Raw genomic sequence first — 57,197 nt, forward strand, 5'->3', positions numbered from 1 at the left:
GTCCCGTTTCACCGGGGCCCTCCGGGCGCTTCCCTTCGTTCTTGCGTTTCCGACTCTATCAGACTCTTTCGTGTCCGATTCCCGGTCGAAGCGGGTTTCGCTTTCCAGTTCTTCGCTTTCGCGTTTTCCCTTTCCAGCGATTCCAACTTTACCAGACTCTTCTCCGTTCCGTTTCCGGTCCGAATTTGATTCCGGTGGCCTGTGGACTGGCCTTTGCCTTTCGGCTGACTCGACTTTATCAGAAGCAATTGAGCCGAAGCTAATCGGGTCAATGCTCGAAAGAGAAGAAGAATCGATCGACTCTCCAGGGATCTCGTCCCCGGTAAGAGCGAGTATGAACTTTAACCGTCGCACCCGAACCTGTCCAGTCCGTTGCAACCGTTAAAATCTACCTCCCCACGCCGACTGTGTCAACAGTTTTTGTGGGCGAGGAGGACACTAGCAGGTCAGCAGGGGTGTACGCACATCGGCCGTCAGGCCGCAGAGGGCAACTCGGCACTTCGTTCGACGGCTTCAAGATCACCCGTGTCGCCGGCCCTCGCCGCTCGGCCCCCGAGGATGTAGACGTAGGCAAGAAAGACCAGCTCGGCGACGATCCCGATGGTGATCCGAGCCCAGGTGGGAAGCCCGGAGGGGGTCACGAAGCCCTCGATGACCCCGGACACGAACAGGACCAGGGCGAGACCGATGGCCATGCCGATGGCTGCCCGGCCCTGCTGGGCCAGGGCGGAGCGCCTGCTGAGAGGCCCCGGGTCGATCACGGTCCAGCCGAGGCGGAGGCCCGTACCGGCTGCCACGAAGACAGCGGTGAGTTCCAGCAGGCCGTGCGGCAGGACAAGCCCCAGGAACGTGTCGAGGCGGCCGGCCGAGGACATCAGGCCGATGCCGACGGCAAGGTTGAGCACGTTGACGAAGAGGATCCAGATCACCGGTATGCAGAGGAACGCTCCCAGTACCAGGCACATCGCTGCGGCCTGGGCGTTGTTCGTCCAGACCTGGGCCGCGAACGAGGCCGCCGGGTGGCTGGAGTAGTACGTCTCGTACTCCCCGCCGGGGCGGGTCAGGCTGCGCAGGTCCTCGGGGGCGGCGATCGCCGACTGGACCTCGGGGTGGGTGCCTATCCACCAGCCCATGACAGCGGCCAGAAGTACGGAGAGCACCGCCGTGGGGATCCACCAGTGCCGCGAGCGGTAGACCGCTGCGGGAAAACCGGCGGTCAGGAATCGTGCGGCGTCGCGCCACGAGGCACGGCGGGTCCCCGTCACCGTGGACCGGGCGCGGGCCACGAGCTGGGTGAGTCGCGCGGTGAGAAGTGGGTCCGGGGCGCTGGACTGGATCAGGGAAAGGTGGGTCGCCGTTCGCTGGTAGAGGGCGACGAGTTCGTCCGCCTCGGCACCGGTCAGACTGCGCCCTCGGTGCAGGAGGTGGTCCAGGCGGTCCCACTCGGTGCGGTGGGTGGTCACGAAGACGTCGAGATCCATGGTCGGCTGCTGCTCCAGGCATGGTTGCGTACGGGTCCGTACTACTGCGGCGCGCTGCGGGTCAGCTTGGCAGACTGAGGTTCCGAGGGGCAGGGAAGGGCGGCGAAGGGTGGGCGGCGATGAGTGAGCTCGTGACCGGGGATGCGGTCGTTCTGGGGTTGCAGCCGGCGAGGCTACCGAGCCGGGCGTTGGCGATCGCCATCGATCTCGCGGTGGTTCTGACGGTCTTTGTTCTGATATCCATCGGTCTCGCTGTTGCGACCGTGGCGCTCGACGAGGCCGCCACCGCGGCCATCGCCGTCGCCACCTTCCTCCTGGTGCTGGTGGGAGGGCCGATCGCCGTGGAGACGCTCAGCCACGGCCGTTCGCTCGGGAAGCTGGCCTGCGGCCTGCGCGTGGTGCGTGATGACGGCGGACCGATCCGGTTCCGGCACGCGCTCGTGCGGGGTTCGATGGGCGTGGTCGAGATCCTGGGCACGTTCGGTGTCGTGGGATGCATCGCGTCGTTGGTATCGGCGCGGGGACGGCGGCTGGGGGACGTGTTCGCGGGGACCCTCGTCATACGTGAGCGGGTGCCCACCGGGCGGGCGGTTGCCGTGCCGCCGCCACCGCCCTGGCTGGTGGGGCGCTTCGCGCAGCTGGATCTGTCTGCCGTGCCGGACGACCTCTGGCTGGCGATCCGGCAGTACCTCACGCGGATGCACCAGCTCGACCCGGGTGTGGGCGGGTCGATCGCGCAGCGGCTGTCGGACGATCTGGCCGGCCGTACAGGGGTCCCGGTTCCGCCGGGAGTTCCCGCGGCGGCGTATTTGGCGGCGGTCGTGAACGAGCGGCAGGCGCGGGATGTCCGGCGGGTCATGGCTGCTGCCCGAAGAGGGGCTCAGGGAGCCGGACCGGCGCCGGTGCCGACGGGCGCGGTGAGTTCCGGTGGAATCCAGCCCGGATGGCCCCGGCCCGGAGAAGCGGTCCGTCCCGTCGACGGCGCGTGGTCCGCCGCGGCGCCGGCCCCGCCCGGTGCGTCTCCGGCAGAGGCGCCCGGCAGGCCCCTGCCGAACGGTCCCACCCCTGTCGGGACGACCGCTCCCACCCCGCCTGCCGCGACGACCGGGTTCGCCCCGCCTGCCTAGTGGCTCCGCGGGGAGGGCGGGCTTTCCAGGTGCTCGAGCTCGATTCCGGGAGCCGCGAGGACCACGTCCCCGGCGATGTGGACGGTGTGCCGGTCACCGGTGTCGAGGGTGCTGACCTGGTACTCGTCCACGATCAGTGACCCGTTGTCAGTGGCGTGCGCTTCACTCTTCACCAGGGCCCAGGACTGGTCGACAGTACGGGGAGCGAGGACCGGGTCCGTGAAGGTGACCAGGCGGACACGGGTCTCGGGGGAATCGGGGGTGAGGCGCAGGAGTCGTGCCGTGGCGACGAGGAACGCGGGGGACGTGCCGGAGAAGGCGTGGGCGCGGACATTGCCTTCGGTGGCGTGGGTGCCGCTCGGGTCGGTCCGTACCCAGGTGACGCCTTCGAGGGCTGCGCCGCGGATCTGCCAGCTCGCGGCGTGCAGTTGGAGGCGGATGGGGCGGCCGAGCTCGTCCAGGGCCAGGTCGACGGAGCCCAGGTGGTCGCCCGACGGGGCCGTTGTCTGGGAGACATAGCGCCAGCCGGAGGGGCCGGGGGCGCAGTGGAAGTGCTCTTCTCCGAGGGGGGTGTGGTCGTGGAGGTCGTGGAGCGAATACCGGCCGCGGGGCATGGGGTCCTTCTGGTTCCTCGGGCTGTGCGGGGGCGGTACGGGGCAGGCCCCCGGCACGGGGGTGCGGGGGCCTGCGCTCGTACCTGCTGCCGATAGTCCGCCGGCCGGTGGCCGGCGGGCCGCTCAGTAGCGGTAGAGGTCGGACTTGTACGGTCCTTCGACCGGGACGCCGATGTAGTCGGCCTGCTCCTGGCGCAGGGTCGTGAGCCTCACGCCCAGTGCGTCGAGGTGCAGTCGGGCGACCTTCTCGTCCAGGTGCTTGGGCAGCACGTAGACATCGGTCGGGTACGCCTCGGGCTTGGTGAACAGCTCGATCTGGGCCAGGGTCTGGTCCGCGAACGAGTTGGACATGACGAACGAGGGGTGACCGGTGGCGTTGCCGAGGTTCAGCAGGCGGCCCTCGGACAGCACGATCAGGACCTTGCCGTCGGAGAACGTCCAGGTGTGGACCTGCGGCTTGACCTCGTCCTTGACGATGCCGTCGATCTTCGCCAGGCCGGCCATGTCGATCTCGTTGTCGAAGTGGCCGATGTTCCCGACGATGGCCTGGTGCTTCATCCTGGCCATGTCGCCGGCCATGATGATGTCCTTGTTGCCCGTCGTGGTGATGAAGATGTCCGCGGTCTCCACGACGTCGTCGAGGGTGGCGACCTGGTATCCGTCCATCGCCGCCTGCAGGGCGCAGATCGGGTCGATCTCGGTGATGATCACTCGGGCGCCCTGGCCGCGCAGGGACTCCGCGCAGCCCTTGCCCACGTCGCCGTAGCCGCAGACGACGGCGGTCTTGCCGCCGATCAGGACGTCCGTGGCCCGGTTGATGCCGTCGATCAGCGAGTGGCGGCAGCCGTACTTGTTGTCGAACTTCGACTTGGTCACGGCGTCGTTGACGTTGATCGCCGGGAAGAGGAGGGTGCCGTCGCGGTGCATCTCGTACAGCCGGTGCACACCCGTCGTGGTCTCCTCGGTGACACCGCGGATCTCGGACGCCAGCTGGGTCCACTTCTGCGGGGACTCGCCGAGGGTGCGGTTCAGCAGGGTGAGGATGTACGCGTACTCCTCGCTGTCCGCGGTCGACGGGTCCGGGGCAGCGCCCGCCTTCTCGAACTCGACGCCCTTGTGGACGAGAAGGGTGGCGTCACCACCGTCGTCGAGGATCATGTTCGGGCCACCGGTGGGGGTGTTGGGCCAGGTCAGAGCCTGCTCCGTGCACCACCAGTACTCCTCCAGCGTCTCGCCCTTCCAGGCGAAGACGGGCACGCCCGCGGGGGCGTCCGGGGTTCCGTTCGGGCCGACCGCGATGGCGGCGGCCGCGTGGTCCTGGGTGGAGAAGATGTTGCAGGAGGCCCAGCGGACGTCGGCGCCCAGGGCGACGAGCGTCTCGATGAGCACCGCGGTCTGCACCGTCATGTGCAGCGAACCGGTGATGCGGGCACCGGCCAGCGGCTGCGTGGCGGCGTATTCCTTGCGGATCGACATCAGGCCGGGCATCTCGTGCTCGGCGAGGGTGATCTCCTTGCGCCCGAAGGCGGCAAGAGAAAGGTCGGCGACCTTGAAGTCCTGGCGATTGGCGGCCGTCGTCATAACGGGCTGCTCCTCGTGATGGGTCGAGGGTGGGCTGGCTGGCTCTGCGGCGGTACGGGCACACGAATGCCCGGGTGATCCGCAGTGCAGTCCGTCGGAGGCCCTCTCTCCCTCGGCCGGCCCGCGTATGCGAACCGATCGACCGCCATCAGCAGCGACGTCTGGTACTCCGACGAATCTACACCGAACGGCCCAGTGGGCCCCAGCCCGCCCGGGCATCGGGGGTCCCCCACGGGGCCGTTCGGAGCGATCCGGGCCGGTCCTTTACGGGTCAGTGGCCGGAATCGGCCGGGGAGTCCGGGGAGTCCGGGGCAGTCGGGCCATCGGGGCCGGCCGGGTCGACCTGCACCGGGCCTCCGGGGGTCTTGCCCGGGTTGGTGCCGGCCTCTGCGGCTTCCTCGTTGTAGATGTCCGGCTCGAGGTAGATGACCCGGGCGATCGGGACGGCCGCACGGATCCGTGACTCGGCCGAGTTGATGGCGTCCGCGACCTCTGTGGCGGACTCGTCGTGCCGGACCGCGATCTTGGCGGCGACCAGCAGTTCCTCCGGTCCGAGGTGGAGCGTGCGCATGTGGATGATGCGGGTGACGGTGTCCCCGTCGACCACCGCGCTCTTGATCTTCTCGACGTCCTCGACTCCGGCCGCCTCACCGAGCAGCAGCGACTTCGTCTCTGCGGCGAGGACGATCGCGATGACGATCAGCAGGATGCCGATGCAGAGAGTGCCGATGCCGTCCCACACACCGTTGCCGGTGCCCAGGGCCAGGCTGACGCCGACGAGGGCCAGGATCAGGCCGATGAGCGCGCCGAGGTCCTCGAGGAGGACGACGGGCAGCTCGGGGGCCTTGGCACGGCGGACGAACTGGGTCCAGGAGAGCTTGCCGCGGGTCAGGTTGGACTCGACGATCGCCGTGCGGAAGGAGAAGCTCTCGGCGATGATCGCGAAGACCAGCACGCCGACCGGCCAGTACCAGGCCTCGATCGCGTGCGGGTGCTTGATCTTCTCGTAGCCCTCGTAGATCGCGAACATGCCACCGACCGAGAACAGCACGATGGAGACGAGGAACGCGTAGATGTAGCGCTCGCGCCCGTATCCGAAGGGGTGCTGCGGAGTCGCCTCGCGCTGGGCCTTCTTGCCGCCGAGCAGCAGGAGGCCCTGGTTGCCCGAGTCCGCGAGGGAGTGGACGCTCTCCGCGAGCATCGACGACGAGCCACTGAAGAGGAACGCCACGAATTTGGCCACTGCGATCGCGAGGTTGGCGGCGAGTGCCGCCACGATCGCCTTGGTTCCGCCTGACGCGCTCATGGGTGCGTGGTGTCCCTTCCTCGGTGCTGCGGCACGGGCGCCGCGGTACGGCCGGACATTGTTGCAGCCGCTGATGAGGACGGTACGTCAGACCACCACGGTGGCGCGGAAGAGTGTTCCCGTACCGGATACTTCGACCGGTTCGTCCGCCGGGACGAAGACGGATTCGCCCGGTGCGAGGTCCAGTTCACCGATCCGGGGAGCGCCTGCCGTGCAGAGCAGGATCTGCGGGGTGGCCGCTGTCAGGGCGATCGGTGCTCCACCGGACGACAGGGCGTAGCGCGACAGCCGGAACTCGTCGACCGGCGTCTCGTAGAGCTCCTCGCCGGTGGGTGAGGCCTCGGGGCGCAGGATGCCCGGGTCGGTGGCCTCGAAGCGGACGATGCGCAGCAGTTCGGGGACATCGACGTGCTTGGGGGTCAGTCCGCAGCGCAGCACGTTGTCCGAGTTGGCCATGATCTCGACGCCGAGTCCGCCGAGGTAGGCGTGCGGCACGCCCGCGCCGAGGAACAGGGCCTCGCCGGGCTGCAGTTGAACGTAGTTCAGCAGCATGGCGGCGATGACGCCCGGGTCGCCGGGGTAGTGACGGGCAATCTGGGCGTACGGGGCGTGGGCGCCGCCGAGCCGGTCGGCGGCCTCGGCCGCCTCGTTGACCGTGTGCGCCATCTCGTCCGGGTCGGCTGTCAGGATCGCCGTGAGTACCTCGCGCAGGGCCGCTTCCTCGGGGCGGGCGTGGAGCAGGTCCACGTACGGCTTGAGGGAGTCGACGCCGAGGGCCGCTATCGCCTCGGCCGCGTCGGCGGGCCTGCGGAAGCCGCACAGTCCGTCGAACGGCGTGAGCGCGCAGATCAGCTCGGGCTTGTGGTTGGCGTCCTTGTACGTGCGGTGGGGGGCGTCGATCGGGACGCCCCGGCTCTCCTCGTCCGCGTACCCCTGCTGTGCCTGTGCGAGGTCGGGGTGGACCTGGAGGGAGAGCGGCGCTCCTGCCGCGAGCAGCTTCAGCAGGAAGGGGAGGCGGGGGCCGAACGCCGCGACGGCCGCCGGGCCCAGCTCCCGCTCGGGGTCGGCTGCGATGACGTCCGTGAGGGACTGCTCCGTGCCCGAGGGCCGGGTGAGGCGGGAGGGCGCTCCGGGGTGCGCTCCCATCCACATCTCGGCCTGCGGTTCGCCGGTGGGGGCGGTGCCGAGCAGCTCGGGAATGGCCGTGGTGGAGCCCCACGCGTAGGGGCGCACGGTGTTGGAGAGCCGGTCCATGGAAGTTTCGTCCTCGTGTGGTGCGCGGGGCGGAGGTGCGGGAAGAGAAGGGGCGAACAAGCGGTGTTTCAGGCCCGGTTGTCCGCCGCCAGGGAGAGGTAGACGGCCGCGAAGTCGGTGACGGCGAGGAGCTCCGCGAGGGCTTCGAGCTCGCTGCCCTCCTCGGGTTCGAGCTCGCTGATGGCCGTCTCGTGGCTGAGGGCCAGTTCGCGGGCGGCCGGTCCTGCGGTGAGGCCGCCGGTGGGCCGGTCGCGGAGCAGGACGACCCGGGCTCTCATGGCTTCCGGCTCGTCCACCCGGTCCCTGAAGAAGTCGTCGGGGTCGGCTCCCGCGGCGAACGCCCCGGCGAGCAGCCCACCGTGGGAGGGCAGCGCTTCGGGCAGTTCGGCCACGAGGGCCGGGCGGCCGGCGAGTTCGGCCAGTACGGCGGCGAACCGCCGCCCGACGGGGCCCGCGGCGTCGCCCTCCGTCCACAGGAGCGGCAGGCTGTCGGCGAGTTCCGCCGCGAGGGTCTTGGCCGGGTTGCTGTACGTGGCGATGGCCGGGCCGCAACGCTGGGCGGTGCGGTCGAGGCGGTCGGCGACCTTCTGCAACGCGTCGGCGGGCGCGTCGAGCAGGCCCACCCGGTCGAGCAGGGCGAGCAGCGGGGTGAGCAGGGCCCAGAGGGTGCCGGGGCCCGCTGCCGAGGTCTCGGCGTCGTACTCGCCGTGCGGGGCGGTGGCCATCGGTACGACGAGTCCGTGGACGCCGTTGACGGCCTCGCGCAGCGGTGAGCGGACGGGGGCGACGGCGACGACCGTGCAGCCGCGGCGGTAGGCCTGCTCGGCGAGCAGGGCGAGGCCCGGTTCCGAGCCGTCGGCCGTCGCGATCAGCAGCAGGTCCAGGGAGCCGGCCCAGCCGGGCAGCGCCCAGCGCAGGGCTCCTGGGGCGGGTGCGACGCCGGTGGGACGGATCTGGGTGACGGGTGCGGCGGCGCCCGCGAGGCCGCCGATCAGGTCGGCGACCCCCGATGCGGCGGTGCCGGGGCCCGCGACGAGGACGGCGCGCGGCCGGCCTTCGGGGGCCAGTGCGCCGATGCCCGCCTCGGCGGCGTGCCGGGCGGCGGTACGGACGCGGGCACCGGCCTCGGCGGCTCCACGGAGCAGACCGCGCCGGTCGGCTCGGGCCAGGGCTTCCGGGGCGTCGAGCAACGACTCGTCGAGCATGGCGGTGGGCCTCCGATCACCGTGCTGATCAGCGTGCGGACTACGCGGGGCGGCGGGCTTCGTCGACCAGGAGGACCGGGATGCCGTCCCGTACCGGGTAGGCGAGGGCGCAGTCCACGCCGGTGCACACCAGCTCGGGGCTGTCGGCTGCAGACCTGTCGTCGAGCGGGGAGTGACAGGCCGGGCAGGCGAGGATCTCCAGAAGGCCGGCTTCGAGCGGCATGGGGTGGGTCCCTTCGAGCATGCGGTACGGATCAGGCGCGGACCTGGTTCGGTCCACGGAGCTGGAGCGTCGTCAGCCTACCGCCGGGCCGACAGGGGCGCGGCCCGGCGGGGTCTGCCCGGCGGTGCATCCGGCGGCGGGTGCGGGGGAAGCCCTCGGGGCCGCCCGTCCGGCCCGGTCCGGCCGGACCGGGCCTGATCGCCCGTGACCGGCCGGGTCGGGAGCGGGCGCGTCGCGGGTCCTGCCGGGCTCGCGAGCCCCGGAGGAGGCGCCTCTCGTCCTGTTCACGCCTGCCTCGCGAAGCGCCTGGCCCGGGCGGAAGACCCTAGGCGCGGACGAGCGCCAGGACCTCGTCGCGTACCGCCGCCATCGTCTTCTCGTCGCGTGCCTCGACGTTCAGCCTCAGCAGCGGTTCGGTGTTGGAGGCGCGGAGGTTGAACCACCAGTCGGCGTTCGTCGCCGTGAGCCCGTCGAGCTCGTCGAGGGTCACGTCGTCGCGGTCCCCGTAGGCCGCCTTGATCGCGGCCAGCCGGTCCGCCTGGTCGGTGACGGTGGAGTTGATCTCGCCCGAGCCGGCGTAGCGGTCGTACTGGTCGACGAGGCCGGAGAGCGGGCCGTCCTGGCCGCCGAGCGCCGCCAGGACGTGGAGGGCGGCGAGCATGCCCGTATCGGCGTTCCAGAAGTCCCGGAAGTAGTAGTGCGCGGAGTGCTCGCCACCGAAGATCGCGCCGTGCTCGGCCATCTCCGCCTTGATGAAGGAGTGGCCCACCCGGGTGCGGACGGGGGTTCCGCCGTTCTCACGGACGACCTCCGGGACGGACCAGGAGGTGATCAGGTTGTGGATGACGGTGCCCTTGCCGCCGTTGCGGGCGAGCTCGCGGGCCGCGACCAGAGCCGTGATCGCGGACGGGGAGACGCCCTCGCCGCGCTCGTCGACGACGAAGCAGCGGTCCGCGTCGCCGTCGAAGGCGAGGCCGAGGTCGGCGCCCTCGGCGAGGACGCGGGCCTGGAGGTCGACGATGTTCTTCGGGTCCAGCGGGTTGGCTTCGTGGTGGGGGAAGGTGCCGTCCAGCTCGAAGTACATCGGTACGAGGTCGAGCGGGAGGCCCGCGAAGACGGTGGGGACCGTGTGGCCGCCCATGCCGTTGCCCGCGTCCACGACGACCTTGAGCGGGCGGATCCCCGCGAGGTCCACCAGGCCCAGCAGATGCGCGGCGTAGTCGGTGAGGCTGTCGCGCTCGGTGACCGTGCCGGCGGCTGTGGCGGTCGTTGCCGGGGCACCGTGTTCCGACCACTGCTCGACCAGGGTGCGGATCTCGGTCAGGCCGGTGTCCTGGCCCACGGGCGCGGCCCCGGCGCGGCACATCTTGATGCCGTTGTACCGAGCCGGGTTGTGCGAGGCCGTGAACATCGCTCCGGGCAGGTCGAGCGCCCCGGAGGCGTAGTACAGCTGGTCCGTCGAGCAGAGGCCGATCAGGGTCACGTCGGCGCCGCGCCCCGTCGCCCCGCGGGCGAAGGCCGCGGCCAGTCCGGGCGACGAGGGCCGCATGTCGTGACCGATGACGATCGCGTCCGCCTCGGTGACCTGGACGAACGCGGCGCCGAACAGTTCGGCCAGCGCTTCGTCCCACTGGTCGGGCACCACTCCGCGCACGTCGTACGCCTTCACGAGCTGCGACAGATCAGCAACCACGGCCGGTCCTCCTGGGGTCTTTACGGACCGCCCAAACTACCTGGCCGTCCCCCGCCGGCCGTCAGGGGAGCATCCAGCCCAGCACCACCGTGCTCTGGGCCATCACGACGAGGCACATCACCAGCAGCAGGCCGAGGCTCCAGGGCAGGACCTTGCGCAGCAGATCGCCCTCCCGGCCGGCGAGGCCGACGGCCGCGCAGGCGATCGTCAGGTTCTGCGGGGAGATCATCTTGCCGAGCACCCCGCCGGAGCTGTTGGCGGCGGCGAGCAGTTCGGGCGAGAGCCCTGATTCGCGTGCGGCGGACACCTGGAGGGCGCCGAAGAGGGCGTTCGCGGAGGTGTCGGAGCCGGAGACCGCAACGCCGAACCAGCCGAGCACCGGGGAGAGGAAGGCGAGTCCGGCGCCCGCCGCGGCGACGAACTGGCCGATGGTGGCGGCCTGTCCGGAGAGGTTCATGACGTAGGCGAGGGCGAGCACGGAGGTCACGGTGAGGATCGCGTAGCGCAGTTCGTGCACGGTGGCGGCCCACTCCCGTACCGCGTCGCGCGACCGTACGCCGAGCACGACGGCGGTGATCAGGCCGGCGAGCAGGACGAGCGTGCCGCCTGTCGCGACGAGGGGGAGGGTGAAGGCGTTGGCACCCACGGCCTCGCCGTCGGGGTTCGCGACATCGAGGAACGGCCAGTCGAAGACGCGGGTCGCCTCGGCCAGCAGCCGCTTGACGGGCGGGATCTGGGCGACGGAGAACACGGCGACGATCAGGGCGTACGGGGCGTAGGCGCGCAGCACCTCGCGGCGCGGGTCCTCCTGGTCGAGGTCCTCGCTGCGTACGCCGGTCAGCACGGACGCGCGTACGGGTTCGGCGGCGGGCCTGCGGGCGCCGGGAACGGCGATCAGGGCTCCCGCGCCCACCAGCGCGGCCGCGATGTCGGCGAGCTGCGCCGAGACGTAGTTGGACGCGGCGAACTGGGCGACCGCGAACGCCACCCCGCAGACGAGCGCGGGCAGCCACGTCTCCCTCAGGCCGCGCTTCCCGTCCACCAGGAAGACGAGGATGAGCGGTACGACCAGGGCGAGCAGCGGTGTCTGGCGGCCGACGACCGATGCGACGTCGTCCAGCGGCAGTCCGGTGACCTGGGCGAGCGTCACGACGGGCGTACCCATGGCGCCGAAGGCGACGGGCGCGGTGTTGGCGACCAGCGAGACGACGGCCGCCTTCACCGGGTCGAAGCCGAGCGCGACGAGCATCACCGAGCAGATGGCGACGGGGGCGCCGAAGCCGGCCAGCGCCTCCAGGAGCGCGCCGAAGCAGAAGGCGACGACGAGGGCCTGGATGCGGGGGTCGTCGGAGAGCCGGCCGAAGGAGCGCCGCAGGATGTCGAAGTGCAGGGTGCGCACGGTCATCCGGTAGACCCAGAGGGCGTTGACCACGATCCACATGATGGGGAAGAGCCCGAAGAGGACCCCCTGGGCTCCGGCGGAGAGGGTCTGTCCGAGGGGCATGCCGTAGGCGAGCCAGCCGACGAGCACGGCGACCGCGAGGCCGACGAGGCCGGCCCGGTGGGCCTTCACCCGGATGGCGCCGAGCAGGACCAGGACCGTGACCAGCGGCAATGAGGCGACAAGTGCGGACAGGGCTAGCGAATGGGCTACGGGTTCGAGTTGCTGGACAAACACACAGACCTCCCCGGATTCCGTGATGCGGAAGCGATCTCTCGCAGGTGGGGGAATGGTCGTGTCCGCGACAAGTCTCAGTCAATGCCCTGTGCACGAAAAATTGCCCGGGCGGCAAGAAAACTTGAAAGAGGAACCAACTGGAGGAGGGCCGGAACGGTGAGGGCGTCAGCTGTCCGGGGACCGCAGGACCCGCAGATGACCCCGTCGCGCGACCTCCACCGGGTCCGCCGCACGCGGCCCGCGGCCACCGCCGTCGCTACCCCGCTCGTGCGGCCTCGCCGCTTCCCGTACCGCGTTGGCGAGCGCTTCGAGATCGTCACCGCTGGGGCGCGTGGGGGCCGAGGGGTCGGAGAGCCTCACGACCTCCCAGCCGCGGGGCGCGGTCAGCCGCTCACCGTGCTCGGCGCAGAGGTCGTAGCAGTGGGGCTCGGCATAGGTGGCGAGCGGGCCGAGGACCGCGGTCGAGTCGGCATAGACGTACGTCAGTGTCGCGACGGCGGGACGGCCGCACGCGGTTCGCGAACAGCGACGTACAGGGCTCACGATGTTGGACGGTACCGCACTCTTGAGCGGGCTGCGACGACTCTCCCCGAGGTCCCACCACCGTGTCGCCCCGCGAGGTCTCCCCCGACGGCCTCCGCACCGCCGCCCTGACCTGCGCGGCGGCCGGGACGTACCGGCACCTCCGGTTCCCTTCCGGTCGTCGCAGGAGACACAAGCGGTCACCCGACGGAGGGTCAACGGTCGCAGCAGGGGCCTGATCCGGACTCAACCTTGGCCGGAATGCTCACGTGTGGACATTGGGCCCACCTGCGGAGCAGTCGTGATCCATGGATCCTGCGGAGAGTTACGCTGCGTCGGTGATGGACAGTCCCGTACCGCCCCACCCGTCCGAGCCGCGGCCCCGCCGCCGCGACCGTCATGGCCGCGGCATGCGCGGGCCGGTCGCCCCGCCGCAGGTGCCGCTGTCGGTCAGCAGGGGGGAGAGCTTCCGCGATCTCGTCCAGGACTCCGTGGAACGGCTGGAGCGGCGCTGGCCGCAGCTGGCCGATGTCGACTTCCTCGTTCTCGATGTGCCCGGGGACCTGGAGGACACCGTGCCGCTGGGGCGTTCGGTGCCCGCCGTGAAGGGGCAGCCCGCGCAGATCGTCGTGTACCGGCGCCCGGTCGAGATCCGCGCCAAGAACCGTGACGAGCGGGCCATGCTCGTGCACGAGGTCGTGGTGGAACAGGTCGCGGAGCTGCTCGGGCTCTCACCCGAATCGGTGGACCCGCGCTACGGGCAGGAGTGACGCCTGCCCGCGGCGCGGGCCACCTCAGTCGTCCAGGACCGAGAGGTCCTGCTCCGCCGCGGGCACCTCGACCGTGCCGCCGTCGTCCGGCAGCGTCTGGACGGTGAACATCTGGACGCCGTCCTGCGGGATCGTGAGGGTACGGGCGGCATGGACCGGGCCGCCCGATTCCGTCTCGACCGTCAGCGCGTAGCCGCCCTTGAGCCCGGACGGGACCTCCGGGGTCACCTCGAGGGTCGTACCGCCCTTGACCGTGTACGTCTTGACGGTCGATTCGCCGCCTTCGCTGCCCGCGGACGCCGTCACCTTGACCTTGGCGGTCTCGCCGGGTGCGGTCAGGGAGAGCACCGAGCCCTTCGCCCGGTTGTCGGCCACGCTCGCCCGCTCGCCCACCGGGCCCGTCGCCGGAATGTAGGCGATCTCCTGCTCGTCACCGGTGCCCCGCACCACGCGCAGCGCGGCCACGATCGGGGTCGTGGAGCCCTGCGCGGGCGACAGCAGGAGCGATCCGGGCTCCCCCCGCGTGACGTTCTTGAGGTCGACGCCCGCGGTCATCTGCGACTTGATGTGCAGGGTGTCCTTCCCGGCCGGCGCGAACGTCGCGCTCTTCCCCATCAGCTGCACCTTCACATCGGCATCGTCCTCGCCGGGCGCGAAGGCCACCAGCCGTACCGAGGTGGCGTCGGCCGGGATGCCGGGCATCACGAGCGTGCCCGCCGGGTCCTCGGACGCCGCCAGCCAGTCACTGCCCGCCGCGTCGTCCGCGGCCTTGACGACGGCGCCGACACGGCCCTCCCGGGTGGTGACGTGGACCGTCACGTCCTCGACGGCCTCGGTGGTCAGGGTCGAGATCAGCATCGGGACACTCGACCTCGCCGGAACCGTGATGCCCTCGCCCACATCGGTCTTGAGCGCGCCCTCGGGGCCGTACAGCTCGATGTCGGCGACGGCGGCGGTGTCGTCGGGGTTGGTCAGATGGACGTAGTCCTGCCGCGTCGCCGCGGTGCTCGCGCCCGGGAACCAGAAGTCCGTGTCCGGCCCGGAGCAACTGACGCCGAGAAGACCGCGGGACCCGCCGGCGAGGTTCGTGGTGGTCTGCTGGGCGGCCCAGCCGGGTGCCAGCTTGCCGGTGGCGGTGCCGATCAGTGCGGGAGCGTCGGAATCGGACGTCTCGGCGGTGGCCGGCTTGCCGGACGCCTTGAGCGTGATGACGGGCTTGTCGGCCGCGGCCTTCTCCTTGGCCTCGTCCTTCTCGCTGTCCTCGTCCTTGTCCTTCTCGCCCTCCTCGTCCTTCTCCGCGTCGGACTTCTCCGCGTCGGACGGCACGTCCTCGTCCACCGGGAGCGCAACGGACGGCTTCAGCTCGGCGGTGCCGGCCTCGCCGTCGCTCTCCCCCGCCGGGGTGAAGGACGTGTACGTCGTGTCCGACAGGTCGGAGCCGCCGGGCGCGGGGCAGAGCAGGCTGGAGCGTTCGACGGGGAGCCTCGCGGCCGCCCCGGCCTCCGGCGTGCCCGCGTCGCCCGGCGCGGTGAGCGCGGCGAAACCGGTGACGGCGGCGAGGGCGACGGTGCCCGCGATGAGGGACAGGGGGGTGGACTTCACTCGGACTCGCCTCGCGATGCGTTGCCGGACGGCCAGGGGCCCTCGCCCGGAGCGGTGTTCTCGTCATGTGCGTCGTACGGGGCGGCTTCGCCCGTGCCCGGTGCCTGGGGCTGCTGCTGTGCATAGCCGTACGGGTCGTAGGCGCCCTGCTGGTACGGGTCCGGCTGGTACTGGCCGGTCCCGTAGGGGTCGGCCGCCGGGTACTGCTCGCCGTACTGGCCGGTGCCGTACCCGCCGTTGTCCTGCCCGCCCTGGTACTGCTCGCCCTGGTACTGCTGGGGCTGGTACTGCTCGCCCTGGTACTGGCTGTAGTCCGCGCCCTGGTACTGCTGCGCGTCCCACCCCCCGTAGTTCTGCTGCGGGACCGCCGCGTACGTGCCGGTCGCGTCCTGCTCCTCCGGGACCGCCGCGTACGGATCGGCGCTCTGCTGCGCCGGGATGTACTCCCCGGGCGCTCCGGCAGGCTCCTGGACGACAGGAGCGGCTGCGGCGTCCTGGCCGTACGGAACCTCGTACGGGGTCTCCGCGCCGTCCTCCCCCGCCGCCGCGGCCTCGGCCTCGGCCGCCGCCCGGAGCCGGCGCGCCCTGCGTCCGTCTCCGGTGAGTGCCTCGGCCCCGGCGGTCACGGCCTCCTCGGGCAGGTCGTCGTCGATCTCCCGGCGGCGTCCGGGCAGTGCCAGGACCAGCAGGACGACGGCGAGCGCCACCTGCGCCCAGATCCAGGCGGTGTGTGTGACGGGGCTGTCGTACGTGAGGTCCAGCCTGCCGCCCTCGGACGGGAGCTCGAAGCCCTGCGCCCAGCCGTCCACGGTTTTGGGGGTCAGCGCACGGCCGTCCAGCGTGGCCTGCCAGCCCGGGTCCGCCGCGTCGGCGATCCGCAGCACCCGTCCGGAGCCGCCCTCAGGAATCCTGGAGTGGGCTTCGACGGCGAGCGAGCCGACCTGCAGCTGCGCGGCTTCCTCCCCGCTCGCCCCGGACGGCGGGACGATCATGACGCGGGCGACCGGGCGGTCGACGCGCCACAGGGCACTGCCGTCCAGCTGGCTGAGCCTCTTCAAGCCCGGAGTGGAGTCGAGCACGCGGCTCATCTGCCGCGGCGCCCCGTCCCGCACGAGGACGTAACGGATCGCGAAGCCGCTCAGCTGACCGCCCTGGTCGGCACCGGAGCCCGCGACCAGGTTGGCGACGACCTTGTCGAGGTGGGCGTTGCTGCCGCCCGCCTCGGTGAGCTCGGCGTCGCCGAGGCGGGCGCCCGAGCCCCGGACCAGGCTGTAGGACACGGCGGCCGGTGACGTACCGCCGAGGACCAGGGTGCGCGGCTGGTCGCTGTTGTTCGTGCTCTCCTCCGCGACGAACTCGGGCACCTGCACCGGATCCCGGCGCTCCAGCGGTCCGGCCGCGCCGCCGATCATCCACCCGGCCGCGGCCAGCACGGGCGCGATCCCGGCGGCCAGGGCGATCAGGGCGGCGACCGGCTGACGCCAGCCGAAGCTGAGCGCGGTCACGCGCACGCGGGCGCCGTCGGCGCCGAGCAGCGCGGCGGCGATCAGCGCGGTCCCGTAGACGAGGGTGGCCGGGCCCGCCCAGGTGGACCCGTTGGAGAGTCCGGCGAAGAGCAGCCCGACGAGCGCGGCAGCCCACGCGGCGCGGATCGCGAACTGCCTCTCCCCGCGCAGCAGGGCCGCCAGCGCCGCCAGCACGATGCCGAGCAGCAGAACGCCGCCCGCGGCCTTGGGGCCACCGGGGCTGATGCCGAGCAGGTCGAGCGCGGACGCCGTTCCCGTACCGATGTCGAGGCCGGCCTCCCTGAGGAAGCCGGACGGGCCGGAGAGCAGGGACAGCGACCAGGGCGCGAGGACCAGCAGCGGAGTGCCGACGGTGGCCAGGAAGCGCAGTCCGTACGCGGTGATGTCGCCCCGGCGCAGGACGAGCACCCCGATACCGAGGGTCACGGCGAGCGGCCAGACGATCGGGGTGAAGGCCATCGCGAAGGTGATCAGCAGCGTGTACGCCCAGGTGGCACGCCAGCTGCCGCGCGCCGTTCCTCCGTCGCCGCGCAGCCCGTACGCGGCAACGGCCGCGCGGGCGATCAGCGGGAGCAGGACGGCCAGTACGGCGGTGCCTAGGCGGCCGGTGGCCAGCGCTCCGGTGGCGGCGGGCAGGAAGGCGTACGCGATGCTCGCCCAGGCCCGCAGCAGCCGGGACTCGATCAGCGGCCGGGAGGCGAAGTAGGCGGTGAGTCCGGCGAGCGGTACCGAGCAGACCAGCAGCAGGGTCAGCGCGAAGCCGGTGGAGCCGAGGAACAGGGCCGACAGTGCGGCGATCACGGCGAGGTAGGGCGGTGCGGTCTGGGTACCGCCCGTACCGACCGGGTGCCAGCCGTCCGCGTAACGCCCCCACAGGTCGGAGACGTCCGCGGGTGCGGGCAGCAGGGCGCCGCCCACGAGTGCGCCGCCGGCCAGGAGGCTGCGGCAGGCGATGAGCGAGACGAGGAGGAGCAGCGCGAAGAGCACGGGGCCGGGCTTGCGGCCGATCCTCTTGAGCCGCGCGAACTGCTCGATCTCCAGGAAGTCGGCGTCGTCACCGCCGGGCCCGGACTCGACGGCTCCGTGCCGTGAGCCGCCGGAGTCGGAGTCGGTGCGGTTGCCGAAGTTGCCCGCGACCTGTTCGACGGTCGCGCGGACGGTGGCGCCGGGCGGCGGGAAGAGCGCACGCAGTTCGGCGGGGTCCACGGCCCCCTTGCCGCGTGCGCGGCGTGCCGAGAAGATCCGCCCGGGGCGCAGCAGGGTGCCGAAGAGTCCGGCGACCTCGTCGAGCGCCTGCCCGGGGACTTTTCCGACGAGGTAGGCGAGGGTGCGGAGCAGGGTGCCGAGAACGAGACGGAGCAGGGCCCAGGGCAGCTGCTTGCCGCGGGCGTTGACGAGCATCGCGTAGACGGCGCCCGCCTTGTCGACGCGGTGCGGGCTGGAGACGGAGCGTCCGGCGCAGTCGATGGGGCGGCGTTCCCTGGCGGATGCCTCGGCGTGCCGAAGGATGGCGTCGGGTGCGACGAGTACCCGGTGGCCGGCCATGTGGGCCCGCCAGCACAGGTCGAGGTCGTCACGCATCAGCGGAAGTCTGCGGTCGAAGCCGCCGAGCTCCTCCCAGACGTCACGGCGGATGAGCATGCCCGCGGAGGAGACGGAGAGCACGGTTCGGACCTGGTCGTGCTGGCCCTGGTCCTGCTCGCGCCGGTCGAGTCCGGTCCAGCGGCGTCCGCTGTTCGCGATGGAGACGCCGACCTCGAGCAGCTGCTTGCGGTCGTACCAGCCGCGCAGCTTGGGTCCGACGATCGCGGCGTGCCTGTCGTTGTCGACGACGCGCAGCATCTCGGCGAGCGCGTCCGGCTCGGGTGCGCTGTCGTCGTGCAGCAGCCACAGCCACTGGACGGGTTCGCCGTGCGGGAGCTCCGGCAGGTCGTACGCGTCGTCGCGCCAGGTCCGGCTGACCGGGTCCCAGCCGCTGGGGCGCTTGAGGTACGGAAGGTCGTCGGGGGTGAGGACGCCGGCCGTGCGGCTCGCCTCGTCGACGGCCGTGCCGAAGTTCGTACGGCGCGCGAGGTGCAGGACGCGTTCGCCGCCCAGGGCCTCGGTGACCAGCCGGGCGGAGTCGTCGGCGCTGCCGGTGTCGGCGGCGACGACGTTCTGTACGGGGCGTTCCTGCCCGAGCAGCCCGGCGAGCACATCGGGCAGCCAGCGTGCGCCGTCGTGGGAGACGAGCACGGCGGTGACGACGTGCCGGGGGAACTCTGGGGCGGCGGCGACCGCGTTCGGCGCCGCCGAGGTGCTGTGCACGGACATCGAGGTACGGGCCCTCCGGCCGGGTCCGGAGGGGGATCCCCCCGGGGGCTGCATCGGTGTACACGCGCGCCCCGGCGGGGCGTTGGCGCGTCTCTCGGACGGGGCCCCACACTAACGGTACGGGTGTGCGCCCCGTGCCGAGCGGTTCGACGGCGGTGACCGGAGGCGTCCGGACATGCCGGTGGCCCGTGGTTCCCGCCCTGTGCGCAGGGTGGGAACCACGGGCCACCGGCATGCGTGGTCCGCGGTGGTGCAGCTCAGATGGCGGCCTTCTTGAGGCGTCGCCGCTCACGCTCGGAGAGGCCGCCCCAGATACCGAACCGTTCGTCGTTGTTGAGGGCGTACTCAAGGCATTCGGAACGGACTTCGCAGGCGAGACAGACCTTCTTCGCCTCGCGGGTGGATCCGCCCTTCTCGGGAAAGAAGGACTCGGGGTCTGTCTGGGCGCACAGTGCGCGCTCCTGCCAGCCGAGTTCCTCGTCCGCGTCCTCGACCAGCAGTTGCTGGAACAGCTCGGTCATGTGCGCCCCTCGTCTGTCTCTTGCGTCCCCGTGATGCAGCCGTTACTGAAGCGGCCGAACGACACGAGTGAAATTACAAGTGTGTAGCTCCGGGCCAGTCAAGCGAAGATCTGCTATTGGCCCTGGTATTCACTCTGCGGAACCAAGCCTATGCGGAAAGTGTTCAAATCACCAAAAACCTGACATATGCCATCGGCCTGGCTCCGCGCCGCTTCTCACCGAGTGAGACGACCGGGGTTGCCCCGATGTTGCGATTCGATCACCGAAGGGATCAAGATCACAGTCGGGTCACGGATCCTCAACCGCGTTTACTCATGCGGTTGATGCGCCACCTTGCCTCTCCCGCAACTGCCAAAACCTTTCTCCACCCACTACAACCGGATGGGGTGAAACATTGCCGCCAATTCGGGCATTGGGTTGACAGAAGGACGAGCAAGCCGGTCTCCTTGACTGCATGCCAGCGACCACAGCCGCGTACCCGACCCACGTCCGTGGGTTCCGTACGGCTGTCCAGGCCCGCTGTTGCTGTTCCAGCTGTCACAGCTGTTGAAGCCCTGAGCTCCAGCTCTGATCCAGCTCTCCTTCCCCGCTTTCGGGTCTCCGCGACTCCCCCCGCACATGCACCCCCATGCCGAGGACCACCGCACCCATGAACAGCAGCGACAGCGACCTCTCGATCGCCGGCGACATCCTCGAGGTCCAGCACCTCCTCCAGCCGGCCCGCACCCACCCCTCCACCGTGGCCGAGTTCGTCGGCCTGGCCCGTTCCCTCGCCGCGGACCGGTCCCGCTGGGCGCACCTCGTCCGGTACGACACCACCACCCGCTGGTACCACCGGCTGCAGAGCGTTCCCCCGGCCACCGGCTCCGCCACGGCGGGGGAGACCCCGCCCGGCTACGAGGTGTGGCTGCTGAGCTGGGTTCCCGGCCAGGGCAGCGGGCTCCACGACCACGGCCTGTCCTCGGGTGTACTCACCGTCCTCGAAGGCGAACTGACCGAGCGCACGGAGGGCGGGACGCGGACGCTCGGCGCCGGCGCACAGCGCGTCTTCGCGCCCGGCTACGTCCACGAGGTCGTCAACGACTCGCTCGAACCGGCCGTCAGCCTGCACATCTACTACCCGGGTCTGACCGACATGCCGATGCACACCGCGCAGTGCGCCCCGGCCGCCCTGGACGCCGTACCCGCCTGACGGCGACGTCACGACCACCCCCACGGGGACCGCGTCCCGCCTGACAGACTGGTCCTCATGCGCATTGTGGTTCTGGCCGGCGGTATCGGTGGTGCTCGTTTCCTGCGTGGCCTCAAACAGGCCGCCCCTGACGCGGACATCACGGTGATCGGCAACACCGGCGACGACATCCATCTGTTCGGGCTGAAGGTCTGCCCCGACCTGGACACCGTGATGTACACCCTCGGCGGTGGCATCAACGAGGAGCAGGGCTGGGGGCGTACGGACGAGAGTTTCCAGGTCAAGGAAGAACTCGCGGCGTACGGCGTGGGACCCGAGTGGTTCGGGCTCGGCGACCGTGACTTCGCGACCCACATCGTCCGTACGCAGATGCTCGGCGCGGGCTATCCGCTGAGCGCGGTCACCGAGGCGCTCTGTGCGCGCTGGAAGCCGGGGGTCCGGCTGATCCCGATGTCCGACGACCGCGTCGAGACACACGTGGCCGTCGACGTCGACGGCGAGAGCAGAGCCATCCACTTCCAGGAGTACTGGGTGAAGCTGCGCGCCTCCGTGACGGCGCAGGCGATCGTGCCGGTCGGCGCCGAGCAGGCCAAGCCCGCGCCGGGAGTGCTCGAAGCGATCGCCGAGGCCGACGTCATCGTCTTCCCGCCGTCCAATCCCGTCGTCTCGGTGGGCACCATCCTGGCCGTGCCCGGGATCCGGGAAGCGATCGCCGAGGCCGGGGTGCCGGTCGTCGGCCTCTCCCCCATCGTCGGTGGCGCACCCGTGCGCGGCATGGCCGACAAGGTGCTGGCCGCGGTGGGCGTCGAAGCGACGGCCTCGGCCGTCGCACAGCACTACGGCTCGGGGCTGCTCGACGGATGGCTCGTCGACACCGTGGACGCCGGGTCCGTGGCCGGGGTCGAGGCGGCCGGAATCCGCTGCCGCGCCGTGCCGCTGATGATGACGGACGTGGACGCGACCGCGGAGATGGCGCGGCAGGCTCTGACACTCGCCGAGGAGGTACGGGCGTGAACCGCGGACCCGACGGGGCACCCTCGTACCGGGTGTGGGCGCTGCCGGGGATGCCCGAGGTGAGGGCGGGCGACGACATCGCCAAGCTGATCGCCACCACGGACCCGGGGCTCGTGGACGGGGACGTCCTGCTCGTCACATCGAAGATCGTCTCCAAGGCGGAGGGCCGGATCGTCGAGGCGGCCGACCGCGAGGCGGCGATCGACGCCGAGACCGTCCGCGTGGTCGCCCGGCGCGGAACGCTGCGGATCGTGGAGAACCGGCAGGGCCTCGTCATGGCCGCGGCCGGGGTCGACGCGTCCAACACCCCCACCGGCACCGTTCTGCTGCTCCCCGAGGACCCGGACGCCTCCGCACGGGCGATCCGGGACGGACTGCGCGACACGCTCGGGGTCGAGGTCGGAGTCGTCGTCACGGACACCTTCGGGCGCCCCTGGCGCAACGGCCTGACGGACGTCGCGATCGGGGCCGCCGGGGTCAGGGTGCTGGACGACCTCCGGGGCGGCACGGACGCGTACGGCAATCCGCTGAGCGCGACCGTGGTCGCCACGGCCGACGAGCTGGCCTCGGCCGGTGACCTGGTGAAGGGCAAGGCGTCGGGGCTGCCGGTCGCGGTGGTGCGCGGGCTGGCCCATGTCACGGCCACGGCGGACACCGGGGGCGGTGCCCGGGCCATGGTGCGGGTCGCCGCCGACGACATGTTCCGGCTGGGAACGTCCGAAGCGGTACGCGAGGCGCTGCATCTGCGGCGCACGGTGCGGGAGTTCACGGACGAGCCGGTGGACCCGGGAGCCGTACGGCGTGCGGTCGCGGCGGCGGTGACGGCTCCGGCCCCGCATCACACGACGCCGTGGCGGTTCGTCCTGCTGGAGTCGGCGGAGTCACGGACCCGGCTGCTCGACGCGATGCGCGACGCGTGGATCGCGGACCTGCGCCGGGACGGCCGGAGCGAGGAGTCGATCGCCAAGCGGGTGCGGCGGGGCGACGTCCTGCGCAACGCGCCGTATCTGGCGGTGCCGTGCCTGGTGATGGACGGCTCGCACACCTACGGGGACGAGCGCAGGGACGCCGCGGAGCGCGAGATGTTCGTGGTCGCGGCCGGCGCGGGCGTCCAGAACTTCCTGGTGGCGCTGGCCGGTGAGCGGCTCGGCTCGGCGTGGGTGTCCTCGACGATGTTCTGCCGGGACGTGGTGCGCGAGGTGCTGGACCTTCCGGACTCGTGGGATCCGCTGGGCGCGGTGGCCGTGGGGCACGCGGCGGGTGCGCCACGTGAGCGGGGCCCGCGCGACGTCGAGGAGTTCGTCGCGGTGAGGTGAGGCGGACAGGGGGTCTCCCTGCCCGTCACGGGCCCTTCACGGCTCTCACGGCTCTCACGGCTCTCACAGGCGGGCGATGTCGCCCGGTGTCATGCGAGGGGCCCGGCGGGCCGGGGTGCGGCCCGACAGCATGATCAGGCGCGTCGCCCGGTGCCGCTGGCCCTCGTACGGGGCCAGGAGGGCCAGCATCTCCTCGTCGTCGGCGTTCCTGTTGCCCGCCAGGGCGTGGCCGACGATGCCCGGGAGGTGGAGGTCGCCGACCGTGACCGCGTCGGCGGCGCCGTTCGAGCGCTGCAGGGTCTCCGCCGCGGTCCAGGGGCCGATGCCCGGGATCAGCTCCAGACGGGCCATGGCCTCGGGGAGCTCCATGGCGGCGGCTTCCTGCATCCTGCGTGCCACCCGGACGGCACGCAGGATCGTCGAGGAGCGCTTGGCGTCGACGCCCGCACGGTGCCATTCCCAGGACGGGATCAGGGACCAGGTCCTGGCGTCGGGCATGACGTACAGGCCGTGGGCGCCGAACAGCCCGTCCTGGGGGCCGGGCGCCGGGGTGCCGTAGCGGCGGACCAGCAGGCGCCAGGCGCGGTAGGCCTCGTCGGTGGTGACCTTCTGTTCGAGGATCGACGGAATCAGGGACTCCATCACCAGACCGGTGCGCAGCAGGCGCAGACCGGGCCGGCTGTGGTGGGTCGCGGCGACCAGCCGGTGGCGCGGGCGGAAGGCGTCCGGGTCGTCCCCCTCGCCGAGCAGCGCCGGCAGCCTGTCCAGGAGCCACTGCGCGCCGGGGCCCCAGGCCGCCGCCTCGATCCGGCCGTCCCGGGCGGCCGTGACCCGGAGGGTGCCGGGACCGGCGGGTGTGCGAGTGGCCCGCCAGAACGAGCCGTCGGGCAGGGCCCGGTACGTGGGGTCCACGGGGCCCCGCCGCAGGGGGCTCAGGACGAGCCGCAGATCGAGCGGACCCGGCGGGGTCCAGGTCCGGTCCAGGGTCGGGACGGACGTGACCGCCGCCGCCGGCAGCTGATGGGGCACGGCGGTGGTGCGGGGTACGAAGCGTCCTGCCACGGATGAGGTCCTCGGTCGTCGGTTGCCTTCGAGGGTACGGCCGACGGAACGGAACCTACTCGTCGGAGGAGAAACGCACCGAGGCGTCCGGAAGGACGGCACCGCACCAGACGCGGACCCCGTCGCGCAGTTCGTTGTCGGCTCCGACCTGTGCGCCGTCCCCGATCACCGCGCCGGCGAGCACCGTACGGCTGCCGATCCTGGCGCCCGCCCCGACCAGCGAGTCGGTGATCACGGCCCCCGGTTCGACGACCGCGTCCGCCAGGACGGTGGAACCCGAGATCCTCGCGCCCGCGCCGATCAGCGCGCCCTCGCCGATGACCGTACCGCCGGTGAGTTTGGCGTCGGCGGCCACGGATGCGGTGGGCAGCACCAGGCGGTCCCCGCAGCGGCCCGGCACCGCCGGGGACGGTGCGCGGCCCAGGACCAGGTCGGCCGAGCCGCGGACGAACGCCTGCGGGGTGCCGAGGTCGAGCCAGTAGGTGGAGTCGACCATGCCCTGGAGATGGGCACCGGAGGCGAGGAGTCCGGGGAAGGTCTCGCGTTCCACCGAGACCGGCCGGCCGGCCGGGATGGTGTCGATGACCGACCTGCGGAAGATGTACGCCCCCGCGTTGATCTGGTCGGTGACTATCTCCTCGGGCGTCTGCGGCTTCTCGAGGAAGGCCGTCACCCTGCCCGAGGCGTCCGTCGGTACGAGACCGAAGGCACGCGGGTCCTCCACTCTCGTGAGGTGCAGGGAGACGTCCGCTCCCGACGTGGCGTGCGACGTGACCAGGGCCCGGATGTCGAGACCGGTGAGGATGTCCCCGTTGAAGATGAGGACGGGCTCGTCCGGGCCGGAGGCCAGCCGCGACGCCACGTTGCGGATGGCTCCGCCCGTACCGAGCGGCTCGTGCTCGGTGACGTACTCGATGGAGAGGCCGAGCGACGAACCGTCACCGAAGTACGGTTCGAACACCTCCGCCAGGTAGGACGTCGCGAGCACGATGTGCTCCACCCCGGCCGCCCGTGCACGCGCCAGCTGGTGCGTGAGGAACGGGACCCCCGCCGCCGGAACCATCGGCTTCGGGGTGTGCACCGTGAGCGGACGCAGCCGGGTGCCCTTGCCTCCTACCAGGAGGATCGCTTCTCTTGCCTCTGTCACAGCACCGTCTCTGCTTCCTGCTGGGGCCGGGCCTCGTATCGGCTGGCCAGTGTATGCAGACCGTTCGGAGCTCTCCCGGTCAGCGGCCCTGCAGGTTGGCCGAACTGGTCCGGGCCGTGCCGAGCTTCTTGTAGAGACGGCTCCCGGGGCATTCGGTTGCGAAACCGTCGCGGTGACCGGAGATGACGTTGAGCTTGGCCTTCGCACCCTTCTTGTACTTGCCGCTGCCGCCCGAGACGAGCGTGACCTTGGCCTTGGGGTTGCGGCCGAACAGACCGAGCTTCCATGCGGTGAGCTTGGCGATCGCGGTCACGGAGGCGGCGGGCGGATTCTTCGAGCTGTACGTTCCGAGTACCGCGATGCCCATGCTGTTGGAGTTGAAACCGAGGGTGTGGGCCCCCAGGACAGCCTTCGTCACGCCTCCCGCGCGTCCTTCGTAGATGTTTCCGCACTTGTCGACGGCGAAGTTGTAGCCGAAGTCGCGCCAGCCACTGCTCTTGACGTGGTAGCGGTAGATACTGCGCAGGACCGAGGGCGCCTGGGCACAGGTGTAGTTGTTGCCCGTGGCGCTGTGGTGGATGAAGGCGGCCTTGACGGTCGTGGTGTACGCGAAGTTGCGCTCCCGCAGGCTCTCGTCGGCGCCCCAGCCCTTGCGCGTGACGATGCGCGGGCGTGGTCCCACGAACGGCTTGGCGCCCGCGGCCACGACGGCCTGTTCCTCGGACTCGGCCTTGCTGAGGGCGGGGATCTCGGTGGCGCCGAGCGGGGCGAGGTCGGCGTTCACGGCGGAACTCTCGGCCGCCGCCAGGGTGAGGGCGCCGGCACCGGGAAGCGCACCGGGCTGGGGGGACGTGACGGGCGTGGCGGTGCCGGTGCCAGGGGTGCCGGCGGCGGGCTGCTGCGGGTCGTCGCCCGGGTCGACGAGTTCCACCCGCAGCCCCTCGGGGAGCGGTGCCGACCGGTCGGCCCGGTTCTGCGCGGCCTCGGCACGTACGCGTACTTCGACGCCGTCCGAGTCGCCGACCCAGAGCGGGGCCGTGGAACCGCGGACCGTGGCGGACTCGCGCTCGGCGCTCCCGGTGTCGGCACCGTGGTCGGAGTTGTGTGTCTCGAGGTCCTGCCAGCCGGACCAGCGCGCGGTGGCGGTCGAGCGGGTACGGACCTGCACGGTTCCGTGGAGTTCGGTGTCGGCGTCGTCCCAGACCACGCCGACGAGCGAGAAGCGGTGGGCTTTGCGCTGACCCAGACCCTGGGCGGATTCGGGGGACAGCGACCTGGAGTCGGTGGGTTCACCGGTGGCCCGCGAGGACTCGCCGGTGAGCGGTCGCAGGGGCAGGGACTGCGTCGAACCCGAGGGTTCGGCAGCGGTAGCCCCGGCCGCCTGGGCGACCGGGGCAGAAGCGGGTGCGGCAGGCGCGGGCGCGGCGAGCGGCAGGGTGAGTGCCGCCGCGCAGGTGACGCCGATGGAGGTTGCAAGAAGTGCATGCATACAGGAAATCCTGGGCAGAACCGACATCTCCGGCTACTGGAGGGGCGCCGCCCCCACTTGACGGACCGTCTGCCGATCCGGTGTATGCGGCACCCGTCGCGCCCCGCCCCGTCCGTACCGGCCGCGTACCCTTGCGCGGATGAACGCCAGTGATCGCACCCCCGCCGACCTGCTGCGATCCGCGCTCGCCGCGGACCCGGCCCGCCCCCTGGTCACCTTCTACGACGACGCAACCGGAGAGCGCGTCGAACTGTCGGTGGCCACCTTCGCCAATTGGGTGGCCAAGACCGCCAATCTGCTGCAGGGAGATCTGGCCGCCGAACCGGGCGACCGGCTGGCGCTGCTGCTCCCCGCCCACTGGCAGTCCGCGGTCTGGCTGCTCGCGTGCTCGTCGGTGGGCGTCGTCGCCGATGTCCAGGGCGACCCCGCCGCCGCCGATCTCGTCGTCAGCGGACCGGACACGCTGGACCGTGCGCGCGCCTGCCGCGGCGAGCGGATCGCGCTGGCGCTGCGCCCTCTCGGCGGCCGTTTCCCTCAGCCGCCCGAGGGCTTCGCGGACTACGCGGTGGAGGTGCCGGGCCAGGGCGACCGCTTCTCCCCGTACGCACCCGTCGACCCCGCCGCGCCCGCCCTGGCCGTGGACGGCGTCGAACTGACGGCGGACCGGCTCGTCGCACGGGCCCGCGAGGACGCGGCGGAACTGGGCCTCACGCCGGGGTCGCGCCTGCTGACGGGACGTTCGTACGACACCTGGGGAGGACTCTCCGCCGGTCTCTTCGCCCCGCTGGCCGCCGGGGGCTCCGTGGTCCTGTGCCGCCACCTCGGCCTGCTGGACGCGGATGGACTGGCCAAGCGCGTCGAGAGCGAGCGGGTCAGCGGCACCGCGGTATGACAAGCGCTCCGTGGGCCACCCGTCCGGCCCACGGCGGGCCGAGCCCCCGGGACTGAGCACCGGCTGCGGTACATGATCGGGCGGTACAGACCACTCCGTCTGAATGCACAACCAAGCGTGAGGTTCAGCCGTCTACTCCTGCGACCGGCGGCTCATCGCGCCGCCGAACGTGAAGGATGGACACAGACGTGACCGACAGCTCCGGACCCCCTGCCGACCCGGATCGCCCGGACCGCCCGGACTCCTCGGCCGAGGACGGGCCGAAGGGCGGGCCGCGGGAAGGGTCGCAGGACGGTTCCGGGGCAACCCCGCAGGACGGCTCACCCGCCCCGGGCGGCGACGCCGGGAACGACAGCGGCGACGGCGGCGGTGACGAGGGGATCCAGACCTGGGCGGACCGGCCCAAGGGCGGAGTTCCCGGGCACCGGCGGCACTGGCTCCGCTGGACCGCTCTCGCCGCCTCGTTCCTCGTGCTGGTCGCCGCCGGGGTCGGCTGGTGGCTGTACAAGAAGCTCGACGGCAACATCACGACCGACACGAGCGCCGCCGCCGAGCTCAAGGCGTACGAGAAGGAGCGCCCCACCGCGATCGCGATGGACGCGCAGAACATCCTGCTCATCGGCTCGGACACCCGGTCGGGCGACAACGGCAAGTACGGCCGGGACGACGGCGGCAGTCAGCGCTCGGACACCACGATCCTCCTGCACCTCGCGGCCGACCGTAAGAGCGCCACCGCGGTGTCCATCCCGCGTGACCTGATGGTCGACATCCCGAGCTGTCACCCCGCGGGCGGCAAAGCCACCAGGAAGCAGTTCGCCCAGTTCAACTGGGCCTTCGAACTGGGCGGCACCGCCTGCACGATCCGCACCGTCGAGAACATGACGGGCATTCGCGTCGACCACCACATGGTCATCGACTTCAGCGGCTTCAAGGACATGGTCGACGCCGTGGACGGTGTCGAGGTCTGCCTCAAGGAGCCGGTCAAGGACGACGACGCCCATCTCGAGCTCCCCGCGGGTCGCCAGAAGCTCGACGGCGAGCAGGCACTGGGGTACGTACGGGCCCGCAAGTCGATCGGCGACGGCAGCGACACCGAGCGGATGGACCGCCAGCAGAAGTTCCTCGGGGCCCTCGTGAACAAGATGCAGAGCAACGGCGTCCTGCTCAACCCGACGAGGCTGTACCCGGTGCTGGACGCGGCGACGAAGTCGCTCACCACCGACCCGGGGCTGGACTCGCTCAGGGACCTGTACGACCTGGTGCGCGGGATGCGGAACGTACCCACGGAGAAGGTGCAGTTCCTGACCGTGCCCCGGCAGCCCTACCGCGCGGACCGGAACCGGGACGAGCTCGTCCAGCCGGACGCCGACCGGCTGTTCGAGCAGTTGCGCAAGGACGAGCCCGTCGCCGTGGTCCCCGCCGACGAGAACAATGCGGGGAATTCACAGCCGACTCACAGTTCCGAGAAGAACCCCACCGACGAGAAGCCCGGCGATACGGACGGGAGTCCGACGCCCGCCCCCACCTATTCGGGGTCGAATGCCGCGGACGACCCGTGCGACCAGTAAAGCAATGGCCAAGCAATGGGCGGCAATCGGAGTGGAATAGGCAGAATGCCCGGTTATAAGAGGGGTGGAATATGTCACGCACGCCGCCCATGGCCGAATCGGCCGGATAGTGTGACGCGATCCGGTGCCGTCGGCCCCAAGGCCGCGCACTGCTGGAGCGACAGACCGAGCGCCCTGCCGGGGGAGGCGCCTCGCGTGGCACCGACGGAGGATTCAGGAAACCGTGGACGCGCATAGCCGTGGGCGGGCGGACGAAATCGACGCCGCCGACCAGTGGGTACTCAACCTGCAGACCGGCAATTACGAATTGCGACTGAACCACTCCGGAACAGAGTCGTCCGGCACGTCCCGTACGCCGGACCCCTATGCCTCCGACGACGCCCTCCGCGAGGTGCCCGGGCAGCGGAACCGCCGCCCCGCACGGAGCGGGCACACCCAGGAGCAGCCGTCGGTGCCGGCCGGGCGCCGCAAGCGCACGCCCCCGAAGGCACGGCGGAAGAAGGCCCTGCTGTGGACCGGCGGCGTGATGGCCTTCGTGATCGTGGCCGGATCGGCGGGGGCGTACGCCCTGTACCAGAAGTTCAACGGCAACCTCGACACCGTCGACGTCGGTGACGCGGGCAGCAAGAGCGTCGCCGCCGAGGGGCCGCTCAACATACTGATCATCGGCACCGACAAACGCACCGGCAGCGGCAACGAGGGCTACGGCGACAAGGGCAGCACCGGCCACGCCGACACCAACATCCTCTTCCACGTCTCCGCGGACCGCACCAACGCCACGGCGATGAGCATCCCCCGGGACCTGATGACGGACATCCCGGAGTGCACCACCAAGCAGCCGGACGGTTCGGAGAAGGTCGTACCCGGCTCGCGGAACGTCCGGTTCAACGTCAGCCTCGGCCAGGAAGGGCGCGACCCGGGCTGCACGATGCGCACGGTCAAGAAGATCACCGGCCTCTCCGTCGACCACTTCATGATGGTCGACTTCAATGCGGTCAAGGAGCTGTCCACGGCCGTCGGCGGGGTCAAGGTATGCCTGGCCGAGGCGGTCAAGGACCCCGACTCGCACCTCGACCTGCCGGCCGGTGAGTCCACCGTCGAGGGCGAGCAGGCACTGGCCTTCGTCCGCACCAGGCACAGTTTCGGCAACCAGAGCGACCTCGACCGGATCAAGGTGCAGCAGCAGTTCATCGGCTCGATGATCCGGCAGATGAAGTCCGACGACACGCTGACGAGCCCCAGCAAGCTCTTCGGCCTCGCGGACGCGGCGACCAAGGCGCTCACCGTCGACTCCGGCATCGGGTCGATCAAGAAGCTGACGTCGCTCGCGCGGGAACTCGGCAGGATCGACACCAGGAACATCACCTTCGTCACGCTGCCGGTGATCGACAACCCTGCCGAGCCGACGCCCGTCACCGTGGTCGTGGAACCACGGAAGTCGGAGCAGCTCTTCGCGATGATGCGCTCCGACACCTCCCTGACCGAGGTGAAGCAGAAGGAGACGGCGGCCAGGAGCACGCAGGAAGCGGTGCTCAAGGGCGCCAAGGCCGATCCGGCCGACATTCGCGTCGACGTCCTCAACGGCGGCAGCATCGCCGGTGCGGCGGACGCGACGGTCACCTGGCTGCAGGCCGAGCAGGGCGTGCCGGAGGCCACGAACAAGGCGAACGCCCCGGCGAAGGCCGACACGACGACACTGGCGTACGCGCCCGACCAGGCGGACCAGGCCCGCGCCCTCGCGGCGATCATGGGGCTGCCCGCCACGGCGCTCAAGCAGGGAGCAGCCGACGCCGAAGGAATTCAGGCGATGGTGTTGACCCTGGGAGCCGACTTCAAGGGCGCGGGGGTGCCCGTCACCGGCCCGGCCGAGGCACCGGAAGACATTCAGAAGGCAAGCGCCGACAAGGCAGAGTGCGCGAAGTGACGACTGGTCGTCGCGCCACAGCGAAAGTCTGAGCAGCAGGGGGGTCCTGGTGGGACGGAGCAGCACGCCTGGGGAGGGGACGCGGTCGCGCGTCCGGCACGAGGGCCCGGTCGACGGTGTCCTCGGCAGCGGCGACATGGAGGACGGCGGAGCAAGGGACGGTCGCGGTCGGCGAGAACGGTCCGCCCCGCCGGAGGGCGGGCACCGCCAAGGCGGGCCGAACCGACGTTCCAGACGGTCCGCCAAACGCGGAAAACGGCGCGTACTGCGCTGGGTCGCGTCCGTTCTCGCCCTGCTGATACTCGGCACCGGCGGAGCTGGATACCTCTATTACAAGCACCTCAACGGCAACATCAAGAAAGAGGACCTGACCCTCGGCGACAAGGACATGGCCGACCACAAGGCCAACGCCGCCGGGCAGACCCCGCTGAACATCCTGATCATCGGGTCCGACGCCCGTGACTCCAAGGCCAACCAGAAGCTCGGCGGCGCCAAGGAGACCTTCGGGGGCACACCGCTCGCCGACGTACAGATGCTGCTGCACCTCTCCGCGGACCGCAGCAACATCTCGGTCGTCAGCATGCCGCGCGACACCATGCTGAAGATGCCCAAGTGCACCGACCCGAAAACCGACAAGGTGTACCCGGCCAGCACGAGGCCCGTCCAGACGAACGAGAGCCTCGGCCGCGGCGGGCCCGGGTGCACGGTGGCCGCCTGGTACGAGCTCACCGGGATCACCATCGACCACTTCATGATGATCGACTTCGCGGGCGTGGTCTCGATGGCCGACGCGATCGGCGGCGTCCCGGTCTGTGTCGACGCCAACATCCACTCGCACGGGGACGGCAGGGGCTCCGGGCTGAAGCTGGAGGAAGGCACCACGTCCATCAAGGGCGAGCAGGCCCTGCAGTGGCTGCGCACCCGCTACGGCTTCGAGGACAACACGGACCTCGGCCGCGCCAAGGCCCAGCACCAGTACCTGAACTCGATGGTGCGCGAGCTGCGCAAGGGCACCAAGCTCACCGACCCCGGAAAGCTGATGGGGCTCGCCGAGGCGGCCACCACCGCGCTGACGGTCGACAAGGGCCTGGACACGGTCAAGAAGCTGTACGACCTGGCGGAGGAGCTCAAGAAGGCCCCGACCGACCGCATCACCATGACGACCATGCCGAACGTCTACGGGACGGGCAATCTGGCCGGCCGGGTGTTCCCCAAGACCGGCGAGGCCGAGCAGGTGTTCCGGATGGTCCGTGAGGACATCCCGCTGGACGGCAAGGCGTCCAAGCGCAAGACACCTGTCACCAAGGACGTCGCCGCGCCCGCCGCGGAGATCCCCGTCAGCGTGCGCAATGCGACCAGCACGGACGGTCTCGGTCCGGCACAGGGCCGTGCGACCGCGGTCAAGGACCTGCTCACGGACGCGGGCTTCGCCAAGGCCTCGGTCGACTCCCAGAACGTCACGGCGGCCGGCCGGACCGGCGTCCTCTACCCCAGCGCGGACATGGAGGGTGACGCCCAGGCGGTCGCCAAGGCCCTCGGTATCCCGGTGTCCCAGGTGCAGAAGTCGACCGACGTCTCGGGCATCGTGCTGGCCGTGGGTGCCGACTGGCGCGAGGACGGGGCGTACCCGGCCAAGGCCGTCGACGAGAAGACACCGGAGTCGGCGGGCGCTCTCAACGGTGCGAACGAGGAGGCGTGCATGCACGTCAACCCGAACTACACCTTCTGACAGCCGTACGCAGGAAGGGCCCCGCCGGAGACGGCGGGGCCCTTCCTCGCGTACTGCTGTCAGACCGCCTGTTCCCGCACCGCCGGTCGGCGGCTCGCGATGACCCTCTTCGCGAGCGACCGCGGGCTGGTCAGGAAGCCGTATCCCCACGACATGTGCATGGTGGCCAGCGCCACCGGGATCTGCGCCCGCGCCTTGAGCGGCAGGCCCTTGCCCGCGGGCAGCGACCCGGCGACGATCGCCGCGACGTACCCGGCCGGCACGACGAACGCCCACGGGGTGACGGCCGCGCCGACGACGATGCCGGCCGCGATCGCACAGACGGCGGTCGGCGGGGCCAGGTAGCGCAGGTTGATCGAGCCTGCGTGGTACCGGGCCACGACGTGGCGCCAGCGGCCGTACTCCTTGTACTGCTTGGAGAGGGCGCGGATGCTGGGCCGCGGGCGGTACTGCACCTTCAGCTCCGGCGAGAACCAGATCTGGCCGCCGGCCTCGCGGATGCGGAAGTTCAGCTCCCAGTCCTGGGCGCGGATGAACTCCACGTTGTAGCCGTCGGCCCGCTCCAGCGCCTCGCGGCGGAAGACTCCCAGGTACACGGTCTCGGCGGGGCCCGCCTGGCCGCCGGTGTGGAAGGCCGCGTTGCCGACGCCGATCTTCGACGTCATCGCGGCGGCGACGGCGTCCTCCCAGGCGTTCTCACCCTCGGCGTGCATGATGCCGCCGACGTTCTGCGCGCCGGTCTCCTCCAGGAGGCGGACCGCGGTCGCAATGTAGTTCGGGGAGAGCATGCCGTGACCGTCGACCCGTACCACGATCGGGTGACGTGAGGCCTTGATCGCGGCGTTCAGCGCGGCGGGGGTGCGGCCGGTCGGGTTCGGCACGGTGTGGACCCGGGAGTCCTCCCGTACCAGCTCAGCGGCGATCTCGTCCGTACGGTCGGTCGAGGGACCGAGGGCGATCACCACCTCCATCTCACCGGCGTACTCCTGCTCCAGGATGTGCCGGACCGAGTTCCTGAGATGGCGTTCCTCATTGAGCACCGGCATGATCACTGAGACGGCGGGGTACTGCGCGGCAGACATGTGGTCCTCAGGGGTCCTCGGGGGTGCCGGGGGTTCGGGGGGCTCTCGCACCCCGGGATGCGGCGTGATTCGGCCGCCACGTTACCGCGAATGGGGGACACCGGCGCGCGCCGCCGGGTCTCCTCCCGGTCTGCAGATCGTATGGGCCTACCGTGCGAAAGTCCTACTCGCACCGCGGAGGTGTCCCCCGTGCCCACGCCGCACCGATCGCCCCGTCCACCGCACCCCCGCACCGCTCCCGCACAGCGCAGAACCGCTCGGAAGCCCGGAGCGGGCACCGGGCACCGGCCTCGGACCGGCAGCCGGAAGAGGCCGCCCCGCTGGGGCATGCGGGTGGCCACCGGGCTGTCCGTGCTGGTACTCGGCGCCGGCGGGATCGGCCATGCCGTGGTGAGCAGCCTGGAGACGGGGATCGACCGGGTCGACCCGTTCAAGGACATGAAGAACCGACCCCAGGGCAGCCACGGCATGAACTTCCTGCTGGTCGGCACCGACGGCCGGGAGAAGATCACCAAGGCGGAGAGGAGCAAGTACAGGCTGGGGGGCGCGCCCTGTCACTGCACCGACACCCTCATGCTCGTCCACCTCTCGGCCGACAAGCGGCGCGCGAGCGTCGTCAGTCTGCCCCGCGACAGTTACGCCGAGATCCCGGCCCACACCGACCGGACCACCGGCAAGAAGCACTCCGCCCACCCGGTGAAGCTCAACGCCGCCTACGCGGAGGGCGGCCCGCAGCTGACCGTGCGCACCGTCGAGGGCATGACCGGCGTCAAGATCGACCACTACATGGAGGTCGACTTCACCAGCTTCATGGAGACGGTCGACACCCTGGGCGGGGTGCAGATCTGCACCGCCAAGCCGCTCAAGGACCCCTACACGGGCCTCAACCTGGCCCCGGGCACCCACAAGCTGGACGGCGGCAAGGCCCTGCAGTACGTACGGTCCCGGCACATCGACGGGGCCGCCGACCTGGGCCGGATGCAACGCCAGCAGAAGTTCATGGCCGCGCTGGTCAAGCAGACCACCAGCAGCGGTGTGCTGACGAACCCGGTGAAGTTCCAGCAGGTCGCCTCGTCGATGCTCCGATCCGTCCGCGCCGACAAGGGGTTCGGCACGGAGCTGATGCTGGAGCTCGGCAAGGCGATGCGTGGCTTCACCCCGGCCTCGTCGGAGTTCGCCTCCGTACCGATCAAGAACGGTGGGTACCCCGTCAAGGGCATCGGCTCCACGGTGAAGTGGGACACCAAGAAGTCGAAGAAGCTGTTCCGGGCGCTGCGCGAGGACAAGCCGCTCGCCCCCCACCTGCCGAAGCAGCCCAGGGCGACGCTCGTCGGCGTGGCCCCGGAGCAGATCCGGGTGCAGGTCTACAACGGGACGCCGAAGGACGGGCTCGGCCAGAAGGTCGACGCGGCGCTGCGCGACACCGGTTTCAACACCACCCGCTCCCCGCTGAACGGCGGCCCGCGCGACCTCAGGCGGACCGTGGTCAGCTACGACCCCCGTTGGGACCGGTCGGCGAAGGCCCTGGCGACGGCACTGCCCGGGTGCGAGCTGAAGGCCGTGAAGGGGCAGGGCGGGACGATGAAGGTGAAGGCGGGATCCGACTTCACGAAGGTCCAGCGGGTCAAGGCCGAGGACCCGCAGCGGGGCGAGTTCGGCACGGTGACGGGCGACCAGGTGGTCTGCCCGTAACCCTCCTCCGGGTCAGGGGTGCCGGTCCGCGACCGGCACCCCTGCTCCGTGTGCGGCCTCAGTCGTCGATGCCCTCGGCGGCGCGCTGCTCCCTCAGCTCCTTGATCGCACGGCGCCGGGCGAGGCGGTGCGTACGCCGGATCTGGGCCTCCTGGTAGCGCCGCTTGTCGCGCTCCGTCTCCGGGACCACCTCGGGTACACGGCGCGGCTTGCCGTCCTCGTCGACCGCCGCGAACACCAGATAGGCGCTCCCGACCTGCTGGGCCGGGGTCGACTCGTTCCACCGCTCGGCCAGGACGCGGACTCCGACCTCCATCGAGGAGCGGCCGGTCCAGTTCACCTGCGCGCGGACGTGAACAAGGTCACCGACGCGGACCGGCTCGAGGAAGACCATCTCGTCCATCGAAGCCGTCACGGCCGGGCCACCGGAGTGCCGGCCGGCAACCGCACCCGCGGCGTCGTCGACCAGTTTCATGATCACACCGCCGTGCACCGTACCCAGGAGATTGGTGTCGCTGCCGGTCATGATGTGGCTGAGGGTGGTCCGGGAGGCCGCGGTCGGCTTGGCCGGAATATCGCCCTCCGGTGGCTGGGCCTGATCTGTCATGCCCTCCACCTTATGCGGGGGCTTGCCCCCGGTTGCATTGCATCAGCTTCGCAACAGCCCTGGTCCGATTTCCGGTACACCCTGTAATACGTGCGGGCCGGGACGGCACACTGTTCCGCATGAACGATTGGCCCGAAGGACGGAACGGCGGACCCGGCGAGCGCTATGGGCAGGGCAGCGCGAACCCGCAGCCCGAGAGCGCCCGCGCCATGCCGCACGTCCGGCGGCGTCCCGCTCCGCCGCAGGGCGCGCCGCAGGCCCCGCCCCGGATCCCGCCGCAGGGACAGGGGTACGCCGACGACGGTTTCGACAGCGGCTACAACACCGGCCAGGTCTACGGCGGCGGCAACGGCGGCGGACAGGGCGGCGGTGGCGGGTACGGCAGCGGCGGCGGTGACCGCGGCTACGTACAGGGCCGCCCCATGCCCAACTGGGGCCGGCGCATCAAGGTCGGCGCACTGACCCTGGTGGTCGCGCTGCTCGCCGTCTCCGTCGGCACGTACTTCTGGGCCGACGGCAAGCTCAAGCGCGAGGTCGACCTCTCCAAGGTCATCGAGCGCCCCTCCGAGGGCGACGGGACGAACTACCTCATCGTCGGCTCCGACAGCCGCGAGGGCATGACGGCCGAGGACAAGAAGAAGCTGCACACCGGCTCCGCCGAGGGCAAGCGCACCGACTCGATGATGATCCTGCACGACGGCTCCAACGGCCCGACGCTGATCTCCCTGCCCCGCGACTCGAACGTCGAGATCCCGACCTTCGTCGGCTCCGAGTCCGGCAAGACCTTCAAGGGCACGGGCCGCACCACGAAGCTGAACGCCGCGTACGCGGAGGACGGCCCGGAGCTGCTGGTCCGCACGGTCGAGTTCAACACCGGGCTGCGCATCGACCACTACGTCGAGATCGGCTTCGGCGGCTTCGCCAAGATCGTGGACGCGATCGGCGGCGTGGAGCTGGACATCCCGAAGGCCTTCAAGGACAAGAAGTCCGGCGCCGACTTCCAGGCCGGCAAGCAGACCCTGAACGGCGAGCAGTCACTCGCCTTCGTCCGCACCCGGTACGCGTTCGCGGGCAGCGACCTGGACCGTACGAAGAACCAGCAGAAGTTCCTCGCGGCGCTGGCCTCCCAGACGGCGACGCCTTCCACGATCCTCAACCCGTTCAAGCTGTACCCGACGATGGGCGCCGGCCTGGACACGCTGATCGTCGACAAGGACATGTCGCTCTGGTCGCTGGGCCAGATGTTCTTCGCGATGAAGGGCGTCACGGGCGGCGAGGGCACGTCGATGAACATCCCGATCTCGGGCAGCGTCAACGGCAACCTGGTCTGGGACAAGGCCAAGGTCAAGCAGCTCGTCGAGCAGCTGAAGAACGACGAGAAGGTCACGGTCAAGGGCAACTGACCGCAGGCACGCGAAAGGTCCGGACGGTTCTCCGTCCGGACCTTTTCGTGTGCGGTGCGCCGCCGGTAGCGGTTACGGCAGGTTGCGCGCCATGACGATGCGCTGGACCTGGTTCGTGCCCTCGTAGATCTGCGTGATCTTCGCGTCGCGCATCATCCGCTCCACCGGGTAGTCCCGCGTGTAGCCGTAGCCGCCGAGCAGCTGGACGGCGTCCGTGGTGACCTCCATGGCGACGTCGGAGGCGAAGCACTTGGCCGCGGCACCGAAGAAGGTGAGGTCGCCGTCGAGGCGCTCGGACTTGGCCGCCGCCGCGTAGGTGAGCTGGCGGGCCGCCTCCAGCTTCATCGCCATGTCGGCGAGCATGAACTGGATGCCCTGGAAGTCGCCGATCGGCTTGCCGAACTGCTTGCGCTCCTGGACGTAGCCCTTGGCGTAGTCGAGGGCGCCCTGCGCGATGCCGAGCGCCTGGGCCGCGATGGTGATGCGGGTGTGGTCCAGGGTCTTCATCGCCGTGGCGAAGCCGGTGCCCTCCTCGCCGATCATGCGGTCGGCGGGGATACGGACGTTGTCGAGGTAGACCTCGCGCGTCGGGGAGCCCTTGATGCCGAGCTTCTTCTCCGGGGCGCCGAAGGAGACACCCTCGTCCGACTTCTCGACGACGAACGCCGAGATGCCCTTGGAGCGCTTGGTCGGGTCGGTGACGGCCATGACCGTGTAGAAGTCGGAGACGCCCGCGTTGGTGATCCAGCGCTTCACACCGTTGAGGATCCAGAAGTCGCCGTCGCGGACGGCCTTGGTCTTCATGCCCGCCGCGTCGGAGCCGGCGTCCGGCTCGGACAGGGCGTACGAGAACATCGCGTCGCCCTTGGCGAGCGGACCCAGGTACTTCTTCTTGAGGTCCTCGGAGCCGGAGAGGATCACCGGGAGCGAGCCGAGCTTGTTCACGGCCGGGATGAGGGAGGAGGACGCGCAGGCGCGGGCCACCTCCTCGATCACGATGACCGTGGCGAGCGCGTCGGCGCCCGCGCCGCCGTACTCCTCCGGGACGTGAACCGCGTGGAGGTCGGAGGCGACCAGGGCGTCCAGGGCCTCCTGCGGGAAGCGGGCCTCCTCGTCCACCTCGGCGGCGAACGGAGCGATCTTCGCCTCGGCGAGGGAACGGATCGTCTCGCGGAGCATGTCGTGCTCCTCGGCCGGACGGTAGAGGTCGAAGTCGGTCGAACCCGCCAAGACGTTCACTCCCCAAGGATGCTAACTACTGTTAAGTAACCCAATTTTAGTGGCCGGGGCTCGACCTGGCATACGGGCGGGGCACGTGAGCTTGCCGACAGCCGCAAAACGAGGTTTCGGCAGGCCCGGTTATGCTCGGCTCCGCACGTCTGTCCGCATCGTTCAGGAGCACCCCATGGCCCTCAGGATCACTGTGATCGGCACCGGTTATCTCGGCGCCACCCATGCCGCGGCCATGGCTGAGCTGGGCTTCGAAGTCCTCGGACTCGATGTCGTGCCGGAGAAGATCGAGATGCTCTCGGCCGGCCGGGTGCCGATGTACGAGCCCGGGCTCGAGGAGATCCTGCAGAAGCACGTCGCGGGCATCGAGGGCTCCACCGGCCGGCTCCGGTTCACCACCTCCTGGGAGGAGGTCGGCGCCTTCGGTGACGTGCACTTCGTCTGCGTGAACACCCCGCAGAAGCACGGCGAGTACGCGTGCGACATGAGTTACGTGGACAGCGCCTTCGAGTCCCTGGCCCCGCAGCTGACGCGGCCCGCGCTGGTGGTCGGGAAGTCCACCGTCCCGGTGGGTTCCGCCGCCCGGCTGGCCGCACGGCTGGCCGAGCTGTCGCCGGTGGGCACGGATGCGGAGCTGGCCTGGAACCCGGAGTTCCTGCGCGAGGGCTTCGCCGTGAACGACACCCTGCACCCGGACCGGATCGTCGTCGGGGTGGAGAGCGAGCGGGCCGAGAAGCTGCTGCGCGAGGTGTACGCGGGGCCGGTCGGAGAGGGCTCGCCGTTCGTGGTGACGGACTTCCCCACCGCCGAACTGGTGAAGACCTCGGCGAACTCGTTCCTGGCGACCAAGATCTCCTTCATCAACGCGATGGCGGAGGTCTGCGAGGCCGCCGACGGCGATGTGGTGAAGCTGGCCGAGGCGATCGGCCACGACGAGCGGATCGGGAAGAAGTTCCTGCGGGCCGGGATCGGGTTCGGCGGCGGCTGTCTGCCGAAGGACATCCGGGCGTTCATGGCGCGCGCGGGTGAGCTGGGCGCGGACCAGGCGCTGACGTTCCTGCGCGAGGTCGACTCCATCAACATGCGCCGTCGCGGGCACATGGTGGAGCTCGCCCGCGAGGCGGTGGGCGGGGACTCGTTCCTCGGGCAGCGCGTCGCCGTGCTGGGCGCGACGTTCAAGCCGGACTCGGACGACGTACGGGACTCGCCGGCCCTGAACGTGGCCGGGCAGATCCATCTGCAGGGCGGCCAGGTCACGGTCTTCGACCCGAAGGGCATGGACAACGCCCGGCGGCTCTTCCCCACCCTCGCCTACGCGGACACCGCGCTGGACGCGGTGCGCGGCGCGGATGTGGTGCTGCACCTGACGGAGTGGCGCGAGTTCCGCGAGCTGGACCCGGCGGCACTGGGCGAGGTCGCGGGGCGCCGGATCATCCTGGACGGCCGCAATGCGCTGGACCCGGCGGTGTGGCGTGAGGCGGGGTGGACGTACCGCGCCATGGGCCGGCCGAAGGCCTAGCCGCTGACGGGCCCGCCGCACCGGACCCGCCGGACGGGCCCGATGCGGCCCGCCCGGCGTCCGGTGGTACTAGACCGCAGGGCCGTCCAGCTCGTCGATCGTGGCGTGGGAGGGTCCGCGCCGTGCGCCGAGGTCGCGGGAGACCGCTTCCGCGTCGCGCAGGACACGTACGGCGTTCTGCCAGGTCAGCTTGGCGAGGTCGGCGTCCGACCAGCCCCGGGTGAGCAGCTCGGCGATCAGGTTCGGGTAGCCGGAGACGTCCTGAAGGCCCTCGGGCAGGAACGCCGTGCCGTCGTAGTCGCCGCCGATGCCGATGTGGTCGACCCCGGCGATCTCACGCATGTGGTCGAGGTGGTCGGCGATCGTCGACACGGTGGCCACCGGGCGCGGGTGGACCGCCTCGAAGTCCGCGTGGATCCGCATCGCCGCCGCGGTCGTGTCCAGGTGGTGCAGGCCGTGCTCCCGCATGTTGCGGTCGGCGGCGAGCGTCCAGGCGACGGCTGCGGGCAGGACGAACTTCGGCACGAAGGTCGCCATGGCCACTCCGCCGTTGGCCGCGAGCATCCGCAGCACGTCGTCGGGGATGTTGCGCGGGTGGTCGCAGACGGCCCGGGCCGAGGAGTGCGAGAAGATCACCGGCGCGACGGAGGTGGCGAGCGCGTCGCGCATCGTGGTCGCCGCCACGTGCGAGAGGTCGACGAGCATGCCGATGCGGTTCATTTCCCGTACGACCTCGCGGCCGAACTCCGACAGGCCGCCGACCTGCGCGGAGTCGGTCGCCGAGTCCGCCCAGTCGGTGTTGTCGTTGTGCGTCAGCGTCATGTAGCGGACGCCGAGGGTGTGCAGGGCGCGCAGGGTGCCCAGGGAGTTGTTGATGGAGTGGCCGCCCTCGGCGCCCATCAGGGACGCGATACGGCCTTCGGCGCGGGCCTTCTCCATGTCGTCGGCGGTCAGGGCGCGCCGCAGGTCCGCCGGGTGGCGTTCCAGCAGTTCGGCGACCACGTCGATCTGCTCCAGCGTGGCGCTGACCGCGTCGTCACCGGTCAGGAGGGTGGAGACGTAGACGGACCAGAACTGGGCGCCGACGCCGCCGGCCCGCAGGCGCGGGATGTCGGTGTGCAGGGCGCCGGTCTGGTCGGTGGCGATGTCGCGGGCGTCCAGGTCGTAGCCGACCTGCTCGCGCAGGGCCCAGGGGAGGTCGTTGTGGCCGTCGACGACGGGGTTCTCGGCGAGGAGCAGCCGGGCGCGGTCCAGGTTGTCCATGGGGCGCCTACTTCCCGAAGCCGAAGGAGTCCGAGCCCTCGACCTTGGCCCGGAGGCGCTTGCCCTTCTCCGTCGCCTGGTCGTTCAGCTCCTGCTGGAAGTCCTTCATCCGCGCCAGCAGCTCGCCGTCGTGGGCGGCGAGGATCCGGGCCGCGAGCAGCCCCGCGTTGCGTGCGCCGCCGACCGAGACGGTGGCGACGGGGACTCCGGCCGGCATCTGCACGATGGAGAGCAGGCTGTCCATGCCGTCCAGGTACTTCAGCGGGACGGGAACCCCGATGACGGGCAGCGGGGTCACGGAGGCGAGCATGCCGGGCAGGTGGGCCGCTCCCCCGGCGCCCGCGATGATCGCCTTCAGGCCGCGGTCCGCCGCCTGCTCGCCGTACGCGACCATCTCGCGCGGCATGCGGTGGGCGGAGACGACGTCGACCTCGTAGGGGATCTCGAACTCGTCGAGTGCCTTCGCGGCCGCTTCCATGACGGGCCAGTCGGAGTCCGAGCCCATGACGATGCCGATGACAGGGGCGGTACCGGGGGAAGTCATTCGGTGATTGTTCCTCGCAGGTAGTCGGCCGCGTGCCGGGCGCGCTCCCGCACGTCCGCCAGGTCGTCGCCGTAGGTGTTGACGTGGCCGACCTTGCGGCCGGGCTTCACGTCCTTGCCGTACATGTGGATCTTGAGCTGCGGGTCGCGGGCCATGCAGTGCAGGTACGCCTGGTACATGTCCGGGTAGTCGCCGCCCAGGACGTTGCACATGACCGTCCAGGTGGCGCGCGGGCGCGGGTCGCCGAGCGGGAGGTCGAGGACGGCCCGCACGTGGTTGGCGAACTGGGAGGTGATCGCGCCGTCCTGGGTCCAGTGCCCGGAGTTGTGCGGGCGCATCGCCAGTTCGTTCACGAGGATCTGACCGTCGCGGGTCTCGAACAGCTCGACCGCGAGGTGGCCGACCACACCGAGCTCGGAGGCGATCCGCAGCGCGAGCTGCTGGGCCTCACCGGCCAGCCGCTCGTCCAGCTCGGGGGCCGGGGCGATGACCGTGTCGCAGACGCCGTCGACCTGGATGGACTCGACGACCGGGTAGGCGACGGCCTGCCCGTGCGGCGAGCGGACGATGTTGGCCGCCAGCTCCCGTACGAAGTCGACCTTCTCCTCGGCCAGGACGGGGACACCGGCGCGGAACGGCTCGGCGGCGTCCGCCTCGGAGCGGACCACCCACACGCCCTTGCCGTCGTAGCCGCCGCGGACCGTCTTGAGGATGACGGGGAAGCCCCCGGTCTCCTCGGCGAACGCCGCGGCGTCCGCCGGGTCGCTCACGAGACGGTGGCGGGGGCAGGGCGCACCGATCTCCGTGAGCTTCGCGCGCATCACCCCCTTGTCCTGGGCGTGCACCAGCGCGTCCGGGCCCGGGCGGACGGGAATGCCGTCCGCCTCCAGGGCACGCAGATGCTCGGTCGGCACGTGCTCGTGATCGAAGGTGATCACGTCGCAGCCGCGCGCGAAGGCGCGCAGCGTCTCCAGGTCGCGATAGTCGCCGATGACGACTTCGCTCACCACCTGGGCTGCCGAATCCTGAGGTGTGTCACTGAGGAGCTTGAACTTGAGGCCGAGGGGGATACCCGCCTCGTGGGTCATACGGGCGAGCTGACCGCCGCCGACCATGCCGACTACCGGGAACGTCACGCGTCCAGGGTATCCGGCGCGCCGGGGCTTCCCCCACCCTCTCCTGCCGAGGGCCCCCGTCACAGCCTCGCCACACCTCACCGACAGCACACAGGCGTCACACGGGAGGGCTGGTTAGCATGGCCGGGTTGACGAAACCGAACGGATGGGGCTGAGCGATCATCATGAGCGAACGGGGCGCACTGCGGGCCCGGCTTGATCTGCTTGCCCGGGAGGTCGCCAAGTTCGGCGCGGTCGGCGCTCTGGGCCTGGTGGTCAACATCGCGGTCTTCAACCTGGTCCGGCACACCACGGACCTCCAGGTGGTCCGGGCCAGTGTCCTGGCAACGTTCGTCGCCATCCTCTTCAACTACGTCGGCTTCCGTTACTGGACGTACCGGGACCGCGACAAGTCCGGCCGGACCCGGGAGCTGATGCTCTTCCTGCTGTTCAGCGCCGCGGGGGCGGTGATCGAGAACGGTGTGCTGTACGCCGCGACGTACGGCTTCGGGTGGAACGGTCCGGTGCAGAGCAACGTCTTCAAGATCGTCGGGATCGGCGTCGCCACCCTGTTCCGCTTCTGGTCGTACCGCACCTGGGTGTTCAAGGCGCTGCCCGCCGAGGAGGCCGTGCCGAACGCGGAACGATTTCTGGAGCAGCGACGAGCCGCCGGCGAAGTAGCGCCCGATCCCGTACACCCCTGAGGCGCTCAGCGCACCGGGCGTTCCCGTTCCTTGCGGTCCGGTGCGATCCGGCTGAGGAAGAGGGCGAAGACCGGGGGCTGCTGCTGGAGCAGTTCGAGCCGGCCGCCGTCGGCTTCCGCGAGGTCACGGGCGACGGCGAGGCCGATCCCGGTGGAGTTGCGGCCGCTGATGGTCCGCTCGAAGATCCGCGCCCCGAGGTCGGCGGGGACGCCCGGGCCCTCGTCCGTCACCTCGATGACGACCTGGTTTCCGGTGACACGGGTGCGCAGCGCCACCGTGCCGCCGCCGTGCATCAGTGAGTTCTCGATCAGTGCGGCGAGCACCTGGGCGACCGCACCGGGAGTGCCGACCGCCTTCAGTCCGTGCTTGCCCGAGCAGACGACAGCCCGGCCCGCGCTGCGGTAGGCCGGGCGCCACTCCTCGAGCTGCTGCTTGACGACCTCGTCGAGGTCGAAGGAGACCGCGGAGCCCGTGCGCGCGTCCCGGGCGTTGGTCAGCAGACGTTCCACCACGTCCGTGAGCCGCTCGACCTGGGTGAGCGCGATGCTCGCCTCCTCCTTCACCGTGTCCGGGTCGTCGGTGACGGAGATCTCCTCGATCCGCATCGAGAGCGCGGTCAGCGGGGTGCGCAGCTGGTGCGAGGCGTCCGCGGCGAGGCGTCGTTCCGCGGTCAGCATCCGGGCGATCCGCTCGGCGGAGGCGTCCAGGACGTCGGCGACCCGGTCGAGCTCCGTCACCCCGTACCGCTTGTGCCGGGGACGCGGGTCGCCGGAACCGAGGCGTTCGGCGGTCTCGGCGAGGTCGGTGAGCGGCGAGGTCAGCCGGTTGGCCTGGCGTACGGCGAGGAGCACGGCCGAGATGATCGCGAGGAGCGCCACCGCGCCGATGATGAGCAGGGTCCGGCCGACCTCACGGGTGACGGCGGAGCGGGACTCCTCGACGGTGACCTTCTCGCCCTGCTCGCCCGTCTCCGTACTGCGGATGACGCTGCCCTCGGGGCGCTCGCCGACCTCGATGGGGGGCCGCCCCGGGATCTCGACCCGTGCGTAACGGCTGGGGTCGACCTGCTCGGACAGTACGGCCGGGGTGATGCGCTCCTCACCGAGCAGCCGGCTCTCGACGACGCTGATCAGTCGGAGCGCCTCGGAGTCGACGCTCTCCTGGGCGCTGTTGCTGATGGTGCGGGTCTCGACGATGACGAGGGAGACGCCGAAGACGGCAATCACCACGAGCACCACGGCGAGCGTGGAGTTGATCAGTCGACGGCGCATGAGTGTTTCTGTACGTCAGCTCTTCTCGAAGCGGAAGCCGACGCCCCGGACGGTCGCGATGTAACGGGGATTGGCGGCATCGTCACCGAGCTTCTTGCGGAGCCAGGAGATGTGCATGTCGAGGGTCTTCGTGGAGGACCACCAGGTGGTGTCCCAGACCTCGCGCATCAGCTGGTCGCGGGTGACGACCCGGCCGGCGTCCCGGACGAGGACCCGGAGCAGGTCGAACTCCTTGGCCGTGAGCTGGAGTTCCTCCTCGCCCATCCAGGCCCGGTGCGACTCGACGTCGATCCTGACCCCGTGGGTGGCGGGCTGCGGGGCGGTCTCGGTGGCGCCGCGCCGCAGCAGGGCGCGGACCCGGGCGAGGAGCTCGGCGAGACGGAACGGCTTGGTGACGTAGTCGTCGGCCCCGGCGTCCAGGCCGACCACGGTGTCCACCTCGTCGGCCCGCGCGGTCAGCACCAGGATCGGCACGGCGTGGCCGTCGGCGCGCAGCCGCCGCGCGACCTCCAGCCCGTCCATCCCGGGGAGTCCCAGGTCGAGCACGACCAGGTCGACGCCGCCCTGGAGTCCGGCGTCGAGTGCGGTCGGGCCGTCCTCGCGGACCTCGACCTCGTAACCCTCTCGACGCAGGGCACGGGCCAGGGGCTCCGAGATGGATGCGTCGTCCTCGGCGAGCAGTACACGGGTCATGCAGTGATGGTAGTCCGCACAGGGCGCCCGAGGTGAGGTGCTGATGGAGACCTGCGGGACAGGGCCACGAATCGGTCATCCCCCTTTGAATATGCGACTCTGGTTCCACCGCAACCTGTGATCCATGTCTCAAGTCCTTTCATATCCCCGTGTGTCGTGTCGTATGGTGGCTCGACGCCTGTTGCACTACAGAAGGACCTTTGGGCAGCGTTTCGCGCCAAGGGTCACTTTTATGTGCGGGCCGGTTCATACCGGCCCTGATCAGTGAATGACCTGTGAGCCGGGCCCGGAGTGCGAATACGCGCACCGGGTGTGGATCCCGGTGCGGTCGGTCCCCCGATTCCGCCCCGACTCCCTGTGGAGCCGGCGGCCGGATCGAATCCCCCTGAGGCGTCGGGGGTGGGGCGAGGCCGTACCGGTGCCGGCTACCCCCCACCGGGCGCGTCACTCTCGCGAGGCGCGCGTCCCGACCAGCAAGGATCGACCATGGCGTCCAGCCTGACGAAGGACTCGGCCAGTACTTCTGGTTCGGAGAAGACCTTCTTCGGCCACCCCCGCGGCCTGGCCACTCTCTTCATGACCGAGATGTGGGAGCGCTTCAGCTATTACGGCATGCGCGCCCTCCTCCCGCTCTACCTGATCGCTCCCAACGGGCTCGACATGGACCCGGGTACGGCCACCGCGATCTACTCGGTCTACCTGTCGTTGGTGTACCTGCTCGCCATGCCCGGCGGCTGGTTCGGCGACCGGGTCTGGGGCCCGCGCAAGACCGTCGCCATCGCCGGCGGCACGATCATGCTCGGCCACCTGACCCTGGCACTGCCCTCCGAGGGCACGTTCTTCGCCGGTCTCGGCCTGGTGGCGATCGGCTCCGGCCTGCTGAAGTCCAACATCTCGACGATGGTCGGCCACCTCTACGACGGCCCGGACGACCCGCGCCGCGACGGTGGCTTCACCATCTTCTACATGGGCATCAACCTGGGTGCCTTCGCGGCACCGCTCGTCATCGGCACCATCGGCGAGAGCGTCAACTGGCACCTGGGCTTCGCCATCGCGGCGCTCGGCATGGGTCTGGGTGTCGCCCAGTTCCTGCTCGGCACGCGCCACCTGAACGAGCGCAGCCTGACCGTCCCGAAGCCGCTGAACGCGGTCGAGCGCGCCTCGACCCTGCGCAAGGCCATGATCTGGATGGGCGTCGCTGCCGTCTTCTACATCGGCACGGTCGTCACCGGCGTCTACACGCTGAACTGGCTGCTGGTCCCGATCACGATCGCGGGTCTCGTCATTCCGGTGCTGGTCCTGACGCGCATCAAGCGCGACAAGGAGCTCAGCGACACCGAGCAGAAGAAGATGTCCGGCTACATCTGGTTCTTCGTGGCCGCCGCCATCTTCTGGATGATCTACGACCAGGGCGGTTCGACCCTGGCGATCTTCGCCGACTCCTCGGCCGAGAACTCGGTCCTCGGCTGGAACTTCCCGGTCTCCTGGTACCAGTCGGTCAACCCGGTCCTGATCATGGCGCTGGCCCCGGTCTTCGCCGCCTTCTGGATGGCGCTGAACCGGCGGGGCAAGGAGCCCAGCACGATCGTGAAGTTCAGCTCCGGCCTGGTGCTGGTCGGCGCTTCGTTCTTCCTGTTCCTGCTGCCCCTGACCATCGCGGGTGACGGTCACAAGGCCGCGGCGATGTGGCTGGTCGCGATCTACTTCGTGCAGACCGTCGCCGAGCTGACGCTCTCCCCGGTCGGCCTCTCGGTCACCACGAAGATGGCTCCGGCCAAGTACGCCAGCCAGATGATGGGTGTCTGGTTCCTGGCGGTCACCGCCGGCGACTGCACCACCGGCCTGCTGTCCATCGCGGGTGTCGAGCTCAACGGCACCGGGGTGGTGGCGCTCCAGGCCGCCCTCGCGGTGGCCGCGGGTATCGCGATCTTCATGTACCGCGGCAAGGTCAAGACGCTCATGGGCGACGTCCGCTGACACGGACTCCCCCATGGCCGAGGGCCGTCGCACCGATCCGGTGCGGCGGCCCTCCGTCGTACCGCCCGGAAGCAGGGACGCGCCCGCAGGATTCGAGGTCGCGCCCGGCCGGGAAACGGCGGCGGCAACCGCCGGAAACGGTGCCGGTACCCGCCGGGAACCGGTGTCGGGTACCCGGCGGGAAACGACAAAGAGCGCGCCCGGCGGGCGCGCTCCTCTTCGGCGGGGCGGAGGGAAAGGGGCTATGCGGGCGCCGCCAGCTCCGCCCACACCGTCTTGCCCGGTTCGTCCGGCGTACGCATGACGCCCCAGTCCAGACAGAGCCGCTGGACGATGAACATGCCGTGTCCGCCGGGCCGCCCCGCTCGGTGCGGGGTGCGCGGCGACGGCTGTCCCGCGCCCCGGTCGACGACCTCCACCCGCAGCACTTTGGAGGAGCAGGCGATACGGAGCTCCTCAGGACCGTCCGCGTGCAGGCAGGCGTTCGTGACGAGCTCGGAGACGACGAGCAGGACGTCCTCGGCGGCGGCACGGCGATCGGCGCCGGACGCCGGGAGCCAGCCCCAGTCGTGCAGGGCCTGCCGGGCGAAGTCCCGGGCCATCGGCACAATGCCACTGGCCTGCCTCAGCGAGAGGGTCCGCCACTGCCGGTCCGCGGGTACGGCAGAGGCATCGCCCTCGCCGTCCGGCTCGCGACCGAGGCCGCCCGGCGGATGCTGCCGGGTGGTGCTCATCAGCGCTTCACCTCACCGATTCACCGTGTTGCCATCGAACAGATACTGATCAGATACAGAGTGTGCCGGGTCCGTGACCCCATCGGGGTGTCTCCTGCCCTGCCGAATCGTGACAACACCCACTTCGGCTGTGCCAACAGCGTGACGGGAGTGACACCCGGGGCCCACGGGGCTGCAAAAGCGCATAAAACCCGGTCAGGCGCCCAGAGCCTCTTCGAGTGAGGCGTGGACGGTGAAGACCGCCTCGGCCCCCGTGATCTCGAAGACGCGAGCGACCACGGGCAGCATGCCGGCCAGGTGGACCCCGCCCCCGGCCGCTTCGGCCTTCAGGCGGGCACCGAGCAGCACGTTGAGTCCTGTGGAGTCACAGAACTCGAGCCTCGAGCAGTCGACCACCAGGCGCGTACGCCCTTGTTCGACCGCGCTCTCCAGAGGTTCACGCAGCAGATCTGCGGTGTGGTGATCGAGCTCACCCACCGGCGTCACAACCTCGCTGCGGCCGTCCGTCCGGACGTCGACCTGAAGCCGACCCCGGTTCGCACTGCCGACCGTCCCGCGGTCCATGCCGTCCCTCTTCGCCGTCCGTCACTGTCCGCGTCACCAGGAGCGCGGTTGTCTGCGCGGCTGCCGCCGACGTGCGTAAAACATTACGCGTTTCCCTCGCCACACGGTAGTCGAAGACCTCAACAAACCGGACATAAAGGCGTATTTGGCGCTTGTAACTCGTGGTGGGAACCGGGTAAGGGTAGGAGGGACAGCAAAACCCGGAATCCGATCGGCTTTGGAGGCGCCGCTTCACCGCAGGAACACGTATGGGCATCGGCAGCCATATGCCGAGAACGATGGAGGAGAACCATGTCACCCCGGCTCGACGTATCGCGTACCCACAACGCCACGTCGACATGTCCTCAGGGACCGACCGATTCCGACTCCCCCGCCGCGACCGCCGTACCCGGCCCGCGCGCAAGCAGCACCTCCCCCCACGACGACAACGACCTTCTGAGCGAGGGCCACGGGGAACTCCCCGAGATCCCGCCCTTCGCCGAAGTCGGCGCCCTGGACGCCAGAGCGCTGTCGAAGACACTCTTCGCACGGCTCGAATCCCTCGAAGAGGGAACCCACGAGTACGCGTACGTCCGCAACACCCTCGTCGAACTCAACCTCGCACTGGTCAAGTTCGCGGCTTCCCGGTTCCGCTCGCGCAGCGAACCCATGGAGGACATCGTCCAGGTCGGCACCATCGGCCTGATCAAGGCGATCGACCGCTTCGAACTCAGCCGCGGCGTCGAGTTCCCGACCTTCGCGATGCCCACCATCGTCGGTGAGATCAAGCGCTTCTTCCGTGACACCAGCTGGTCCGTGCGCGTACCGCGCCGCCTGCAGGAACTGCGCCTCGACCTCGCCAAGGCGGGCGACGAACTGTCCCAGAAGCTGGACCGCGCGCCCACCGTGGCGGAGCTGGCCGAACGCCTCGGCATCACCGGCGACGAGGTCGTCGAGGGCATGGCCGCGAGCAACGCGTACACCGCGAGCTCGCTGGACGCCAAGCCCGAGGACGACGACAACGAGGGCGCGCTCGCGGACCGCATCGGCTACGAGGACCACGGGCTCGAAGGCATCGAGTACGTCGAGTCCCTGAAGCCGCTCATCGCTTCGCTCCCGACGCGCGACCGCACGATCCTCTCGCTGCGGTTCGTCGCCAACATGACGCAGTCGGAGATCGGCGAGGAGCTCGGCATCTCGCAGATGCACGTGTCCCGGCTGCTCTCACGGACTCTGGTCAAGCTCAGGAAGGGCCTGACCCTGGAGGAATGATCCGGTGGTCCACGGACCCCCGGCATGTCATCGCGGAAGGACCTGTCCCGGCAACGGGCAGGTCCTTCCGCATTGTTGACGAAGTGCCACGGACTGGGCCACATTGGACACTTGGGTTCTGGGGGGAACACATGGCTGATGGGGAGAGCGGTCCGGCGGCCCACGCCGCGGCCGAAGCGGCGATGCGCGCCCGGATCGGCCGCGAATGCCTCTACGTACCGTCGTGCAGGCTGGGCCTCTACGTGGCGCTCCGCCACTGGTGCGAGCCCGGCGGCAGGGTCCTGATGTCTCCCGTCAACGACGACGTCATCCTCTTCGTCGTCCTCGCCGCGGGCCTGCGCCCCGTCCAGGCTCCGCTGTCCGCCGCGGACGGTTCCATCGACGTGGACGCCGTGCCCGACTCCGTGTGGAACGGACTCTCGGCGGTCCTCACCACCAATCTGTACGGAAACCCCGACCCCGCCCCGGCACTGCGCGCGCGCTGCGACCGGCTCGGCATCCCGCTGATCGAGGACGCCGCGCACGCCATCGGCAGCGAGACGGACGGAAAGCCGGTAGGCACCTTCGGTGACGCCGCCGTCTTCAGTCTGTCCAAGCACGTCGGCGCCAAGGCGGGGGGCTTCCTCGCCGTCGCCGACCCGGGGCTGCGCGCCCCGCTGGAGCAGGCCCGCGACGCGCTCCTCGATCCTGCCGCGCTCACCGCGGAACTCGCCTACGCGGTACGGCCGTACGCGGAGGCGGCGGTACGCGGGCTGCGGCTCGCCCCCGCGGCCTGGTGGGCTCTGCGGCTCCTCGGGCTCCAGGAGCGCGAGGAGATCCGGATGCCGCTGCGGCCCGCCGAGCTCGAACAGGCCCTCGGCACCGCTCCCTCCCTGACCGGCTTCCACTCCTGGGTCCGGGTCGACATGCACGACTACCGGGTCGCCCCGGGCCGGTTACGGCTGCGGCGCATCGAACGCCTCCTCTCCGGGCTCGACGAGAAGCTCACCGCACACCTGGCCGGCACGGAACGCCTCCTCGGCACCCGCTGGGCGGCGCCGCACCCTGCGGGCACCCCCGTACAGCCGCTGTTCCGGGTGCCGTTGCTGGTGGCCGACCGGGACGCGGCCGTCGCCGCCCTCGCCCGGCACCGGATCACCGTCGGCTACCTCTACGACCCGCCGCTCGACACCTACGCCGGGGCGTCGTTCACCGACCCGTCCGTCCACCCCGCCAACGCCGCCCGGTTCGCCCGGCACGCCCTGCCCGTCGACCCCCTGCGCGCCGGCCGGGTCATCGATGTCCTCACCGCGGCAGGCATCGCGCCCGCGAGAGAGCTGCCCGGTGGCTGACACCACCAGAGTCGGCCCGCCGCCGGCCGGAGGCGCCGAGGCGGCGGACCCGCCCGTACCGGCGGAACAGGACGGCGCGAGCGGCGACTCGATGTTCCGCAACGCCTACGCCCTGATGCTCTCCACCGGGGTCTCCGCCGCCCTCGGCCTCGGCTTCTGGCTGGTCGCCGCCCGCTACTACACCGAGGAGGCGGTCGGCCAGGGATCCGCCGCCATCGCCGCGATGCGGCTCCTCGCCTCGGTCACCGCGACGACGATGATCGGGGCCGTGGTGCGGTACGTGCCCCGGGCCGGACGCGCCACCGCGTCCCTGGTCGCCCGCACCTATCTGGCCAGCTCCGTCGTCGTCACCCTGGCCTGCGTGGTCTTCCTGCTCACCCTGGACCTGTGGGGGGACTCGTACGCCCCGCTGGGCACGCTCTCGGCCGGGCTCGTGTTCACCGGGTCGTGTGTCGCCTGGGCGATCCTCACGCTCCAGGACGGGGTGCTGACCGGGCTGCGCAAGGCCTTCTGGGTGCCCGTCGGCAATGCCGTGTTCTCCGTCGGCAAGCTGCTGATGCTCGCCGCCTTCGCCACCGCCCTGCCCGTACTCGGCGTGTTCGTCTCCTGGGCCGCGGCCATCGCCCTGTCCGTACTGCCGCTCGGCTGGCTGATCTTTCGCAGACTGATCCCGCACCAGGCCGGAGCCGACCGGGACCGCGAGCCGCCCCGGCTCGGCGAGATCGGCAGGTTCCTGGCCGGGGACTCGGTCGGCGCCCTCTTCAGCCTCGCCATGATCAATCTGCTGCCCGTGATGGTCGCGGTCCGCTTCGACGCCGCGCACAACGGCTTCTTCTACATCGCGTACACCGTCGGCGGCACCATGGAGTTCATGGCCATCAACATGGCCTCCTCGCTCACCGCCCACGCCTCCCACAGCCCCGGCCATCTGGCCGAGGGCGTACGCGGGGCGCTGCGCCGGATGGCGCTGCTGCTGGTTCCCGTCGTCCTCGTGCTGGTCGTGTTCGCCCCGCAGATCCTCGCCCCGTTCGGCCACGACTACGCCGACCACGGCACGCTCGTCCTGCGGCTGCTGGCCGCCGCCGCACTGCCCCGGGTCCTGGTCGAGCTGTACATCGGCGTGCTGCGGGTACAGGGCCGTACCGGTGCGCTGGCCGTCCTCCAGGGCGCCATGTGCGCGGCGGTGCTGGGCAGTGCGGCCCTGCTGCTGGGTCCGCTGGGGATCGCGGGGGCGGGCTGGGCGATGCTCCTGAGCATGACGGCGGTGGCGGCGGCCTCCGCCCTGGGGCTGCGCGCCGCGCTGACGGGACGGCCCGTCCTCGGGCTCGGGAGGCGGCCGAGGGCGGCGAAGGACGAGGAATTCGGCACAAGTTGGGCCCGCACGGCGCATCGGCGCACCCGGGAACGGCGGGCCGAGGAGTACGGCGCGGACTGGACCGCGGACACGGTGTATCTGCGCGGCGCCCACGACGCGGTGACGCCCGCCTTCGGTATCCCCGTCCTCGTGCGCGACGGCTCGCCGTCGGCCACGGACCGGACGGACGGCGAGTCCTGGCTGACCGGCGCGCTGTGGCTGCTGCTGGGGCTCGCCGCCGGGCTGTTCTGGGTGCCTCTGACGCGGGTCGCGCAGACCGGCCACCACCGGCTGACCGGCACCGAGCTGATCCATGCGCTGCCTCCGGTCACCGTGACCGCGGGGGTGCTCATGATCGTCGTCTGCAGCGGGGCGGTCGCGCTCCAGCGTTTCCGGCCGGCGCTGATCGGGTCGGCGCTGCTGGTGACCGTGGCGGCCCTGCACTCCGCACCGCCGCTCCTCGGTGTCCGGCCACCGGCCGCCTCGCAGGAACCGCACGGGACGCTCGCCCGCTTCCTGGCCGAGGTCGCCGGACTGGACTCACCGGCCGCCGTGCTCATGGGGCTGCCGCTCGCGTTGCAGGTGCTCTGCCTGGGGCTCGCGGCCGTGCTGCTGCGGTCCGCGGGCGTGCCCCGGCGGGCCGTCGCCGCTCTGGTGTGGGCGCTCGCGGTGGCCGGATGGGCGGCCCAGGACGCCTTCGCCGCTGCCGGACTGCCCGTGTTCTGCGGGCTGTTCGCGGCAACGGCGGTGGCCCGCACCGTCCGCGGCAGGATCAGCGGCCGGGGACCGGCTGCTTGAAGTAGTCGTCCTGGCCGGCCGTGCGGTAACCCTCCAGCCCCGGGCCGTCGTTGACGGTGAGGTCGCAGCCCTCGCCCGGCACCGCACGGTTCCAGTGCACCAGGGCCCTGGCCCCCTTCATCGTCCGTACGACCTCGGGAATCTCCTCGTACCACTCGCGTTGGCGGTCCGCGTCGGCCGGATCCGGGACGGTGGCGAACTCGGCGAGCATGACCGGTTTCTCCGCGCTGATGTGCGTACGGAGCCAGTCGTACGTCGGCCGCTGGCTGCGGTCGAAGTCCTTCCAGTCCGTGGTGTCGTGGCAGGTGAAGTAGTTGTACTGGTCCATGCCGATCCAGTCGACGTAGTCGTCCCCCGGATAGAGCTGTTCGAAGAGCTTCCCCGACTGCAGGAAGCCGGAGACCGTCCACACCCACACCACGTTGTCCACACCCAGCTCCTCGAACCGGTCGTGGAGGTGGCGGTAGGCGGCGACGTACTCCGCCGGAGTGCCCGCGTCGCCGACCCGGGCGTCGACCTCCTGGTCGAAGGAGAAGAACACCCGCTTCCCGTACGCCTTGATGCGACGGGCCTGGGGGTCGATGATCTCGCGGTCGTACGCCCCCGAGGCGACCTTCGCCCAGCCGAGCTGGTCCTCGGTGTAGTTCGCGTGGTGGGGCTCGCGCCACACCGTGGACTCCCAGGCCAGCATCAGCATCCGGTCCCGGCCGAGGATCTGCTCGTCGGGGGTGAGGAGCTGTCCGTCGAGGTCGGTGTTCGACATGTCGTGGTACGTGTACAGGAGGTCGAGCTTCCGGCCGATCTTCTTCTCGAACGCGTACACCGCGTCCTTGAGCGACCCGTTCTCCGCGTACGGAACGTAGGCGCCCCACCAGGCTCCGCACGGCGGTACGAGAGTGGCGGACGGGGCGCACGTTCCACCGGTCACCTCACCGGTGGCGGCATCGGCGGGCAGGTCGTTCGCGGACGGTACGGGAGGGTCGTCGTCACCGGGCGAGGGCGTACCGAACCAGGCGACGAGGCCGGTCAGCAGCGCAGCCACGGAGACCAGGGCGAGCGCCACATAGGTTCGGGGCCTGCGCAGCCGCGACAGCGAGACCGGCGCCGGCACCGGGCGTCCGGTCATCGGCGCCTCACGGGTTTGGCCCGGCCCCTCTCCGCGGCGCCGCGGGTGGCGGCGGGCAGCGGAAGACCGGGGCACGCGGCCGCGACCGTGGTGAACGCGGCGAGCGACACCAGGAACGCGGTCGCCGAGAACGCCTCGGCCAGGAACAGCGACGTGGCCGTGAGGACGGCGAGCGAGAGGCCGAAGGGCGCGGCCAGCGCCAGCGCTTCGAGGCGGGCCCCCGGACGGAGCATCCCCGGCTGCGGGTACAGCAGGGCGGAACCCGGCCCGACACAGACGAAGAGGAGCACCGGTATCCAGCGCAGGGGCGAGCCTCCCGGCAGTGCGGTCGCGGCGAGCGCCACCCATCCGGAGAGCGCCACAGCGGCTCTGATCAGGGTCTGTGGCCTCGGTGCTGTCGGTTGCCGGTTCTCGGACACGGTGGCGGCCTTCCTCGTCTAGGGCCCGGTGTACTGCAGGACGACGCCGTGCTCGGTGCGCTCGACCACACGGAAGAGCGGCGACGCGGTGAGGTCCCTGGTCAGCCGGGCGAAGCCGCCGGGCGGCAGCAGCCCCTCACCGGCGGTGTAGATGTCCTGGGTGTGCGTGAGGACGACGAAGGCGTCGGCGCCGGGCGGCATCCGGGTCGAGAGGTAGCCGGCGGGGTCCTTGAGCATCGCCACGTTCTCGGGGAGTTCCTGCTCGGCGAAGAACCAGTGCTCCAGGTGGTCGTAGCGGTGCAGTGCCCGCGGGAAGGAGCCGGTGGTGGCCAGGATCAGGGCCCCGTCGGGGGCCCGGTCGATGGCGCGGGTGACGAGCGCCGTCTCGTCGGGCGGTGTGTAGTTCATCCGCTCCTTGCCGTAGTACGACGGCATGAAGCCCACCAGCAGGGCGACCAGCGACAGGGGCAGCGCGACCGCGCAGATCCTCCGTACGGCCGGTCTCACCCGGTGCACCCCGCTGCCCCCGGCCGCGGGCACGAGCGCCGCGGCTGCGAAGAACGCGGCGCCGGGCAGCGCGAACAGGTAGACCCGGAAGAGCATTTCGCCGCCGTAGTCGTTGACGACGAAGAGCGGAACGGGGGCGAGGGAGGTCAGCAGCAGCGGCAGCGCGCTGTGCACCAGGCGGCGGCGCAGCAGCAGGGCCGTCCCCGCCAGGGCGGCCACGGTCAGCACCATCAGGATGTTGGCCCGCCCGGCCAGTTCCGGCCCGGCCCCGGTGAGCTGACCCGCGTACCCGGCACGGGAGTTCTGGGTCAGCTCGCCCAGCGAGTCGCGCAGGGTGCCCAGCGTCTCGGTGAACAGGGGGCGGCCCATCGTGAGGTCCCAGGCCAGCATGAGCAGACCGGCCACGACGAGCAGCCCGGGGTTGCGGTAGCGGCGGGTGAGGTTGAGGGCGAGCAGGGTGACGCAGAGCATCACCGGGGTCAGCTGGTGCACCGCGTTGACGGCGGCGATCACCGGCACCAGGACCACCACGCAGATCGCGCGCTGCCGGGTGCCGGTGGGCGGCGGGACGACGGCGGCGGCCGGGTCGAGGTAGGCGCGGGAGCGCAGCCTTCCGGCGGAGCCGGGACGCACGAAGTGCCGTACGACGACGGCGAACACGGCGAGGTGGAGCAGGAAGGCGAGCCCCTGGGGGGCGAGGTAGTCCTGGCCCACCCAGTTGGCGAGCTGGAAGATCCAGACGGCCGTCCAGATCAGCCGCCAGTCCTCGCTGAAGGTGCGGTAGATCAGGATCAGGACCGGCATCATCAGCAGACCGAGGACGATGGGTGCCCAGTTGAGGTAGGTGGCGGCGCTGTCGACGCCGAAGGCGCGGACGAGCCCGCCGTTCAGGGTGAAGAATCCCGGCCACTGGTCGTAGGCCGACATGTTGCCGGACAGGCCCTCGTTCGGGCGCAGTTCCCCGTTGGCCAGCAGATGGTTGATGACGGCGTCGTGCTTGGACGCCCAGGGGTAGCGCTCGGAGTCGTACAGCACGGCGGGGACGCCCTTGAGGGCCATCAGCAGACCGGCGCAGTAGAGGCCGGGCCACCAGGGCGCCGTACCCGCGCGGCGCAGGCTGACCAGGAAGCCCGCGGTCAGGGCGAGCAGGGAGAGGTAGTAGGTGACCGGCAGCCGGTCCAGCAGGCCGTACTCGCCCATCGAGCGGAATCCGATGTGCGGCAGGGCCTGGATCCACAGTCCGGCTGCCAGGAGCAACGGCAGC

General features: G+C 70.7%; 46 protein-coding genes (1 of these 46 running past the window's edge). 17 read left to right on the forward strand and 29 right to left on the reverse strand.

Annotated elements, in window-relative coordinates:
* Positions 1-473: 473 nt before the first annotated feature.
* A complete protein-coding gene (locus ACFW9O_RS14155) occupies positions 474-1,481 on the reverse strand; it encodes a stage II sporulation protein M (RefSeq protein ID WP_384608954.1) in 1,008 nt (335 codons plus the stop codon).
* Positions 1,482-1,600: 119 nt separating this feature from the next.
* Here ACFW9O_RS14155 and ACFW9O_RS14160 point away from each other — a divergent pair, with 119 nt between their 5' ends.
* On the forward strand, positions 1,601-2,608 hold the full coding sequence (locus ACFW9O_RS14160) for an RDD family protein (protein ID WP_384608957.1): 1,008 nt from the start codon (positions 1,601-1,603) through the stop codon (positions 2,606-2,608).
* Here the strand turns inward: ACFW9O_RS14160 and ACFW9O_RS14165 are convergent.
* From ACFW9O_RS14165 to ACFW9O_RS14205, 9 genes are all read right to left on the reverse strand, one after another.
* A complete protein-coding gene (locus ACFW9O_RS14165; RefSeq protein ID WP_384608960.1) occupies positions 2,605-3,222 on the reverse strand; it encodes a hypothetical protein in 618 nt (205 codons plus the stop codon). The two genes, ACFW9O_RS14160 and ACFW9O_RS14165, sit on opposite strands and share 4 nt — an antisense overlap.
* Positions 3,223-3,345: 123 nt before the next feature.
* On the reverse strand, positions 3,346-4,803 hold the full coding sequence (gene ahcY, locus ACFW9O_RS14170) for an adenosylhomocysteinase (protein WP_351178372.1): 1,458 nt from the start codon (positions 4,801-4,803) through the stop codon (positions 3,346-3,348).
* Between the two features lie 271 nt (positions 4,804-5,074).
* On the reverse strand, positions 5,075-6,109 hold the full coding sequence (locus tag ACFW9O_RS14175; RefSeq protein WP_384608963.1) for a cation diffusion facilitator family transporter: 1,035 nt from the start codon (positions 6,107-6,109) through the stop codon (positions 5,075-5,077).
* Between the two features lie 87 nt (positions 6,110-6,196).
* The gene (manA, locus tag ACFW9O_RS14180) at positions 6,197-7,363 is read right to left on the reverse strand and encodes a mannose-6-phosphate isomerase, class I (protein WP_384608965.1); all 1,167 of its coding nucleotides are present in this window, start codon (positions 7,361-7,363) and stop codon (positions 6,197-6,199) included.
* A gap of 68 nt (positions 7,364-7,431) precedes the next feature.
* Positions 7,432-8,568, reverse strand: a complete 1,137-nt coding sequence (locus tag ACFW9O_RS14185) for an SIS domain-containing protein (RefSeq protein WP_384608968.1) — start codon at positions 8,566-8,568, stop codon at positions 7,432-7,434.
* Between the two features lie 40 nt (positions 8,569-8,608).
* Complete coding sequence (locus tag ACFW9O_RS14190; RefSeq protein WP_351178384.1) at positions 8,609-8,791, reverse strand: Trm112 family protein; 183 nt, start codon at positions 8,789-8,791, stop codon at positions 8,609-8,611.
* A gap of 325 nt (positions 8,792-9,116) precedes the next feature.
* Complete coding sequence (locus ACFW9O_RS14195; protein WP_384608971.1) at positions 9,117-10,484, reverse strand: phosphomannomutase/phosphoglucomutase; 1,368 nt, start codon at positions 10,482-10,484, stop codon at positions 9,117-9,119.
* A gap of 61 nt (positions 10,485-10,545) precedes the next feature.
* Positions 10,546-12,162, reverse strand: a complete 1,617-nt coding sequence (locus ACFW9O_RS14200; RefSeq protein ID WP_384608973.1) for an L-lactate permease — start codon at positions 12,160-12,162, stop codon at positions 10,546-10,548.
* Between the two features lie 165 nt (positions 12,163-12,327).
* Positions 12,328-12,705, reverse strand: a complete 378-nt coding sequence (locus ACFW9O_RS14205) for a DUF3499 domain-containing protein (protein ID WP_384608976.1) — start codon at positions 12,703-12,705, stop codon at positions 12,328-12,330.
* Between the two features lie 320 nt (positions 12,706-13,025).
* Between ACFW9O_RS14205 and ACFW9O_RS14210 the strand changes: the two genes are divergently transcribed.
* Positions 13,026-13,454: a metallopeptidase family protein gene (locus ACFW9O_RS14210; protein WP_351178402.1), complete on the forward strand. Its 429-nt coding sequence runs from the start codon at positions 13,026-13,028 to the stop codon at positions 13,452-13,454.
* A gap of 24 nt (positions 13,455-13,478) precedes the next feature.
* Here ACFW9O_RS14210 and ACFW9O_RS14215 read toward each other — a convergent pair whose 3' ends face one another.
* The 3 genes from ACFW9O_RS14215 to ACFW9O_RS14225 form a co-directional block, all read right to left on the reverse strand.
* Positions 13,479-15,056 carry a DUF5719 family protein gene (locus ACFW9O_RS14215; RefSeq protein ID WP_384608979.1) on the reverse strand — a complete coding sequence of 526 codons (1,578 nt, stop codon included), beginning with the start codon at positions 15,054-15,056 and terminating at the stop codon, positions 13,479-13,481.
* Complete coding sequence (locus tag ACFW9O_RS14220; protein WP_384608982.1) at positions 15,053-18,895, reverse strand: glycosyltransferase family 2 protein; 3,843 nt, start codon at positions 18,893-18,895, stop codon at positions 15,053-15,055. The genes ACFW9O_RS14215 and ACFW9O_RS14220 overlap by 4 nt, the downstream gene beginning before the upstream one ends.
* Before the next feature lie 257 nt (positions 18,896-19,152).
* Positions 19,153-19,416 (reverse strand): WhiB family transcriptional regulator, encoded by a 264-nt coding sequence (locus tag ACFW9O_RS14225; protein WP_031093859.1) that lies wholly within the window; start codon positions 19,414-19,416, stop codon positions 19,153-19,155.
* Between the two features lie 649 nt (positions 19,417-20,065).
* Between ACFW9O_RS14225 and ACFW9O_RS14230 the strand changes: the two genes are divergently transcribed.
* From ACFW9O_RS14230 to ACFW9O_RS14240, 3 genes are read left to right on the forward strand one after another with little or no spacing between them, the layout of a single operon-like run.
* Positions 20,066-20,608, forward strand: coding sequence for a cysteine dioxygenase (locus ACFW9O_RS14230; protein WP_384608985.1), 543 nt, complete (start codon positions 20,066-20,068; stop codon positions 20,606-20,608).
* A gap of 57 nt (positions 20,609-20,665) precedes the next feature.
* Positions 20,666-21,622: a 2-phospho-L-lactate transferase gene (cofD, locus tag ACFW9O_RS14235; protein ID WP_384608988.1), complete on the forward strand. Its 957-nt coding sequence runs from the start codon at positions 20,666-20,668 to the stop codon at positions 21,620-21,622.
* A gap of 50 nt (positions 21,623-21,672) precedes the next feature.
* Positions 21,673-22,938 (forward strand): coenzyme F420-0:L-glutamate ligase, encoded by a 1,266-nt coding sequence (locus ACFW9O_RS14240; protein ID WP_384609610.1) that lies wholly within the window; start codon positions 21,673-21,675, stop codon positions 22,936-22,938.
* A 63-nt stretch (positions 22,939-23,001) separates the two neighbouring features.
* Here ACFW9O_RS14240 and ACFW9O_RS14245 read toward each other — a convergent pair whose 3' ends face one another.
* The 3 genes from ACFW9O_RS14245 to ACFW9O_RS14255 all read right to left on the reverse strand — a co-directional run bounded on the left by ACFW9O_RS14245 (position 23,002) and on the right by ACFW9O_RS14255 (position 26,636).
* A complete protein-coding gene (locus ACFW9O_RS14245; RefSeq protein ID WP_384608991.1) occupies positions 23,002-24,000 on the reverse strand; it encodes a DNA-3-methyladenine glycosylase family protein in 999 nt (332 codons plus the stop codon).
* Between the two features lie 55 nt (positions 24,001-24,055).
* Positions 24,056-25,147: an NDP-sugar synthase gene (locus ACFW9O_RS14250; RefSeq protein ID WP_351179977.1), complete on the reverse strand. Its 1,092-nt coding sequence runs from the start codon at positions 25,145-25,147 to the stop codon at positions 24,056-24,058.
* A 79-nt stretch (positions 25,148-25,226) separates the two neighbouring features.
* Positions 25,227-26,636: a peptidoglycan recognition protein gene (locus tag ACFW9O_RS14255; protein WP_384608994.1), complete on the reverse strand. Its 1,410-nt coding sequence runs from the start codon at positions 26,634-26,636 to the stop codon at positions 25,227-25,229.
* Positions 26,637-26,775: 139 nt separating this feature from the next.
* Between ACFW9O_RS14255 and ACFW9O_RS14260 the strand changes: the two genes are divergently transcribed.
* The 4 genes from ACFW9O_RS14260 (at position 26,776) to ACFW9O_RS14275 (ending at position 32,749) form a co-directional block, all read left to right on the forward strand.
* Entirely contained in the window at positions 26,776-27,528 is a 753-nt protein-coding gene (locus tag ACFW9O_RS14260) for a TIGR03089 family protein (protein ID WP_384608997.1), read from the forward strand.
* Positions 27,529-27,704: 176 nt separating this feature from the next.
* A complete protein-coding gene (locus ACFW9O_RS14265; protein WP_384609000.1) occupies positions 27,705-29,096 on the forward strand; it encodes an LCP family protein in 1,392 nt (463 codons plus the stop codon).
* 223 nt (positions 29,097-29,319) lie between these two features.
* Entirely contained in the window at positions 29,320-31,020 is a 1,701-nt protein-coding gene (locus tag ACFW9O_RS14270) for an LCP family protein (protein ID WP_384609003.1), read from the forward strand.
* 49 nt (positions 31,021-31,069) lie between these two features.
* The gene (locus ACFW9O_RS14275; protein WP_351179992.1) at positions 31,070-32,749 is read left to right on the forward strand and encodes an LCP family protein; all 1,680 of its coding nucleotides are present in this window, start codon (positions 31,070-31,072) and stop codon (positions 32,747-32,749) included.
* A gap of 59 nt (positions 32,750-32,808) precedes the next feature.
* On the opposite strand, the gene ACFW9O_RS14280 is transcribed toward ACFW9O_RS14275, so the two are convergent.
* Complete coding sequence (locus tag ACFW9O_RS14280) at positions 32,809-33,831, reverse strand: glycosyltransferase family 2 protein (protein ID WP_384609006.1); 1,023 nt, start codon at positions 33,829-33,831, stop codon at positions 32,809-32,811.
* Between the two features lie 327 nt (positions 33,832-34,158).
* Here ACFW9O_RS14280 and ACFW9O_RS14285 point away from each other — a divergent pair, with 327 nt between their 5' ends.
* Positions 34,159-35,523: an LCP family protein gene (locus ACFW9O_RS14285; RefSeq protein ID WP_384609009.1), complete on the forward strand. Its 1,365-nt coding sequence runs from the start codon at positions 34,159-34,161 to the stop codon at positions 35,521-35,523.
* Positions 35,524-35,581: 58 nt separating this feature from the next.
* Here the strand turns inward: ACFW9O_RS14285 and ACFW9O_RS14290 are convergent, their stop codons facing one another.
* Positions 35,582-36,130, reverse strand: a complete 549-nt coding sequence (locus tag ACFW9O_RS14290; protein WP_384609012.1) for an acyl-CoA thioesterase — start codon at positions 36,128-36,130, stop codon at positions 35,582-35,584.
* A gap of 119 nt (positions 36,131-36,249) precedes the next feature.
* On the opposite strand from ACFW9O_RS14290, the gene ACFW9O_RS14295 reads away from it, so the two are divergent.
* Positions 36,250-37,533, forward strand: coding sequence for an LCP family protein (locus ACFW9O_RS14295; RefSeq protein ID WP_384609014.1), 1,284 nt, complete (start codon positions 36,250-36,252; stop codon positions 37,531-37,533).
* Between the two features lie 72 nt (positions 37,534-37,605).
* Here ACFW9O_RS14295 and ACFW9O_RS14300 read toward each other — a convergent pair whose 3' ends face one another.
* The gene (locus ACFW9O_RS14300; protein ID WP_351171995.1) at positions 37,606-38,763 is read right to left on the reverse strand and encodes an acyl-CoA dehydrogenase; all 1,158 of its coding nucleotides are present in this window, start codon (positions 38,761-38,763) and stop codon (positions 37,606-37,608) included.
* A 175-nt stretch (positions 38,764-38,938) separates the two neighbouring features.
* Between ACFW9O_RS14300 and ACFW9O_RS14305 the strand changes: the two genes are divergently transcribed.
* Entirely contained in the window at positions 38,939-40,282 is a 1,344-nt protein-coding gene (locus ACFW9O_RS14305; protein ID WP_351171974.1) for a UDP-glucose/GDP-mannose dehydrogenase family protein, read from the forward strand.
* Positions 40,283-40,351: 69 nt separating this feature from the next.
* On the opposite strand, the gene ACFW9O_RS14310 is transcribed toward ACFW9O_RS14305, so the two are convergent.
* Genes ACFW9O_RS14310 through ACFW9O_RS14320 form a run of 3 tightly spaced genes read right to left on the reverse strand, consistent with a single transcriptional unit; the run spans position 40,352 to position 43,225 of the window.
* Positions 40,352-41,545, reverse strand: a complete 1,194-nt coding sequence (locus ACFW9O_RS14310; RefSeq protein WP_384609017.1) for a dipeptidase — start codon at positions 41,543-41,545, stop codon at positions 40,352-40,354.
* 7 nt (positions 41,546-41,552) lie between these two features.
* Positions 41,553-42,089 carry a 5-(carboxyamino)imidazole ribonucleotide mutase gene (gene purE / locus ACFW9O_RS14315; protein WP_351171968.1) on the reverse strand — a complete coding sequence of 179 codons (537 nt, stop codon included), beginning with the start codon at positions 42,087-42,089 and terminating at the stop codon, positions 41,553-41,555.
* Positions 42,086-43,225 carry a 5-(carboxyamino)imidazole ribonucleotide synthase gene (locus tag ACFW9O_RS14320; RefSeq protein ID WP_384609020.1) on the reverse strand — a complete coding sequence of 380 codons (1,140 nt, stop codon included), beginning with the start codon at positions 43,223-43,225 and terminating at the stop codon, positions 42,086-42,088. Before ACFW9O_RS14320 ends, purE begins: the two co-directional genes overlap by 4 nt.
* Before the next feature lie 164 nt (positions 43,226-43,389).
* On the opposite strand from ACFW9O_RS14320, the gene ACFW9O_RS14325 reads away from it, so the two are divergent.
* Positions 43,390-43,908, forward strand: coding sequence for a GtrA family protein (locus ACFW9O_RS14325; protein ID WP_351171963.1), 519 nt, complete (start codon positions 43,390-43,392; stop codon positions 43,906-43,908).
* A 5-nt stretch (positions 43,909-43,913) separates the two neighbouring features.
* Here ACFW9O_RS14325 and ACFW9O_RS14330 read toward each other — a convergent pair whose 3' ends face one another.
* Both ACFW9O_RS14330 and ACFW9O_RS14335 read right to left on the reverse strand, forming a co-directional pair.
* Positions 43,914-45,179, reverse strand: a complete 1,266-nt coding sequence (locus ACFW9O_RS14330) for an ATP-binding protein (RefSeq protein WP_384609022.1) — start codon at positions 45,177-45,179, stop codon at positions 43,914-43,916.
* Positions 45,180-45,194: 15 nt separating this feature from the next.
* Positions 45,195-45,872, reverse strand: a complete 678-nt coding sequence (locus tag ACFW9O_RS14335; RefSeq protein WP_351171957.1) for a response regulator transcription factor — start codon at positions 45,870-45,872, stop codon at positions 45,195-45,197.
* A gap of 486 nt (positions 45,873-46,358) precedes the next feature.
* Here ACFW9O_RS14335 and ACFW9O_RS14340 point away from each other — a divergent pair, with 486 nt between their 5' ends.
* On the forward strand, positions 46,359-47,849 hold the full coding sequence (locus ACFW9O_RS14340) for an oligopeptide:H+ symporter (RefSeq protein ID WP_351171954.1): 1,491 nt from the start codon (positions 46,359-46,361) through the stop codon (positions 47,847-47,849).
* A gap of 242 nt (positions 47,850-48,091) precedes the next feature.
* Here ACFW9O_RS14340 and ACFW9O_RS14345 read toward each other — a convergent pair whose 3' ends face one another.
* Positions 48,092-48,583: an ATP-binding protein gene (locus ACFW9O_RS14345; RefSeq protein WP_384609025.1), complete on the reverse strand. Its 492-nt coding sequence runs from the start codon at positions 48,581-48,583 to the stop codon at positions 48,092-48,094.
* Between the two features lie 195 nt (positions 48,584-48,778).
* A complete protein-coding gene (locus ACFW9O_RS14350) occupies positions 48,779-49,147 on the reverse strand; it encodes an STAS domain-containing protein (protein ID WP_351171948.1) in 369 nt (122 codons plus the stop codon).
* 291 nt (positions 49,148-49,438) lie between these two features.
* Between ACFW9O_RS14350 and ACFW9O_RS14355 the strand changes: the two genes are divergently transcribed.
* From ACFW9O_RS14355 to ACFW9O_RS14365, 3 genes are all read left to right on the forward strand, one after another.
* Entirely contained in the window at positions 49,439-50,398 is a 960-nt protein-coding gene (locus ACFW9O_RS14355; protein WP_384609029.1) for an RNA polymerase sigma factor SigF, read from the forward strand.
* 182 nt (positions 50,399-50,580) lie between these two features.
* Positions 50,581-51,729 (forward strand): DegT/DnrJ/EryC1/StrS family aminotransferase, encoded by a 1,149-nt coding sequence (locus ACFW9O_RS14360; protein WP_384609613.1) that lies wholly within the window; start codon positions 50,581-50,583, stop codon positions 51,727-51,729.
* The gene (locus ACFW9O_RS14365) at positions 51,722-53,881 is read left to right on the forward strand and encodes a lipopolysaccharide biosynthesis protein (RefSeq protein WP_384609032.1); all 2,160 of its coding nucleotides are present in this window, start codon (positions 51,722-51,724) and stop codon (positions 53,879-53,881) included. The genes ACFW9O_RS14360 and ACFW9O_RS14365 overlap by 8 nt, the downstream gene beginning before the upstream one ends.
* Here the strand turns inward: ACFW9O_RS14365 and ACFW9O_RS14370 are convergent.
* The 3 genes in view from ACFW9O_RS14370 to ACFW9O_RS14380 are tightly spaced (at most 18 nt apart) and all read right to left on the reverse strand, a layout consistent with a single transcriptional unit that may run on beyond the window.
* Complete coding sequence (locus ACFW9O_RS14370; RefSeq protein WP_384609035.1) at positions 53,856-55,007, reverse strand: glycoside hydrolase family 26 protein; 1,152 nt, start codon at positions 55,005-55,007, stop codon at positions 53,856-53,858. The two genes, ACFW9O_RS14365 and ACFW9O_RS14370, sit on opposite strands and share 26 nt — an antisense overlap.
* A complete protein-coding gene (locus tag ACFW9O_RS14375; protein WP_384609037.1) occupies positions 55,004-55,426 on the reverse strand; it encodes a hypothetical protein in 423 nt (140 codons plus the stop codon). The genes ACFW9O_RS14370 and ACFW9O_RS14375 overlap by 4 nt, the downstream gene beginning before the upstream one ends.
* Before the next feature lie 18 nt (positions 55,427-55,444).
* Positions 55,445-57,197: the 3' portion of a hypothetical protein gene (locus ACFW9O_RS14380; RefSeq protein WP_384609040.1), read on the reverse strand. The gene runs 152 nt beyond the window's last position; the window shows 1,753 of its 1,905 coding nt (coding positions 153-1,905); its start codon lies beyond the right edge, outside the window; the stop codon is at positions 55,445-55,447.

Origin of the sequence: Streptomyces sp. NPDC059499, assembly GCF_042749285.1 — a bacterium.
Classification (GTDB): domain Bacteria; phylum Actinomycetota; class Actinomycetes; order Streptomycetales; family Streptomycetaceae; genus Streptomyces.

Coding starts and splice junctions, on each gene's coding strand:
- ACFW9O_RS14155 (WP_384608954.1), bottom strand. CDS start 1,481: ATGGATCTCGACGTCTTCGTGACCACCCACCGCACCGAGTGGGACCGC.
- ACFW9O_RS14160 (WP_384608957.1), top strand. CDS start 1,601: ATGAGTGAGCTCGTGACCGGGGATGCGGTCGTTCTGGGGTTGCAGCCG.
- ACFW9O_RS14165 (WP_384608960.1), bottom strand. CDS start 3,222: ATGCCCCGCGGCCGGTATTCGCTCCACGACCTCCACGACCACACCCCC.
- ahcY (WP_351178372.1), bottom strand. CDS start 4,803: ATGACGACGGCCGCCAATCGCCAGGACTTCAAGGTCGCCGACCTTTCT.
- ACFW9O_RS14175 (WP_384608963.1), bottom strand. CDS start 6,109: ATGAGCGCGTCAGGCGGAACCAAGGCGATCGTGGCGGCACTCGCCGCC.
- manA (WP_384608965.1), bottom strand. CDS start 7,363: ATGGACCGGCTCTCCAACACCGTGCGCCCCTACGCGTGGGGCTCCACC.
- ACFW9O_RS14185 (WP_384608968.1), bottom strand. CDS start 8,568: ATGCTCGACGAGTCGTTGCTCGACGCCCCGGAAGCCCTGGCCCGAGCC.
- ACFW9O_RS14190 (WP_351178384.1), bottom strand. CDS start 8,791: ATGCCGCTCGAAGCCGGCCTTCTGGAGATCCTCGCCTGCCCGGCCTGT.
- ACFW9O_RS14210 (WP_351178402.1), top strand. CDS start 13,026: ATGGACAGTCCCGTACCGCCCCACCCGTCCGAGCCGCGGCCCCGCCGC.
- ACFW9O_RS14220 (WP_384608982.1), bottom strand. CDS start 18,895: ATGTCCGTGCACAGCACCTCGGCGGCGCCGAACGCGGTCGCCGCCGCC.
- ACFW9O_RS14225 (WP_031093859.1), bottom strand. CDS start 19,416: ATGACCGAGCTGTTCCAGCAACTGCTGGTCGAGGACGCGGACGAGGAA.
- ACFW9O_RS14230 (WP_384608985.1), top strand. CDS start 20,066: ATGAACAGCAGCGACAGCGACCTCTCGATCGCCGGCGACATCCTCGAG.
- cofD (WP_384608988.1), top strand. CDS start 20,666: ATGCGCATTGTGGTTCTGGCCGGCGGTATCGGTGGTGCTCGTTTCCTG.
- ACFW9O_RS14240 (WP_384609610.1), top strand. CDS start 21,673: ATGCCCGAGGTGAGGGCGGGCGACGACATCGCCAAGCTGATCGCCACC.
- ACFW9O_RS14255 (WP_384608994.1), bottom strand. CDS start 26,636: ATGCATGCACTTCTTGCAACCTCCATCGGCGTCACCTGCGCGGCGGCA.
- ACFW9O_RS14260 (WP_384608997.1), top strand. CDS start 26,776: ATGAACGCCAGTGATCGCACCCCCGCCGACCTGCTGCGATCCGCGCTC.
- ACFW9O_RS14265 (WP_384609000.1), top strand. CDS start 27,705: ATGGACACAGACGTGACCGACAGCTCCGGACCCCCTGCCGACCCGGAT.
- ACFW9O_RS14280 (WP_384609006.1), bottom strand. CDS start 33,831: ATGTCTGCCGCGCAGTACCCCGCCGTCTCAGTGATCATGCCGGTGCTC.
- ACFW9O_RS14285 (WP_384609009.1), top strand. CDS start 34,159: ATGCGGGTGGCCACCGGGCTGTCCGTGCTGGTACTCGGCGCCGGCGGG.
- ACFW9O_RS14290 (WP_384609012.1), bottom strand. CDS start 36,130: ATGACAGATCAGGCCCAGCCACCGGAGGGCGATATTCCGGCCAAGCCG.
- ACFW9O_RS14295 (WP_384609014.1), top strand. CDS start 36,250: ATGAACGATTGGCCCGAAGGACGGAACGGCGGACCCGGCGAGCGCTAT.
- ACFW9O_RS14305 (WP_351171974.1), top strand. CDS start 38,939: ATGGCCCTCAGGATCACTGTGATCGGCACCGGTTATCTCGGCGCCACC.
- ACFW9O_RS14310 (WP_384609017.1), bottom strand. CDS start 41,545: ATGGACAACCTGGACCGCGCCCGGCTGCTCCTCGCCGAGAACCCCGTC.
- purE (WP_351171968.1), bottom strand. CDS start 42,089: ATGACTTCCCCCGGTACCGCCCCTGTCATCGGCATCGTCATGGGCTCG.
- ACFW9O_RS14325 (WP_351171963.1), top strand. CDS start 43,390: ATGAGCGAACGGGGCGCACTGCGGGCCCGGCTTGATCTGCTTGCCCGG.
- ACFW9O_RS14330 (WP_384609022.1), bottom strand. CDS start 45,179: ATGCGCCGTCGACTGATCAACTCCACGCTCGCCGTGGTGCTCGTGGTG.
- ACFW9O_RS14335 (WP_351171957.1), bottom strand. CDS start 45,872: ATGACCCGTGTACTGCTCGCCGAGGACGACGCATCCATCTCGGAGCCC.
- ACFW9O_RS14340 (WP_351171954.1), top strand. CDS start 46,359: ATGGCGTCCAGCCTGACGAAGGACTCGGCCAGTACTTCTGGTTCGGAG.
- ACFW9O_RS14345 (WP_384609025.1), bottom strand. CDS start 48,583: ATGAGCACCACCCGGCAGCATCCGCCGGGCGGCCTCGGTCGCGAGCCG.
- ACFW9O_RS14350 (WP_351171948.1), bottom strand. CDS start 49,147: ATGGACCGCGGGACGGTCGGCAGTGCGAACCGGGGTCGGCTTCAGGTC.
- ACFW9O_RS14355 (WP_384609029.1), top strand. CDS start 49,439: ATGTCACCCCGGCTCGACGTATCGCGTACCCACAACGCCACGTCGACA.
- ACFW9O_RS14360 (WP_384609613.1), top strand. CDS start 50,581: ATGCGCGCCCGGATCGGCCGCGAATGCCTCTACGTACCGTCGTGCAGG.
- ACFW9O_RS14370 (WP_384609035.1), bottom strand. CDS start 55,007: ATGACCGGACGCCCGGTGCCGGCGCCGGTCTCGCTGTCGCGGCTGCGC.